Source organism: Ruegeria sp. SCP11 (genome assembly GCF_040329455.1).
GTDB classification, from domain to species: domain Bacteria; phylum Pseudomonadota; class Alphaproteobacteria; order Rhodobacterales; family Rhodobacteraceae; genus Ruegeria; species Ruegeria atlantica_E.
Genome location: NZ_JBDZYG010000020.1, coordinates 1 through 57,671, shown reverse-complemented (window position 1 = coordinate 57,671; position 57,671 = coordinate 1). Strand labels below are relative to the sequence as shown.

Here is a 57,671-nt window from a genome sequence, read left to right as displayed (position 1 = left end):
GGGAACCGATGACGGACCGACCATCATGCTTGCCGCTCACATGGACACGGTCGGAATGGAAGGTTACGAGGCGGCGTTTGACGCAGAGCTGAAAGATGGCAGGATCAAAGGCCGCGGATCCTGCGATATGAAAGCTGCATTTGCCTGCTATCTCGAAGTCGTCCGTATGCTTCGCGAGAACGACATCACCTTGCCGGGTGATTTGATTATCGCGGGGATTGTCGATGAAGAGCATTTGCTGACCGGCTCTGCCGAGATGGGAAAAAACGGCCCCAGCGCGGACTTTGGGATTATCGGAGAGCCGTCAAAGTTGGCGATTTGTCCGACACATAAAGGCCAGCTATGCGCCAAAATTTTCACCAGTGGTGTGGCCACACATTCGTCGCGGCCAGAGAAAGGTGTCAATGCTGTCGAACATATGGGTGCGGTCATTCAACACCTGTCGGGGTTAAACGCAGAGCTTCAGGAAAGAGGACCGTCTCATCCTTTGTGCGGCACCGGACGGTTTTCGATGAATGTCGTCCGTGGTGGGACTTTTGCCTCTGGAATTCCGGATCAGTGCGAAATGGAAGTGGATCGCCGCTTCCTGCCCGGCGAGGACATCGACGACATTCTGGACGATTATCGTGCCCGTTTGGCCGAGTTGAGCAAGACTATTCCAGATTTCCAGGCCGAAGTTATCGGTCCAACCCTGCTGGCCCGAGCGCTGGATGTGCCATTGACCTCACCTCTCGTCGAGGCAATTTCGGGCGCAGCCAAGGCAACACTTAAAACCGACCCCGAGATCACCGCGTTTCCTGGTGGCACCGACGCACCCAACCTTGGGTTTCCTTGTGTCATCTGTGGCCCAGGGGATCTGGCACAGGCGCACAGTACGGATGAATATGTTGAGCTGGAAGAAATGGTGCAAGCGACCGAGATTTATCTAAGAACGGTTTTGTCTTTGAATGGATTTAAGAGCGCCGAAGTGAACGGCTTTTTCAGTCAAGTTTTCGTATAATCAGCGTCTCGCAGCTGACGCAACTTCAGAATAAAATGCCTGACGACGAATAGCAGCACCAAGACACCGCGGATCGCTGTTGGTTACGTTTCGTAAGTTAGGCACTGTTACCCGATCGCTGATTTATAGGCGTTCAAGTTGAGCGGCAGTCGAAATTTACGCTGCAATTGGTCGACAGATCTCAAGGTTGCGGAAACACTGGATCCGGTTTCAATTCAGCGAGACGGTGAGTGCCTTTCGCACTCCCCCTTCTCAAACAGCAGGCCTGCTAAATGGCCAAACTTGCAAAAGAATGCGGTCGGGTAATTGTCTCGGTAGTAGAAGTAATTGGCTGCTGCGACACTGACTGCAACAACCAAAACTCCAAGCAGCCGTCGTTTCCTTTCCATCTTCAACTGCCGTTGCCTGATGAAGCTCTGGGGAAAAAGTTCAGGACAATTTCATGCATATCGGTTTGCCTCGAGCCCTTCGAACGAAATGTCAGGCTGGCGTTCAACGACCAAGTCCGCAACCGCGCGACTTGATCCACAGGCCATTGTCCATCCAAGAGTTCCGTGCCCAGTGTTCAGAAAAAGGTTTTTGAACTCAGTGCGCCCCAATACGGGTGTTCCGTCCGGAGTCATTGGACGCAGCCCGGTCCAATTTTCAATTTTTGTCTGATCGCCGCCATCGGGGAAAAGATCATTGACGACATAGCGCACCGCATCGGTCGCGTGTTTGCCCAGCTTTTTGTTGAACCCGATGATTTCCGCCTGACCAGCAACGCGAATGCGGTCGCCAAGCCGTGTCAACGCGACCTTATAGGTCTCATCCATGATGGTGGATTGCGGCGCTGCGACCGGGTCTTTCACTGGCAGAGTTATGGAATAGCCCTTCACCGGATAGATCGGCAGATGAATGTCCAGTTCTTTCAGCAAGACGGCGGAATAGGGGCCGAGGCAGCAGACAAATCCATCACCCTCAAACGAGTCCTTCTCGGTCAGAACGGATGAAATCTGATCGTTTCGGGTTTCGAAGCCCATGATGGTTTCATTGTACCGAAACTTGGCACCCATTTTCTCGGCTTCGGCCGCAAGGGCTGCGGTGAATTTCCGGCAATCGCCGGTGCGGTCGGATGTTAACTGCAGACCACCGACAAATTTCTCCGCGACATTGGCCAAGCCCGGTTCTGCGGCGATACAGGCATCGCGATCCAGAACTTCAAATGGTGAGTCAAATTCGCGAAGAACGTCCTGATCAACCTTTGACGCCTCAAGCTGTTTTTCGGTCCGGAACAGTTGCAGTGTTCCAAGGTTTCGCTGGTCGAAATCGATTGGAACGTCTTTCAACAGATCCGTCAGCGCGTCTCTGCTATAGCTCGACACCCGCACCATGCGGCTTTTGTTGATGCGATAGGATTCTTCGTTGCAATTGCGCAGCATCTGCAATCCCCATGCCCACATAGACGGGCTGGGCAAAGGCCAGATTGTCAAAGGTCGGTGCCGCATGAGCAACCATTTCAAAGCCTTTTTAGGAATTCCCGGCGCAGCCCATGGAGATGACATTCCGTATGAAAGCTCTCCAGCATTCGCAAAGCTTGTCTCAAGCCCCGCTTCCCGCTGTCGGTCAACGACGGTGACATCGACGCCTTGTTTCGCCAGATAATACGCTGTGGTGACGCCGATGACACCCGCACCGAGTACGATGACTTTCATTCGCTTAAGCTTTCACTGACCTGAATTGGCTGAACTACTCTGCTTCAACAGCAGTGACGATCACTTCGACGCGGAGCTGCGGACGTGCAAGTTTGGCCTCGCCGCAAGCCCGAGCCGGCGCATGACCCTCTGGAACCCACGCATCCCATACATCATTCATTTCTTTGAAGTCGGCCATGTCAGATAACCAGACAATGGCTTGCAGCATGTGCTTGCGGGACGAGCCGTATTTTTCAAGAAGAGCGTCAACGCGGGACAGACAATCTTTTGTCTGCTCTGCCACCGTGTCACCGCTTCCGACCTGACCGCAGAGATATAGCACCCCGTTGTGCTTTACGACTTTGCTCATGCGTTGGCCGGTTTCAAAACGTTCAATCATTTCCTGTTCCGTGATTTAGTGAGTGAGTGTCTTCTGGTTGCTGAGAGCGATATTCCATTGGCTAAAAGAAACCCGTTATTGGTATCTGCTCGCCCTGCAGCGAATAGGTGTTGTTTCATACCTTCTCCGAAACCTCAGGTTGAAGCTTGACCGCGACGTGAAACCAGTTGCGATCGATACTTCGTCGATCGACAAATCTGTGAACTTCAGGAGGTGGTAGGCGCGTTCCAAACGTATGTTCAGGTAGACGGATGTCGGCGTTTCCCCAAAAAACCTTTGAAACTTGCGTTGCACTTGACGCGGCGACGCCTCCAATGACTTCGAAAGCCCATCAAGACAAAGCGGATCTTCCACGTTTTGTTTCATCATCGCTATAGCGCGACAAAGAGTTGAATTTCCTTTCGCAAGTCGAAGGTAATGGTTCTCGGCCTCAGATCGGTTCGCGGAGGAAGAAAAAGTCAGGCCAATGTGGCTCAGAACTTGCTGCGCGAGAAACTCACCGCAGTCATCAGCGACCATAGACCCGATCATGTGCAACGCCGCAAGTTCACCGGTCGCGGAATGCACCTTGCCATGGCGGAAGGCTGGCACATCTTCCGGCGCTATCTGTATTGCCTCTTCATCAGCCGCCTCAAAAAATTTGGTGTGGATACAGAAGCTGTAGTTTCGAAGGAAAGGCACTTGAGCCGCAAGCAAAACCGCACCTCCAACGAGCCCGATGCGATCTGTGCAAGGTAAGTGTGTTCTCAATAATCGTGTGCCGATTTCACTTGGCAGCCAGGGTTTGCTTAGACCGCCAAACAAAATGACTGTTCGCGTTGACAGGTTGGAACGCAAGGAAAACGCACTTTCCACACTGCGAACAACTTCTATTCGGTACTTCTTTTCTGATGCAAACCTATTTGTGAGTTTAAGAAGCTCCAAACATGCTGCCACGGCATACATGGAGTTGCAGTCCTGAACGACAAAGACCACGTCTTTGGCGCTGCCGCTGTGCTCTCCCCAAAAATCATTTGGGTCGGCAATGATCTCGGTCTGATGCAACATAGCGTACCTCGGATAGGTGTTTGGCTCAGGGATCGTTGAGAGAGTTTTCCGGAGGCGTATCTGCCTTGTGTAGAAACTTGGAGAATTCCTGGTCCGGCACCAAGCTGCCGCCAGTCGCCCAAATCACGTGAACTGCGTTACACATCACAGGGCTTAAACAGTTTTCTTTCAGGTATTTCTGACCTTCATCAGAGCCCAGAACGATTGCGGGGCCGCCGAGACCAGCTGCAGCAGATGGTTCCAGTTTTTGCCCGGTTTTTTCCCACGCAACCCTCAACCAGCGGAAAAGGTCACTATCGCGCACCGTGTAAACACCACTCAGCAACGGCTGCATAACGTGCGCAACAAACCGGCTTACTTCGGCGACAGCCATTCCATCAGCTTCGGTCTTGTTTGTCAGGCCGATGTCGTAGACGGATACAGGTCTTTCTAAACCCGACGCCAGTTGAACCAAAGCGCAAGGGGACTGAGCAGGTTCGACGAAAAAGCTGTGCGCGTGTAAACCAAATTCCTGCGCGATCCCGTAGGCTATTCCGCCTGGCGCCCCTCCGATCCCGCAAGGAAGATAGAGAAACAAAGGCGTGTTTCGATCTATCCTAATACCTTTACTCTCTAACTGTTTACGCAGCTCTGACGCTGCGGCTGAGTAGCCGTAGAAGAGTAGTTCGGATCTTTCATCATCAACAAAATAAGTATTGGGGTCATTGTCCGCTTCGGCGCGGGCTGCGGAAACCGCGGTGCCATAGTCGGCTTTGTGCTGTACAACCTGCACATCATAGTTCCGCAGCCGCTCAACCTTCCATGGTTTCGCATCCGAAGACATGTGAACAACGGCACGAAACCCAAGCGCGCGCGCGACGACACCAATGCTAAGTCCAAGGTTTCCGGTCGAGCCAACAGCAATAGTGTATTTTCCGAAAACGGACTTGATGGAGTCATTAGCGAGATGCTCGATCGGATCACAGGGCGACATCAAATTCAGCTTGAGTGCCAGCGACAAAGCGTACTGACATACCTCATAGATTCCGCCTCGAGCCTTTATCGAACCTGCCACAGGCAAGTTGTTGTCAGTTTTGAGAAAATACCGACCTTGCGAGAACCCGAATTCGCAATCTTGTGCCGTTAACTCTACCAAATCAGATGCCAAAATGCCCCTGCTGGTTTTCAACTCCGGAAAGCAGTTTTCAAGCAACGGGGCAAATTTTTCCCAATTGGCGACCGCTTCCGCCACCTTTTGGGGATGAGCAACGTCGTTTGAAACGTCCTGAACCGATATTCTGTTGGAATTGATCCACAGCACCGGGTCTCCTGATAGAAGTCGGGCTTTCAAGCTATGTTCCATGACGAATTAGGCCCCGAAGTATCGCACCATTAGAGATTGAAGGAATTGCCCCGTCGCAAGGGAGTATGCGACGGGGCAGGTCTGTGGTCCGGATTTCAGACCACCTGGGAGTGTATTAGCTGGCGTAAGCGGGAAAGGCCGCGCACAAGTCCGCAACGGCGGCTTTGCAGCGCGAGACTGTCCCATCGGTTACGCCGGCGGCTTCTGCCTCAATGAGGTTTGCAATCAAGTTGCCAAGTTCTTCAAACTCGGTTTCTTTCATGCCGCGAGTGGTGGCAGCGCTCACTCCCAACCGCAATCCAACCCATTCGGGCGGACGCGGGCTGTCATTTGGAATTGCGTTCTTGTTTGCAGTAATGTTGGCCTTTTCCAGAACAACTTCAGCACGTTTGCCGGTGATGCCTTTCGGGCTGAGATCAACCAGCACCAAATGAGTATCGGTACCACCGGACACAATGCGTAACCCGCGACCCTGCAGCGTTTCTGCAAGTTTGGCCGCATTGGCTTTGACCTGGGCGCCGTATTCTTTGAACTCATCAGTCAGCGCTTCGGCGAGGCAAACCGCTTTCGCTGCGAGTACCTGGCTGTGAATCGAACCCTGAACACCCGGGAATACGGCCGATTGCAGCTTTTTGAACCACTCCTCGTTATTGGTGAGGATCAGGCCGCCGCGGGGACCACGCAGTGTTTTGGTGGTTGTACAGGTAACGATGTCGGCGTGAGGGAAAGGCGACGGGTGCACACCTGCTGCGACGAGGCCTGCAATGTGCGCCATATCCACATGGAAAAAGGCGCCTACATTTTTGGCGATCTGACCCATGCGTTCAAAGTCGATCTCACGTGGGTAGGCGGAACCACCAGTGATGAGCAGTTTGGGCTGGATTTCGTTTGCCAGATCCTCAAGCGCGTCGTAGTCGATGACTTCGGATTCAGCATCAACTCCATAGTGGTGCGGCTCGAACCAGCGTCCGGACAGGTTGGCTTTCAGTCCATGGCTCAGGTGGCCACCGGCCGCCAGATCCAGCGACAGAACCTTGTCGCCTGGCTTGAGCAGCAAGAAGAAGACCGCCAGATTGGCCTGGCTACCCGAATGCGGTTGAACGTTGGCATAGTCACAGCCGAACAGCTCTTTCGCACGATCAATTGCAGCCTGCTCGACGATGTCGACAAACTGTCCACCGCCATGGAAGCGGTTACCGGGATAGCCTTCCAGTGTCTTGTTGGTCATCTCGTGTCCGAGGACATCCAGAACCGCACGGCTGACGATGTTTTCTGAAGCGATCAGTTCGATCTGATCTTGCTGACGCTGTTTTTCGTTAATCAGCGCTTCTGCAACAACAGGATCGGTCACCACGATGGGGGTCGAAAAATGTTGCGACATTGGATTTCCTCCAGAGGGGTTTCGATGGATTAAAAATCCGCAGTTTGTCTGGCCAAAGCAAATCAGTATTGCTATTTTTTTGGCGCAGAAAAACTAAGGCTAAACCAATGTCACTTTCTCCCCGCCGCCCAAAAGGACCGCACCTGAATGCCCTGCGCGCATTTGAAGCCGCTGCCCGATTGAGGAGCTTTGCTGCGGCTGCAGACGAGCTATCCGTTACTCCAGGTGCAATCACTCAGCACGTCAAATCGCTCGAGGCTTGGGCCGGGGCTCAGTTGTTTGTCAGGAACGCGCGAGGCATAACTCTCACGCCTTTGGCAGAAAAACTCTTACCCGGATTTAGCAAAGCATTCGATCAGCTTGGCGACGTCGTGCAAGAGTTGCGTGCAACTGCACAACCGCTGAAAGTCAAAGTTGCCGCCCTGCCATCGGTTGCGCAACTTTGGTTGGCTCCTCGGCTCGGGAAACTACGCCTTGTCGCTCCGGAGATTTCCGTTTCGGTGGTTGCACTTGAAGCCCCACCAAACCTCGCGCGAGAGCCGTTTGATTTGACACTCTTTTATAGCGGCACGGTGTTGAGAGAAAACGAAGTTCCAATCTCGGAAGATATCATTTTTCCCGTATGCGCTCCTGCGGTTGCGGCACGCCTGAATTCAATCACTGATCTTTCGAATGAGACCCTTTTGATTGACGAATCCTGGACAGATGATTGGCAATTTTGGTTGAACAGCCAGCCGGATGGCAACTCCGTGGTTCAATCAGGAACGACCCATTCTCTATTTTCCGTAGCCTTGGAGGAAACCCGCCATGGCGGGGGAGTATTGATGGCGCACGAATTGCTGGTGCGCGAACTCTTGGAAAGTGGAGCCCTCGTTCGCCCTTTCGAAGGCTCACTGAAGCTTCCTCGGAAACTTGTAGCCAGGTACACTTCATCATTTCGCAGGTCGCCTGCCTTTGACAAGGTGCTATCGCTCCTCCTGGACGAATTGCACACAGACACAGCGTAGCCTATGCTCAAGTCGATTAGTTTAACATGCTCATATCAGGGCGGTAGAAGTTGGGTCTGAACAGTTGGATCACCACCCCACCTCATTGCTTAGAAACTTTCTCCTTTTCCGCTCTAATCCAATCCCAAAAAACTCGTACATTCGGTTTATTGAGGTTTTCTTCGGAGGTTAGGACAAAGTAGCTTTTCGGAGCCACTATCTCCTGCTCGAAGGGTTTTACTAACCGCCCAGAAGAAATCTCTTTGTCCAACAAACCTGTATGACCGATCGCGACTCCGCCCCCGTCGATGGCGGTTTGTATCAATGCGGAATACAACGAAAAACCGAGAGAATTCTTAAGCTCAGGGCCATCAACTTCTGACAGCCAATAGTTCCAGTCCTCGTCCCAGTAGAGATCATACAGTGCTGGCACACTAAGAAGGTCATCAAGTGTCATCCCATCGGGGTATTCGCGCAGCAATTCGGGTGAGCAAACTGGCGTCAGCCTTTCGGACAGAACGCGCATTGTGACGAACTCGTCAGGAGGCGTCTCACCATGCCAAATCATGATATCAAGATTGCCGGTTCGGAAGTCTGGTTCTATCAAATCTGCGATGAGTTCGGCTTTGACGTCTGGAAAATGGTTCAGAAACTTTTGGACAAGCGGCAATACCAGCCTTTCAGAAACAACATGCAAAGCTCCAATTCGCATCGGTTGTGCTTCATACTGCGCCTTGAATATTTGCGTCTTTCGTTTGAAGTCACCAAGCAACGATTGAGCGATTTCAAGGTACTTTTGTCCAGCTTCGTTGAGTTCAACCCCTCGTGAATGCCGTTGGAACATTTCAACGCCCAAACCTTGCTCAAGGTTTTTGACCTGATGAGCTATCGCCGCCGACGTTAAGTTCAATTCGTCTGCCGCCTTCTTGAAACTGTTTAGGCGCGCTGCTGCCTCAAACGCGCGCAGCGAATAAATCGGGGGCAAGCTGGGCATACTCTCTTCTTCCCAGTTACGTAGAGCTAAATTCAGTGAAAGTTACTTCCATTTGGTCGTTTTCCAGATTTGGGAATGGGTTTTCGGCCTTTATCGAATTACCAGCTTCGGCATAAATTTTATTTTGTCAATCTCCTGCAATTGACAATAATTCGATTCACATGCCGAGTTTCAATCAACCGCTTGTAAATAAGAAAAAACTTGATACTTTCCATGTGTACTTCTCCCCATCTCGCCATCCACTGAGATACTGCCATTGGGCGTTAGGCATAAAATTTCTTTGCCAAGACCAAAATCTTCCAGTTTGTCAGGATCGCCTCAAGGTCGGACAAATTATGCACTGTCGGACCTCCTGCATGTGGTGGGCGGTTGAGACAACAGAACTTGGGAGGAGTTATGAACTTCAATCATTTTTCTAAGTTTGCCGTAGCAACCGTGTTTGCTACGGGAACGATGCTGTCGGCCATTAACCCGGCGCAAGCAGACGAGCGGTTCACCTTGGCACACCCAATGCCGCCTGAGCACATCTTCCATCCGACTTCCGAGAAGTTCATGGAAGCCCTGGGGGATGGATACGAGGTCGAGTATCACCCAGGTGGAGACCTCGGCGACTGGACGTCTTTGTTTGAGCAGTCCATGCAAGGCGCGGTCCCAATGACCATGACCTTCGCGGCAACAGAATTCGATCCGCGCCTGAACATTTTCGCAGCTGGGTACATTGTCGACAGCTGGGAGCAAGCCCGCGAGCTCTATGGGCCTGGCGGCGCTCTTATCCCGGTTTACGACGAAATCCTGGCTGACCTCGATATGAAACTCGTCGGCGTGCTGCCGGTCGACTTTGGGGGCTACGCGATCCGCAAAGGTGTGGGCGAAGTACCGCTGAACCTGCCAGAAGAAGGCAATGGCATCAAAGTTCGTGTGCCTGGCCTGGAAATCGCCATCAAACGCTATGAACTGCTGGGCTTTAGCCCGGTTCCGATGCCATTCTCCGAATTGTATACCGCCCTGCAGCTGGGCACCGTGGACGGTCGTACTTTTGGTCCACCGCCGGAAATCTGGCAGATGCGCGACGTGTTGGAAGCATACGTCTACAGCAAGGACTATTTCGAGCACGCCTATTGGCTGGTCAACAAAAGCTGGTGGGACGGTTTGTCTGACGAAGACCGCAGTGAAATCCAAGGCGCGGTAGACACAGCCGTTGGATGGGCCTGGGACGAGGCCCAGAACATCAGTGACAAAACGCTGGAAGACATTCGTGGCGCAGGAATCGATGTCGTTGAGTTCTCACCCGAGCAGCTCGAAGCCGTGAAAAAGATTGTCTACGAGCAGGAATGGCCTTTCCTCGAAGAAATCGTAGGCCCGGAGACAACCGCAGCCCTGAAGTCTGCGGCCGGCATCAACTAACGATGCCTCCTCCCGACTGCCCGGCAAATTGCCGGGCAGTTTTTTATCAGAACAATCCATGTAACGGGGGGAACAAATGACACCCGAAACTACGGGAATAACCGCGTTTGAACGGGGGTTCTTGTTGATCCTCAAATCAGCAATGATCTTCTTTGCGCTTTCACTTGCCATACTGATGTTTGTCACCGTGATCATGCGGTACGGAATGTCCAACCCATTCTTGGCGATCGAAGAAGCCTCTATTTTGCTGGGAATTTGGCTGTACTTTGTGAGCGCCAGTTACGTTACAGGCACGCGCGCGCATATATGCGGCGGCGCGTTGCATCTGGTCGTTAAGAGCGAAAAGAAGAAAAACTATGTGCGTCTGATGACGTCTTTGATCTGCCTGGGCGTAACGTTGGTCGCGCTGTACTACGCCGCTCAATACGGCTGGTTCACATTCGAACGAGGACGAAAAAGCACTTACTTGCAGTGGCCACGATCAATCTGGGTCGCAAGCATGGTGTTTGGTTTTGCCGTAATGGCGCTGTTTTTCCTGCTTCAAACCATGCGCGACGCCTTGAAAATCCGAGATTTTAACGAACAAAACGTGATGGGAGAATCCTGATGCTCGCGGTTTCTGTGGCACTCATACTGATTGTCGTCCTGCTGATGCTGGAGGTTCCGGTTGCGTTTGTTTTCGGGCTGGCATCGTTGGTTATTGTTCTGATCACCGGCCGAGACATCGCCTTCCTCATCCCCTATGCGTACCAACAGGAAAGCAGCTTTGCGCTGCTGGCTTTGCCGCTCTTCGTGATCGCAGGCTCGTTGATGGGGGCCAGTGGCATTTCGGATCAATTGGTTCGATTTGTGAACTCGTTTGTTGGCTCGATCAAAGGTGGGCTTGGTGCTGTCACCATCGTGACCTGTGCCTTGTTTGGCGCAATTGCCGGAAGCGGGTCTTCTGCGATTGCGGCCATCGGATCGATGATGATCCCACGTATGGTCGAGGCGGGGTACCCGCGCTCATACGCCATTTCGCTCGTCGCCTGTTCCTCAGTTCTGGCCATTCTGATCCCTCCCAGTGTCGCGATGATCCTGTTCGCAATTACGAGTGGTCTATCGGTCGCCGCCTGTTTCCTGTCCACCATCATCCCTGGTGTGCTGATCATGGCGATCTATGTGATCATGAACGGATTTCAGGCACGCAGGTTCAAGGATCTTGAGGTCGAGCCCAAGGTTTCACTTCCGCAGCGCGCCGGAAAGATTTTCCGCGCAACCAAAGGTGCATTTTGGGCCTTACTGATGCCGGGGATCATGCTGGGGGGAATCTATGGTGGAATATTTACACCAACCGAGGCCGCAGCTGTTGCCCTGATCTATACCCTTCCCGTCGGGTTCATAATCTACAAGGGTCTGAACATGCGCACGACGACGGATGCGCTTGTCGAAGGTTCGCGCAACACTGGCGCCATCATGATGATGCTGTTCTTCCTGTTCATCATGAGCCGCGCGATGGTGCAGGAAAACATCCCGAAAGATATCGCAGACTTCATGCTTTCGATTTCGGACAACAAGATGGTCATTCTGTTGATGATCAACCTGTTGCTGTTGATGCTGGGCATGTTGGTTGACGATACGGCTGGCGCTGTTTTGGCGGCGATTGTTCTCCTACCTGTGACCAATGAGATTGGCATCCACCCGATCCACTTTGCGGCCATTGTCGGCACCAACCTCGGCCTGGGGAATGTCACGCCACCCTGTGCCCCACTCCTCTTCATGTCCGGGGCGATTGGGGGTCAGACAATTGACCAATACATCAAACCCACACTGAAATTCATGCTGATTGGCCATCTGCCTGTGGTGCTGCTTGTGACTTACATTCCCGACATTGCGCTGTACCTGCCGCGCACCCTGATGGGGATAGTGTAAGCAGTCTGAGGCCCCGCGCAGACAGGCTCGGGGCCTTCTTACACGAAATCGACTGAGTAAAGGGACAAGCTATGCCGCTCAAAGATATTCTCGTTGCATTCAGCAATGGCAGCACGTCAAAAACTGTTCTCAACTTTGGTTTGTCACTGGCTGACCAGGCAGGCGCAAAGATCACCGCGATTCACGTGACACCGCCGGTGATGGAAGAAAACCAGATCCTGTCCTGGATGCCCGAGCGGCTCATGAAACAAGTTCAGCGTGCTAACGAAGAAGCGCCGATCAAAGCCAAAGAGGCGCTTGACCAGCAAATCGGTACGTTCAGAACAGTGAATTGGCGTGTGGAGTCGGGGGACGTTTCAGACAAGCTTGCGTCACACTCCCGCCTGCATGATCTTTTGATTGTTGGGAAATACGCTGAAACAACCGAAGAATCCGGAGCCCATGTTCGGTCGGAGCATATCGTAACACGGTCGGGGCGTCCGCTTATTGTCGTACCGCAGAGCTGGAGTGCTGGAGGGCCGCTCAAAAGAGTGGTCGCTGCCTGGGATGGCGGTTTGACTGCGACACGAGCTCTGTGTGATCTGCTGCACCTGATGCCGTTCATTGACCATTTGGATGTGGTGAGTGTAACTCAGGCGAGCGAAAACGCATCTCCTTTGAAAGAGCTGAGAGAACACCTTTCACACCACTGCCAAAACTTCAGTGTAACTGCGTTGAAACCCGAGGGGGCGACCGCCATCCAAATCCTAAATTACTGCCGGGAAACCGAGGCCGACATCTTGGCAATTGGTAGCCGAGGGACCCCCCGTTTACGCAGTGGGCTGGTGCACGGTGGAACTGGGCGTACGATCCTTGATCGGTCCGATACACCGGTTTTTGTATCTTACTAATCACTTCGACCGAAGAAGCGCGGATATGCACGTCACTCTGCAGGCGGGCAAACCAAGTAAAAGCACGTCCAAAATCAAAAGTCGGTGCACTACTAATACTTGTCCGCAACTTCACTTTACGCGGTGAGTTTCCTTACACCCAGTCTCACAAGTGGTGTGGCAGCCCGCTGAAAATGTAGCGGGCTGCGTTTGTTCGTATGAGTTGGTCTATGGGTTTGAGAACGCAATCCTAAATGCAGATCTTCGCTTTAGATGAGCCCTACCAGCCCTTCGGAAGGATTGAGTCTTTGAACATTTTGTCCATTGCCTTTTGCGGCAGGAACCGACGCAAGAACGTCAACATCTTTGCATCTTTTCCGATGAAGTTCCGATGCGAGGGGGTCCCTGTGACGCAATTGTAGATCAGGTCAGCAACATCCTTAGGGTCACCGAAACCGAATGGCTTCGGGGGCTGCGCCAGAATTGCCGAGTAGTGGGACTGAAAAGACTCTCGCAGTCCATCCAACTCTGGCTTTGCATTTCCATCCAGCCAGTTCGAGTTATGTCCAAAGCCGGTCTTGAAGGCGCCGGGCGCAACGGAACATGCGGAGATGCCAAACTGTTCCAACTCAATTCGCAGTGACTCCGTTAGCCCTTCGACGGCAAACTTGGTTGCGTTATACAAAGCAATCATGGGTAGTCCGATGCTGCCGCCGACCGACGTCACATTCACAATCGAGCCACTCTTTTGCTTGCGCATTTGCGGCAGTACTTCCTGGGTTACCAGAATGACACCTTTAAGATTGGTGTCGATCTGGTTGTCGATGTCCTCATCACTGGCTTCTTCAAGGAATCCCGCGACGCCGTATCCAGCGTTGTTGACCAAGGCGTCGAGGCTGCCGAATTTCTCAATCGTCTCAGCTACGGCGGCTTTGATGCTCTCACGGTCCTTCACGTCAAGTCGTGTGACCATAACACGGTCGAGTTTATGTAGCTCCTGATCTTTTTCGGGGCTGCGCATAGTGGCAACCACATTCCAACCTTCTCGTTGAAATTTGAGTACTGTATTATAGCCGAACCCAGAGGATGCGCCTGTTATCAGAACAGTCTTAGGCATGCTTTTCTCCATCTATGTGTCAGGTCTTAACAAGCTGTTAGATCAGTGCTTGCGGTCATTTGGGCTTGCCGAGGCGTTTGATTGAGCGTAAGTAATCATGCGATTACTTTTTGTCAATAAAAAGTTAATCAAACGATTACATTTTTGCGGGAGAATCAAAAATGACAATAAAACCAAAGAGTAAATCGGAAGCAACAAAGGCCAGAATCCTTGAAGCCGCAGCGACAAAATTCTCCCAAAAAGGCTATGACAATACGAGCACGCGTGAAATTGGCGAGTTGGCCGAAGCAAATATCGGCCTCCTGAATCGCTATTTCGGATCTAAAGAGGAATTGTTCCGACAGGCTATTTTATCTCAACTGACGCTGCTTCCCGTCTTGGAGGGTGACCCAGCCGGCTTGGCTGGTCGACTTGGCGAAATCTCAGCGCAAAAAAGTAAGCAGAGCGATACTGGCGTCGATATTATGATGGCGATCCTACGATCAATTGGAAGCGAAGCTGTTGGGCCAATCATTCAAGAAATCTTGACAACGAAGGTGACCGGCGAGGTGCAAAACCACTTGAAAGGAAACAACGTTGAGGCGCGTGCTGCTATGGTCGTCGCGATTACCTTTGGCGTGGAAGCCGTGTTTCGCACCATGCAAGTTTTTTCGGAAAAAAATATAGACACCGAGCAAGTTACCGAAATGGTGACGGACATAATATCGCGCGTTGTTGAGCCGCAAGACTGACGGGACTTAGAGTTATTTGCAGAACATCGGGCGTGGCAAGGAACTAGCTCAAATAGCTTCACCTCGTGTTCTTGCGACAGTTTCAATGCGTCATGTTGTTGCCATCAGCGCATTGTCCACGACAAGGATTTCACCATTTACAAAGCGGGCGTCTTCGCTGGCCAGAAACAATACTGCGGAGGCGACTTCTTCGGGCTCACAGAATCGACCCTGCATTTGAGCAATGTCGCTCTCGGAGCATGATTCACCCAGAGCAATAAGTTCCTGTGCCTCAAGTTGGCCGTGATCTGTGTTGATGAAACCCGGCGCGACGCCGTTGCACCTGATGTTTCGATCCCGAAACTCGGTGGCAATGGCGCGCGTCAGCTGGATGCAGGCACCCTTGGAAACGCAATAGGCCGACTCCATGGCCGAGGCCGACAGGCCGGATACCGAGCAGGTGTTGACGATAGCTCCGCCACCGGCCTCGATCATATGCGGCAAGGCGGCCTGACAGGCGTGGAACATGCTGTTGACGTTGATCGCCATCAGCCTGTTCCACTCATCCTCGCGGGTCTCGAGGAAAGGTTTCACGATGACCGTACCGGCATGATTGAATAACACGTCGGTTGACCCGAAATGCGTTTTGACCGCGGCAATCGCGTCAAAGACACTGGCTCTGTCCGAGACATCGGTGGTGACGAAAAGCGCGTCGCCACCTGTGGCCTGAATCTTTGAAGCCGCCTGTTGACCCGCCTCTTGCTGAATATCCAGAATAGCGACCTTTGCGCCTTGCTGGGCGAACAGGTGGGATGCGGCCAGACCGCATCCTCCTGCTCCCCCAGAAACGATGACGGTTTTGCCCTCAAATTTCCGATCGGTCATCGCAGCCTACCTTACTCTTCCATTTTCGCCAGAACGTCCGTGTGCGCCCTGTCAGCAAAGTACTTCGTCGCATAGGCATAGTCTTTTTTGCCGAAACCATCCGCGCGCATGAACTGATACAGCTGCATGGCCAGCGAATTGATCGGCAGCGGTACTTTCAATTCGCGGGCCAGGTCTTCCACAAGACGGTGGTCCTTGTATTGCAGATCGACCGCAAACCCTTCATCGAAGTCGAGACGCCGCAGGCGGGGCATGACGTAATCGGTGAACGTGTAGCTTTTTCCATCGGAACGCTCGAAGACCTGATTCACAGTTTCAGGGCTGAAGCCAGCGGCGGACGCGAGCGTCAGGGCCTCAGCCGCAACCAGGTTGTAGATTCCAGATGCGAGGTTACTGATTAGCTTGAGGATCGCGCCATTCCCGGCTTCGCCGAGATACAAAACATGCTTACCGCATTGTTCTATGATCGGTTTTGCCCGATCAAAGGCTTTCTGCGTTCCGCCGCACATGAAGGTCAGGTTGCCCGCGCGCGCGCCGTCGATCCCAGCGCCCATAGGCTCGCCACCGCTGACCGGGGCTTCTACATAATCCACGCCTGCGCCTTCGGCCATCTGATGGAATTCACGCACGGTATTCGGGTCAATCGTGCTTGAATCGACGATAAGTGTTCCAGGGCGCGCATGGGCAAGGACGCCGTTCTCCCCAAGCAAGGCTGCTTTCGCGACGTCAGGGTTGGGAAGTGAGATGAACAGAACGTCCGAGTTCTTCGCCAGTTCTTGCGCGGAGGTTGCGCCCGACGCGCCGATCTCTTCCAAGGCTTTGATGCGATCAGCATCAATGTCAAAGACCGTCAGGTCGTGACCTGCCTTCAGCAGGTTCTTTGCATAGTAAATTCCGATTGTGCCAAGGCCAATCTGGCCAAATTTCTGCGTTTCCATAAGAGTGCCCTATTTTTCTCTGCGAAACCGTCTGCCGGTTCAGCCTTGTTTGCCCATCATCACTAAGCAGACCATCTGTTCGCAACGCAGTTTACGTGTTGACTGAGTCAGAAAAACTAAGCCAGATTTGGCGGGTCATGGCTAAATCTATTCCTCCTTTGAAATCACTGCAGGCATTCGAGGCCGCCGCTCGTTTAAGTAGCTTTCTTGAGGCAGCACACGAACTAAGCGTAACCCCCGGCGCAATCAGTAGGCACATAAAAATTTTGGAACAGTATCTTGGTGCTATACTGTTCAAGCGACACAGCAACGGAGTAAAGCTTACTTCTTCGGGCGCCAGTTACGCCAGAAAGGTAGTTACCATTTTTGAGGATCTGGACAGTGCGACAAAGGCGATCAAGTACAGTGCGCCTCGAAACAACCTTACGGTTTCATCCCTGCCGGTATTTGCCGAAAGATGGTTGAGTGAGCGTCTGACTTCTTTTCAAATGGCGTTTCCGAATACCGACTTACAAATCGATACGCATGTAGATGCCGAGTTGTTTTCGCGCCCAAAAGTAGATGCATGGATACCATTTTCGGATGGGGATCACCCGGGCTTTGAAGTACATCACTTGTTTGATGAATTTTTGGTACCCGTATGTAGCCCAAGTTTTCGAAAAACCTTTCCTGACAGTCCAAGCGTTGATGAAATAGTTAACTCAACCCTTCTGCACGACGTAAACTGGGGAAACGATTGGTCACATTGGGCGCAAGCGGTGGGAACAGAGGGTCAAAGGCGAGACGCAGGACTGAAATTTTCCCTGTACAGCGGAGTCATTCAAGCCGCGCTTGACGATTTGGGGGTCGCAATAGGCCATGTCTCAATGATCCAAAAGGAGCTGGCCATTGGCCAATTGGTTGAGTTTTCTGAATATCGGATCAAGTCACCGAAGGCATTCTACCTCGCAATTCCGAGACCAAAAACTGCAATGAAAAAATCGAGAAGTTTGGTTGCTTGGTTCGAACGCGAATGCAAACGGTAGTGCGGTGCCAATTTATCGAAAGCCCCTAAACATAGCGATGGGCTGTTCAGCTGGGTAGGCTCAACCCCACCTGCTCATGGCTGAATTTTCTGCACCAATTGCTGCAGAAATCGCACTGACTCCTGTCAAACTTGCACAACCTTCGGAAAAATTCGCACCTATTCCTGAAAAATTCGCACCGGTCGGAGTTTAACAAATTGATTTTACATCTGAAAAACAACCCTGAAATAACAGAAAAACAGGAAAAATAGAAAGGCCAAGATGAAGCCTTTGGGTGCTTTATTAGCGTATGGAGCAAGTTCGATGGTTTCCTCGGCGATACAATATTTCGCCTCAACTTCCCCTGCACGACCCCAGAGTTAAGCCCTCACCACCTTGGTTGTGTATGCTACGCGCATGCTGAATAACGGCATGAGGCTGGAAGAAGTCTCCCACCTTCTGGGTCATGCAACCATCGTCCAGACTCAGAAGTACGCCAAGTTCGCCAAGAAGGAAGTAGCTGATAAAGCACGGCAAATGCTCAACGCACGCAAAATCGCCTGATCAAAAAGACATGGCACACTATCGGGAACAGTATGGAGTTACTATACAACCAATGGCACACAAAGCACCACATAAGTCACTGATTTTGTTGGATATGTGGAACGTCACTGATAATTGACTCAATCGACAGCCAAAACCTGAATAAATCGGTCAATCACGTCATTCAATTCTGACCCAAACGTCAAGCATTTCTGACCCAGAACGAAAAGCGGTCCTTCATCGAAGCCGCAGTTGAGGTCTCAATTGTGCCCACACTTCCCGGATGCTGTACCTCGAATGAAAAGCGGTAAAGCTCCAAAACGATCATTAGGTCTGTTGACGCGACCCAAAGCGGGCGTGGGCAGTGTGTTGACATGATGCAACGCTGCTTATGCCGAAAGCCGTCCTACGCGTATGGTCATGCAGTATGGATCATTGTTTGGGTGGCGACAGTCCCCATGATCTGGGCGAGTTGCGTGCCATTTCCCGGTACCTGTGAAATACTAGACACACAAAAAGTGGTACTTTTTGCCACCTTAAATACAGCGCAGGTGGCCACGATTTTGGGAACAAGCTGGGCGCTGTGGCCTTTGGTCTGCTTGGCGCCAGGGGTCGGTTTGCAGTCGCTTTATTGCGCAAACAAAAAACCCTCCAACGAAGTTACAACCGTTCCTTCAAGGATGACGCGACGACCATCAGTTTCACAAGAAATGACACCGCCTCGCGCAGATAACTGGCGAGCTAACAATCGTTTTTTCTCCAATCTCCGAGACCAATAGGGTGTCAAACAGCAGTGTGAAACGCCTGATACGGAGTCTTCTGGCACACCATTCGCCGGAGCAAAGAACCGCGAAACGAAATCAAAATCTCCTGTCCCCTGTGCCGATATGATGACTGCGGGCAATGGCAAGTTTGCCAGAGCAGCAAAGTCCGGAGTACAGCTCAGAATTTCATCTTCGCTGTCAAAAACAGCCAGGTAGTGCTTTGCAGCCAATAATTTCGAGGGCTTCTTACCAAGTGCTTCGATCAGGCCTGTGGGGGCGTCGATCACCTCTGGCACAAGTGCGGGCATATCCAGACGCAGTCCGGCTTCCCCGCGTCGAACAGTCATTTGGACAGAACCAGAATGGAAAGTGACTGCTTCTAATCCAATCCCTAGATTGGTGAACACTACGTGAGCAGCGGCAAGCGTTGCGTGTCCGATCATATCGACCTCACGTGTGGGGGTGAACCAACGTATGTCGTATTCGGAATATACATCCCTGCTGAGCGCATTTGTTCGAGGGACAAAAAACACCGTTTCAGATTGGTTCAGTTCACTCGCGATGGATTGCATGACCGGTACTGGTAGCCATTGATCCAGCGGGCAAACGCCAGCAGGGTTTCCGCTGAGAGTACGGTCTGAAAAGGCGTCGACGATATAGGTCCGAAGTTTCATCTATTGTCCTTGTCTGAAGGGCTGGATGACGGCATCCCGTGTCAAGGTAGCGTGTTCAGAAAGAAGCAACTGAAGGTGCAAATTCATCCTGTTAGCCATCCACGTTCGGTAGCGGGATCGAAAACGCTCCATCGTTTTCAATGACAAAGGCGGCGTGCAGAACGGTGCCTTCCTCAAAATATCGCCCCACCAGCTGCAACCCTATCGGCAGTCCTTCTGAATGCATTGCACAGGGCATGGTCAGCGCCGGGTGGCCGGACATATTGAAGAAGGTGGTAAACCGGGTGATGGCATTGCCAACCGCCTCCTCCACTCCGTCGCGGGTGGTTTTCACGGTTCCCAGCTTTTGTGCAATTTCAGGCGTCGCCGGCGTTAAAATCAGGTCGACCTCATCAAATAGCGCGTTGGTCTCTTGCCGATAAAGCTCTACGAAGCGCTTGGCGCGGACATAATGTTCGGCCAGCAGGGTCTGTCCCAGCGCCAGACCGGCGCGGAAGTCCTGCCCGTAGAGCTCGCCCCGGTCCTGCAGATAGGCCGAATGCGCGCTCAGCGCTTCGGGCATCTGCACAGTGAGAGACACGGCGCGGCTATGTTCGAGATCCGGGAACGTCACTGGAACCAGGGATGCTCCTTTCGTGGTTACAAAGCTTTTGACCTCCTCCATTGCCGCCAGAATTTCCGGATCGGTTCGCTCGTAATAGAAATTGGTCGGGATACCGATGCGCAGCCCCGAGATATCGTCGTCGAGCGCCGCGGCATAGTCTTCGACCGGAAGGTTCTGCGAGCCGGGATCGCGAGGGTCATGTCCTGCAATTATTCCGAGTAGATCAGCGCAATCCGCGACGTCTCGTGTCATGATGCCCACATGATCCAGCGTCCAGCTATAAGGGACAACGCCTGTGGTCGGCACCCGACCGATGGTCGGTTTCAGGCCCACCAGCCCGTTCAGCGCGGCCGGAGCGCGCACTGATCCGCCAGTGTCCGTACCTAGGCTGGCAGGGACCATGCCGAACGCTACCGCTGCCGCTGATCCGCTGGATGATCCTCCGGCCAGGCGGCTTGGATCATATGCATTCACGCACGTACCGAAGACCTCGTTCTCACCGGTTGCGCCGTAAGCAAACTCATGAAGATTGGTTTTGCCCAGGTTTATGCCATTGGCCTCGCGCATTTGCGCGATGGCAAAGGCGTCCTCGGTCGCGATCCGGTCGTGAAACACACGCGATCCGGCTGACGTCAGAACCCCTTCGATATCGAACAGATCTTTGGATGCATAAGGAATACCCGCGAAAGGCGATCGCTCCAGATCGTCGCGCGTGAGGACTTCGGCCACTCTCCGCGCCGTTTTGTCCGTCACGGTGATGAAGGCTTTGGATTGGTCATTGTGCCGAGCAATCCGCTCTGCAAAAACCTCAACCAGTTCAGTGGGCGTGATTTCGCGGGTATCGAGCCTGGATTTCAGAGCGCGGACCGTTTCAAACGCTATTTCATTGGTCATCAGGTTATCGCTTTTGAACGGTCAGAGCCGGAGGTATCGTGCCAAGGTCAATCTTGCGAAGGACCTCCAACTCGTCCAGCAACTCCTGAAATCCGGTTATGATGCCCAGTTTCGGGTCTACAAGCTCGTCTATTTCCGCATCGCTCCAGTCGTGCGAGGCCATCTGGCTGCAGATACCTGTCAGAGTCTCTTTTTTCAGTTTTTGCATGCTACCCATCCACGCAGGTTCCGATGAAGCCTCCGGCGCGCCAATACGCGCGCCGGGCTCGTGCGTAACAGTTGCGGCAGTTCGGGTGTTTGGCAACGTGTTGCCACCGTTGAACCTACCGTTTGTAGGCTCATTTGCTCAGCAGGATCTCACGCGGATAGTTCGTGATGTAATCGAATCCGGTTTCGGTCACGACAACCGAGTCTCCGATCCGGCCCGCAGTGACACCATCAACCGAAATGCCGCCATCGACAGCAAAGGTCATACCCGGCTGCAGCACGGTCTTGTCACCGGCTTTCAGCTCCGGCGCTTCCAGATAAGCGACACCGATGGATCGGCCTGTACGGTAGCCGGTTTCATACCCACGTTCCTGATAGACTTCGTTGGCGGCTGCAGCGACGTCTTCGGCCAGAACGCCCGGGCGGATCGCGTGAATCGCGGCCTGCTGTGCGTCAATCGCGGCCTGCTGCACTTCGCGGTCCAGGTCTTTCACTTCACCGATATGGAACATGCGGTCAAAGCCCAGCTTGTACTGTTTGAACTGCGCCATGTTGCAGAAGCAGAAATAAACGGGATCGAACTTTTCATAGGCTTTCACACCGGCGCGACCATGCACCATCGAGGTATTCTTGCCGCTTTGAACGATCTGCAGGTTGTGGATCATCGGCGAAACAAAGCTGTCCCAGCCCTTGTCGGTCAGGAAGGTTGCCGCTTTGCGCGAACCCGCGTCGATCACGGCGAGCGCCGATTCATACTCCTGCGCGCCTTCCTTCAATGAATTATGCGCGGCAAGCATCATCGCACCAGCGATCTCTCCAGCCTGTTTCATCACCTCGATTTCGAAGGGTGACTTGATGGTACGCATTGCGCCCAACACCGGAGAGATATCCTTGAGCGGCACGCCCGGATAGGTCTCGTCCAGATGATTGCGGACAATTGCAGGGATCGAACCCTTTTCAACCCAGATCTCGGATGGGTTTTCACCCAAAGCACCGGCCAGCGCCCGGCCCCATGTGCGTTGCCCGATATCTTCCCAGGTCCGCACGTCCTCGACCCATGTCATGGCACCGACCATTTCCGACTCCATCAGCGGCGTGATGACGACAGGCGAGTCTTCCGCGTCCACCACCAGCATAGTCGGCCGCCCGAACTCGATCCCCAGGTAACCCCAGAAACCTGCCAGATAGGCCATCGAGCTTTCATCGGTAAACACAGCCTTCTGGATGCCAGCATCCTTCATGCGGCTCTGAAGTTCGATCGTTCTTTGTTTAGCGTGTTCAAGCATGTGCCTACATCCTTCAAGAAAAGCCAACGGCATGACACCAAAACCGAAGGCAGGGTTGATCCTGAGGCCGTCCTGTCATTGTCGCATGGACGACCATTTCGATTGTGAATTTCAACGCCGCCCGCCTTCCACGCGGGCGGCGTGTTCGCGCCTCAGTCGAGGAGACCCGGCAAGAAGAGAGCTACCGGCGGCACGAAGGTAACAACGAAGACCATCGGCAAGTGACCCAGCAGCAGGAACTTCAAGGTAGGGCCGACATAAGTGGACAGTGGTTGTCGGGTGACACCCCCGGCCATGTAAAGCAGCGGTGCGCAGGGCGGAGAGATGTTGCCCAGACCCAGGTTCGTTCCGACGATGGCAGCAAAATGGATCGGATCCAAACCAATCTTCTGTGTTACAGGCAGCAGAATGATCGCGGCCAGAACCCCACCGGATACGTCATCGATAATCATGCCCATGATCAGCAATAGCAGATTGATCAACAAAAGGATGACGATCTTGTTTTCCGAGATGGTCAGCAGCAGATCGGCGAACTGGGTCGGCACCTTGGCCAGAACCATGCCGCGGCTCATGACGAACAGGAAAAACAGAACCATCAGGATCGCGCCGGTCAGACGTGCGGCTTCGACTGTCGAGTTGAACAGCTTGTCGAAGGGCAATGTACGGTAGATCAGCAGGCCGACGGCCAGCGTATAGACCAGCGCCATCGAACCGGCCTCGGTCGGCGTGGCGATACCGCTGTAGATGCCGCCCAGAATGATCACTGGCATGATGATCGCAAGGCTCGCACGTTTGCCGGTTTGGCCGATTTCTTTCACGGTGTCCGAAAAAGAAAGTTTCTCGGCAACTGTGATCGTCGTGTTGTTGCGCAGGAACCAAAAATTCAGTGCGCAGTATGTAGCGGCCAACAAGACCCCCGGACCCATGGTTGCCAGAAAACACTTGGCCACTGACTCGCGGATGGCTATCGCGAAGACAATCATTGGAATGCTGGGCGGGATCATCAGAGCCAGAACCGAAGAAACAGCAACAAGCGCAGTCGCATGGCCCGGGGGATAACCTTCCTTGATCATGCGAGGGACCATGATTTTTCCGATGGCCGCAATCGCTGCCGAGGCAGAGCCCGAAATCGCTCCGAACAGCGCACAGGTCACAACCGTAACCGCGCCCAAGCCACCCTTGGTGCGTCCGACGAAGGAGTTAACGAAATCCAACAGCCGCTCGGATATCCCCGACGCGCCCATCAAGGTGCCCGACAGGATAAACAGCGGAATGGCAAGCAGCGAGAACGCACTGACTTGGGAATAACCGAATCCGGCATGAAACGAGATATCGGTGCCCTGCAGAGTGCCGAAGACAAGCGCACCGATGCCAAAGGCAAAGCCGACGGGCACCTCGATCAGCAGCAGGACAATGACGATTGCGATTGCGACGAAGAACAGTGTCATGTCATTCTCCCCCTTTCCCGGTGATCAGGACGCGAGCTTCGAGGAAGATCTGAAGCAGCATGTAAAAACCCATCAGCACGAAGCCGAAGACCATGCTGAGGTCCCACATGTATTTGGGGAATTTCATGTAGGAGCTTTTGCGGTTCAGGTTGATATTGAACTGCGCAAAGTCCCAAGCGTATTTAGCAAAGACGACCAGTGCGACCAGGCAGACGATTGACCCGAACAAACGGAAGGCAAGCAATGTCTTTCGATTTCGAAAGACCAGCGACATTACTCCACCTTCGATGTGGTCACGCTCGCGCGAGCAATAGGCCATTCCGATGAAGTAGATCCACAAGGCCATCATCGGCGCCAGTTCTTCGATGCCGAGGAATGGAGAGGAAATGACATATCGCATGAAAACCTGCGCTGCCATGACAAGGCCAAGTGCAATCATTGCGACAAACATGATGACACGCATCAGCCACGCAACTTTGGCTTCAAGCGAGTACAGGCCACCCAAGCCGCGATAGACAGGCAGGTCGCGATCCTCTGGCGCAGGCACCGGTATGATCGGCGACGGCACCAGGACATCGTCCAAGCTGTCTGTATGCAAAATATCCTTTGTCATTTTCCCTCCCATCCCCAAAAGGAAACACGCGCAAGGCGGGCTTTGCGCGTGTTCGTGAGTGGTGTTATTCCACGCCGGCCGCCTGTTTGATGGCGCCCATCACTTCTGTGCCGATGATCTCCTCCATGTAGGGGTATTCAACGGCCACAACCTTGGCGCGATAGGCATCCAGTTGCTCGGGGGTCAGTTCGATGACTTCGATCCCGGACGCTTCGATCTGCTCGAACCATTTGGGGCTTTCGGACTCGGCGTTTTCCCACGCCCAAGTAACAGCTTCGTTGGCCGCTTCTTTTACCCAGCCCTGCTGTTCCTCTGTCAGGCCATCAAACCATGCTTTGTTTGCGGTCCAGAAGGTGTGCTCGAAGTTTTCGCGCGTGAAGACGTAGGCGCTCAGCACGTCCTTGAACAACAGAACCTCGGATGGCGGCGAGTAGGCCCGACCGTCAATAGCGCCGGTCTGCAATGCTGTATGCACCTCGGAGAACGCCATTGGAACGGCCGAGAAGCCGGTTGCCTTGTAGCGCTCGATCGCCATGGGCATGCCCGGAACGCGCATCTTGAAACCTTCGGCATCAGTCGGGAAGTTTACTGGGACGTCAACGCCCTTGCGCACAACGAAACCGGTAAAGTCGGTCGGGATCGTTCCCAGCAGCTCCATGCCCAGATCGTTCATGATGCCGTTGTAGACTTCGTTCATCGTCGAACCGGGGCCGTAGACTTCCTTTCCCGACTCCCAATCGTTCGCGACATAGCCCAGAACGGATACGTCCCAGCGCGGATCAAGCTCGGAATGGTTCCACGACATGGTCATCTGAACGGCACCTTGGGCGACCTGTTCGACGATCGAGGTCCAGTCACCCAGGTCACCGCCGGGGTGATACGAGACTGACATGCTTCCACCGGACAGCCCGTCCAGCCGCTCGATGAACTGTTCGGAGACTTTGTGGAAGATGTGTTCCTGATCCATGACGTGACCCAGAATGATATCCTGAGCCGATACACTGGACACGGTGAACCCGGCAAAGCCGAGCGCGACAGCACCAGTTTTCAGAATTTTTGACACCAGCATTTACGAAGGTACCTCCCTTTGATCGAAACTCGGCCTGCGTCTGAGGAGCTCTCAAACAGGCTGGCGGGATAATTGACCTGTATACAGCTTTATGTCAATAATTGATTCATAGGGGCATTTTTTACCATAATCTGAGAGAGGTGCATGCAGGTTGTGAAAATTGACTCAGAATCCATCTTTGACGAAGGTCGCCACAACCGGGCAAAAATAGGATTCGTTTTGCTTGCGACCGAACAGACTATCGAAGACGATATGATGGCCTTGATGCCGGACGGCGTAGGTGCACATTTCACCCGGGTGGCCATTCCTGACAGCATCACAGTAGACAGTCTGACTGCGGTCGGGGCCGACCTAGCACGCGCTGCATCGACTCTCTTGCCGGATGGAAGTCTTGATGTAATCAGTTATGCCTGCACGTCCGGCAGTTTGGTTCTGGGCGAAGACACCGTATTTCGTGAGCTTCGCAAAGGCGCGCCCAAAGCAACAGCAACCTCTTTGATCACCTCTGCCATTCACGCCCTCAAAAAACTTGCGGTAGAAAAGGTCGCGGTGTGCACACCATACTTGGAAGAAGTGAATCTGAAAGAAAAACAGTATCTTGAAAATCAAGGGTTCCATGTCACGAAAATACGCGGCCTCAATCTTGAAAGGGATAGTGACATGATCCGTGTGCGCCCGGACGTGATCGAAAAGTTGGCCCATTCGGTCGATTCCGGGGCGGCCGAAGCCGTGTTCATAAGCTGTGGTGCGTTGCGGTCAATCGAAGTCATCGAACGGCTCGAGAACACACTGAACAAACCCGTAATCTGTTCCAATCAAGCCATGGCCTGGGATGTGTTGCGCAAAGCGGGTGTCAGTGACCAAATTTCAGGATACGGTCAGTTGTTGAGGGATTACTGATTGTCGGCCAACTCCGGTTAAGAACACTAAGAGAGATCAGAATAGTGACTATTGCAGATCCAGATATTGCGACACCTTCAAAGGTGACTGTAGACGAGATCCAAGAGCAAATCCTGGAACGCATTTGCTTCGCGCACTACCCTCCGGGCACTCAACTGAAAGAGGCTGCGCTTGCTAAGGAATTCGGTGTCAGCAGAACCCCCGTCAGAGATGCCATTGCGCGAATCGGGCATCTTGGACTTGTAGAGACGCGCAATGGTGTCGGCACAGTTGTCATCGAACTTTCAGCAGAACGTGTCCGCCATCTTTACGAAATGAGGATGGAGCTTGCCCAGATGATCGGGACATTGTCGCCGATCACTGTCACAGAATATCACCGCAAAGAAGCTCGTTCGATCTACGAAAACGCCGTCGCGCTGCGAGAGCGGCTGGACTCTCAGGAATACGTTAAACTGAACCAACGACTACAGGCACTGATTACGTCCCTGATCGGGAACCACTCTCTACGCGAATTCTGGAATCAAGCATATTTCCAGTCGTCCAGCGTCTGGCATCGCATGGAACAGATTGTTGGAAAAATTGCCTATGACGCGTTGGTTCAGGAAACCTTTGATTTGGCCAACGCACTGGAGCGTGAAGACATCGCCGCTGTCGGATTTCTGCAGAGAATCTACATAGGGTATGCCTTTCAACTGATTGAGAAACACCTGCTGAACCCACAAAATAAACGTGAACTTTGATCCAATCGCTTAATGAATACTGGGGGTTTTCGCAGAAATACTACAAAAAGGCTCCTACTCATCACACTGTTTTACCCCCTGGTACAACCGCCTTTTGGCTGGATTTTGAATCTTCGGGAGCAGGCACATTTACACCACCCAAGACTGAATCGCGAGAGTGCAACGAATTTCGAACACTGCAGTACTGGTGTTTTGTGAAACGATCTCTGGTTGATTGGTCGACTCACCCGAGTAAACGGGCACAAGTATTTGCCGGGATTTCCAACCATTCCTCTCTGTGCCGCTTCAACGTGAAAATATCCAATTGCCCAACAACAGGTATTCTGACGCCTAAGCATGCACTAACGGCAGAGAACTATTGTGAGCCGACATTAGCCGCTGTGCGTACGGTCCAAATCGGCTCCCTGCATTTTGCAAGTGTGCAGCAGTGTAGTTTCACCAAAACAGACATTCACCACTTCACCCCACATCTGGTTTTCAGCGTCTGGGAAAATCTACCTATGATTGTTCATTCACCAAGACACTCATTGCCAAATTGTTGACGAAATTCTTTGTCACTCAACCAGTAAGTCTATAGATTAAAGGAGGTTATTATGCCCAAGCCAAATAAAGGTGGCAGTGACAGTAACGTCATTTCCGGAAACAAACGAGATAACGTGCTCATTGGTTCAGACGCCGACGAGATCTTGGACGGCAAAGGAGGGAACGACCGGCTGATCAGTGGCGGCGGCGATGATACGATCTATGGCGGAAGCGGCACCGACACAGTTGTATTCACTTACGCCAGAGATGACTACGACGTCACTTTGCTGGGTGATGGGCGCATCCAGGTATCGGGTCCTGAAGGTACCGACACGATTTCGGATGTCGAAGTGTTCGAGTTTGCGGACATGACGCAATCAGCAGCCGAGGTCATCGTACCCCGCCTTGCCAATCTGACCGCCGGGACCCTTGAGGTTGAAGATGCAAGTCTGTCCCCCGGCGAGACAACCGACATCCACGTGGATATCACGTCCAACGGTGTGACCGACGCAGCAGAGTCCACAGTCGAGCTTTTGATCGCATCCGCCCCGGACGACGCGGCTGTGATAAGCACTGTCGGTACAGCCCAGCTTGGCGCTACGGCCACTGGAACTTCGGGCGCGGTCTCGTTCTCTTTTGACCCGGGGTCGCTGGGGCCGGGAACGTACTGGATCGCCGTGCGCGTTGACAGCACCAACTCTCTTGACGAAGAAAGTGAAGCGGACAACCAGACTGAATGGGTGCAGATCACGATCGAAGCCCCCAGCACAGACCTGCAACTTGTGTCCGCAACCGTCGACGGCAGTTCTGATCTCGATCTGGAAGGCGGGGCGAGATTTCAGATGAATTACGTCATTCGCGACGCTTCCAATATGGATGTGTCGTATTTTCGTGTTGCGACCTATATTTCCACGGATGCAACAATCTCTGCGGACGACCACCGGATTGCGGGCATTACCGGAGGCACCTATTCCGGTTTGACGACAAGCCCCTCAACCTCGCACTGGCTGCCAGAGGATTATGCTCCAGGCGATTACTATCTGATCAGCGTTGTCGAGTGGGGCGACGGAACCACAGACACGCAGCTGGACAACAATACGATCATCCAAACGATCACTCTGACACCACCGCCAGAACCGACTGTGGACATCTCGGTGGGCACTGTCAGTATCGAAACCTCATCAGATTTCGATCTGGGACCGGGTGATTTTTTTGGATCTTCTGCAGGTGCGCGGCTTGATTTGGAATTTGACGTATCAAACCTTGGCACTGGTCCGGCAATCAATGCCGGGTTTACTACCTATCTGTCGACGGATGGGACGCTTTCCGCCGATGACATCGAGATTTGGACTGGCAGCACAAGCCTGCAGGCGGGCGGAATGACGACCCTCACGGCTTCGGCGAACATCGACGGCAACGTGGCAGCCGGTGACTATCAGGTCATTCTGGTATCAGATGCCCCATCGGACGTTGATCCTACCAACAACAGCTCGACTGCCGACGTGACATTGGTCGGTGGTATTGCGGTTGGAACCGAGGCGGGTGACGTTTGGGCCAGTGGCGCAGGCGGAGACATCGTGGACCTGCTTGGCGGTGACGACTTTGCATTTGTTGGGCCTGGCTTTGACATGGTCGATGGTGGCGCAGGCTTTGACACGCTGGATTTCTCCTCAAGCACGGAAGGCGTTGGGATTTATTGGGTCGAGTCCAACTCGTACGAGTTGATCGAATTCTCCCCGACCAGTGGCCAAACGGCCTCGGTCTACACAGATTTTGAGCGCATCGTAGCGACGAATCATGACGATCAGGTGGAATTGTCCGGAAGCAGCATTCACGATCTGCAAACCGGAGCAGGAAATGATCTGATCATCGGCAGCGACGGGGACGACACTATAGATGCCGGCGCAGGAGACGATCTGATCGTCGGCAACCTTGGGAACGATCTGCTGATCACCGGCGACGGAAATGACATGATCGGCGTGGCGCGCGACGTATCGACTGGCGTGACAACAGGGTATGGTCACGACGTCGTCGACGACTTCGATTTCAACTTCGACTCCATAGTGATCGAAGTTGGGGTCGGCGAAACATATGATCCTCTGCTGGACCTCGTCCAAACAAGTGATGGAGCACTATTGCAATATGCCGAGGGTTCCAGCCTTTTGTTGAAAGGCGTGGATCTCGACGATCTGGGCATCGATCATTTCCTGATCACAGAGGGGCTGGCAGATACTCCAGTCGATTTCTGACTAACCCTGCACCAACTTTTGGAAAGCAGATTTACAGGACCAAAACAGGAAAGGCACCGCCAACCGCGGTTGCCTTTCCTGATCCAGACCCCGCTACGGGTCACCGCGAATTCTCCTCGCATCACTTAAGAAATCACAGGACAGGCATCAAAGTATTAGTCTGGCGCATTGACCCATCGAGAGTGGATGTCTGCTCATTAATCAAAAAGGATAGCGTTCGAATTTGCGCCGCGAAACTAACTTATCCACCGTTGCAGTTTTCTCTCCAGCCGTACAGCGCGCAAAGCGGCCCTTCGAAGTGAAAATGCCAACGGCAACAAAGTCCGCACTTCCGGCATTGATGCATGGTGCAGCAATTTGCACTTTGGGCTCACTGCGGACGTTCTCTGCGTTGAGCCTGAGCAGGTCCTTTGAGCCCTGAGCTGCCGTCAATCACACTTCAGTCTTTTGCAAGTGCGGCACGTCGAGAACCACGTTTTCCGGACGTTTGGAACCAAGTGGCAATTGGCAGGGGAGCGGACAAAGCTTCCGGTAGCAAAAGAATAACGTCTAGATTCGAGTCAGTCTGATGACATTGCATCTAGGATGCGGCACTTCGAGATAGTTCCTCCGCCACTACAGGTTTCCGAGATCTGCCGCAATTCCGCAGCCAGGGCCTGAAGGTTCGCGATCTTGCGCTCTACTTCGGCCAGGTGCGTTGCCGTGATAGCGTCGACTTCCCCGCAGGGACGCGCAAAGTCCGATGCCAAGTCCAGAAGCTCGCGAATTTGGTCGAGCGAGAAACCGAGATCCCGACAACGGCGTATGAATCTGAGACGATGCAGCGCTGCCGTATCGTAAGACCGATAATTACCAGGGCTGCGGGCAGGTGCCGGAAACAATCCGATCTTCTCGTAGTAGCGGATCGTGACCACCTTCGTTCCTGTCACGCGGGAGAGGTCCCCAATCTTCAAATTCTCGCGGTTCATCTCTTGACCCTATAGTTACTATAGACTGTATGTATCGCAAAAAGGCGACGAAGACGAGGCCTGCGATGCCCTGCTGTTCCAACGATACTTGCTCCTCGAATGCGGTCGCGACTGACCGCTACCGGGTGGTCCTCTGGATTGTACTCACGATAAACGCTGTAATGTTCGCGGTAGAAATCATCGCCGGTCTTGCCGCGGGTTCGGCGGCCCTGCAGGCCGACGCGCTCGACTTCTTCGCCGATGCAGCGAATTACTGCATTAGTTTATTTGTTCTCGGCATGAGCTTACGGTGGCGTGCGTGTGCGGCTCTCCTCAAGGGCGGCTCAATGGGTATTTTTGGGCTCTGGGTCATCGGCAGCGTTGTCTGGCATGCCCTACACGGCACCGTTCCCGGTTGGCATACTATGGGCGTGGTAGGTACGGCGGCCCTAGCGTCCAATGGGGTCTGCCTTGCGCTCCTTTATGCTTGGCGCGACGGCGACGCGAACATGCGCTCCGTGTGGATCTGCTCCCGTAATGACGTCATCGCAAACTTTGCGGTGCTTGCTGCAGCTCTTGGTGTCTTCGGCACCGGAACCGGCTGGCCCGATCTCATCGTAGCTGCCGTCATGGCCGTCCTGGCGCTTCAGGGGGCGACCACGATCATTCGGCACGCCCTTTCGGAACTGCGTGAGGATAACAAGGTTGAGCCTGTTCCACTCATTCGCTGAACCTAATGTTCTAATCTATTAGGTCTCAAGCAAATGTCCTCAAAGGGCTAATTGAGCTGTCGTACTCTGCGGGATGTATCGCGTAGTGCTATGAGCCCTTACCAGTCATCCATAGGCTATCTGTTTACTGCGGACGCAGTCGGCAGGTCGCAACCCGAAGCAGACTTTCAAAACTGAGCTTTGCGATTCCAGCAATGCGTAACAAACCGGCCATTGACAGATCGGCAAGAGTTTGAAGATTGGGCTGTTTGCGGACATCCATCCAGCCCGCAAGCCTAACCTATATTCTTCAACAGTTCAGTCACCATCATTTGAGAAAGCAGATTTCATGAAGTCCTCTTTCAACATGTGAGCTTTCATGGCCGGTAGGCCGGTGGCTTTCAATCCGATGATTGCTGCATAGATCAAAGTCGCTGAGGCAAGAACGCGGCACAAAACCCCGGTCAAAGCGCTTGAGGCGACCGCCGGATCAACGAATACTCGCTGGCCACATCGCGCTGTGGCTTAAATTACCGGAATTGAACTACCGCGGCTGCGCGAGTCGGCGGACAATAGCAGGACATTGATCTCAGAACTCGCGCATGAGTTATTATGTGGCTTCTTGTGGCAGCGTTGCGAAAGGGCCTAACTATATGATATAATGCAAAGACATAGTCACTTTTACGGCGCCTAGAGGCGATATCAGGTAGGAGGAGACAAAATGCAATCTGATCCTGCGAAACCTTGGACAAAAGTCAAAACCGGCTTTCTTGTTCTTTCTCTGGTCACTGCAATATTGGCCGTCTTTTCCGCGGTTCTGATGACCGAGCCGGGGCAGAGCCTCAACCTTCCAAAAGCCTGGATCTTTGCATACCACGCCAACAAATGGCTGGCTATTGTCGTGCTCCTCGCCCTGCTTGCGTCAATGTGGGTCTTGAACCTTCGACACGATTTCGTGCGAACCCGGTGGATGGTGCTGGCGTCGGCCGGCGTGTTCGTCTGCATCATTGCCGCAAATTTCTTGCTAGTCGCGTTGTTTCCAACCTATCAGTATGACGCGAACTACGTTTCAGTCGCCGAGGCTGACAAAGGTCTTGATGACGACGAGATCGTCTATGTAATCGATCTGAACGACGAGGTTCGTGCTTATCCACAAGACCATATGTGGATTCCACACATCGCCGGGGCCGATTTCGGCGGAGAGAAAGTTGTCATGACCTTCTGCGCGCTGAGCAACTTGCCGGTCGTGATCGGCCAGGACATCGGGACGGGCGGTGAGACCGACTTAGGAGTTTTGATCCAGGTTCATAACAACCTGGTTATGGTTGAACGAAATTCCGGTGAGTTGATCCAGCAGATCACAGCTGAGACCCAATTTTCGGGTCAACAGTTGAAAACCTACCCAAACGACATGATGACATGGGGGAGTTTCAAGCAGCTCTATCCCGACGCGGAGGTATTTTCCTACCATTTCAATCGACCGCTGGACGCCTTTCTGACGGCCATTTTTCAAGTCCCTATAGAGAAACAGTTCAGCGAAGATCACGGTGCGATCTTTCCGACGCTAGATCTCAAGGATACCCGCCTGCCCAACAAGGAACAGGTGTGGGGTCTGAAACTGGGCGACAAGCAGGCTGCCATTGCCAGGAGTTTCGTGGAGAAGAACCCCGTTTATGAATTTGAGTTCGCAGGCCAACCTATGGTGCTGGTATACGATCAGGAGCACGACATTGTCGCGTTGTTTGACCGCACATTAGACGGCAAGGTGATCAATGTTTCAGAGATTGATCGGCGCGGAAACACACCAGAGGGAACGCTTGAGCAGATCCCCCTACACAACGGCGTGTTCTGGATGATCTGGGCTCATTGGTTTCCCGACACCGAGGTCTACAGCTAACAACGCCGGATCATGCATTAGGTCTGATCTTGGAGGGCAAGCGGCAAGTGCCGTTCGCCCAATATTCCAAAATCGACATCTTCGGTAAACCTTTGCCTAAGACACCAATTCGGCTGCCGCCGATAAAGACAACCCTGAAGCGGACAAAGCTGCGGTCGATTTTGGCGCCGGGTCATCGAATGTCTCGACGCTATCGTGTGCGCCGCAAAAACTCGCAAGGGCGCTTCTAACCCGTTTAAGTGGTGTTTACACGCTCGCAAGCTAGTTCCCTTTGGGCTCACTGCGGACGTTCTCTGCGGTGGGCATCGATTGGAGGTAAGAGCCCAAAGCAACCATTTCGACTTCTAATTCCAAAGTGCATGTTATGTCTTTGGTCTCACTTCGCGGGCATGTCGGTGGCCCGGCGCACCGCGAGAACCGAAGCAGCATAGTCCCCCAACGAAATCCCTCTGAAAGCAAATGCCGCCGGTTTATTGCATGCCTGGATGTCGACTTTCCCAGTGACCAATTCCGCCAAATCGCCAGCAATTTGCTCGTATGGCAACATCGGCTTGTCGCTTTCCAATTCCTGTAGTCGGTCGTCGACTATTACCGTTTCGAAAGCAGCCATGCCTGCTGGCATCCATGGAATGCAGACATCTGTTATCGCCGCGAAGGCGGAAGGTTTCAGCCATCGGCCATCCAAGAATGGTTCGATAGAGTAGTCCAAAGTTATTGATGTCACTATCAGATCGGCATCACACAAAGCGTCTTTAGCATTGGTGCACGATTCAGCTTCCAGCCCCAGGCCTTGAGCATAACGGCAAAGCTTGTCGGCATTCTCCTTACCTCGCCCGAATACGCGGATTCGTTTCAAAGGAAATAGTTCTGAAAACGCAGCAAGATGGGAGTGAGCTTGCACACCCGCGCCCACAAAGGCCACAGTCTCGGCATGAGGGTCAGCAAGCCTACGCGCTGCCACCACTGACAGAGCAGCAGTTCTGACTGCCGTAATCCAATTCGCTCCCAAGACCGCGCGAAGTAGTCCGGTTTGCGCATCCATAACCATGATTGCACCGTTGATCGCGGGAAAACCCCTCGCCGGATTTTCTGGACACACTGTGACCTGCTTGGTCACGATGAAGCCATCATCTCCCATTGCTAAGGTAGACATTGCGTAGCGCCCGTCTCCGGGCAAGATGACTGTCTTGGGAGAAGTGTGAAGCTTTCCTTCTACTTTGTCTATTAGAGCGAACTCGATGGCATCGGCAACTTCAGAAGGTTGGATGCCCAAACCCCCGAGGTCCTTGTCAGACAGATACATTAGCGCGTTCTCAGAGGTCATGGCGTTCCTCACCACAGCAATTTGGCTTTCCGACAAAATACATTATTTTCGGCTGTTCTTCCTATCGGTTTACCTTTGCAGAAGAAATTAAGCGGTAACTTTCAATCGCCCGATCCAAGACGCAGAAAAGAAATGCGTCTTCATTTCCCAAAATTGTGAACCTAGCCGAACGGCAGCATTGTCCGCACACCGGACGCTGGGCATCACTGATCCGCCTTATTCCCGATAGAAGTCGTCAGATGACCACTCTGAGCCCCGAGCGGACATTATTGTCGAATTTAGATGCTGCAAATGCCTAATGCTGCTAACGACACTTAGCAGCAAAGCTTTATTCTGCCGCAACTTTTTTGAATTCGCTCGGCGAAATACCAAACTCTTCTTTAAATGCCCGCGAAAAGTAGGTTCGGCTTCTGTATCCCGCCATTGACGAAATCCGTTTTATGGGTAGATCGCATCGGGTTAACAGTTCGGCGGCCCTGCGCAGGCGAATTTTTCGAAGTACTTCTATGGCGCCAATCTTGTACGCCTTGCCAAATCGCGAAGCAAAAACTGATCGGCTCAAAGCGCATTTTTCAGCGAGGTTTTCGAGATTATGGGCATATTCCGGATATTCGAGCATAGCCTCCATCGCAGGCCAGAGCTTTTCATCCGTTGCACCATCAACCCACCACAACGACGGGTCTCCAGCAATGTGCCGCCGCCGAAATAGTCGAATTACGCATTGTTCTAGAAGGGATTTCGCCAATGCCCGAGTCCCTATGTCCGGATGACTAACCTCATAGACGAATTGATCCAGCGCCATCCTCACGCGGTCTGTCGGTGACAAGTGTTCGACAATCGGATGGCGAAGAAGGTTCAATGCCCCACAACTGCCCCGGTACGCGATTTCGAGGCGTCCGCATATAGCAAACAAAGGAGATCCCACCGAACTATCGCCGACCACAATGTTTGTCATTCCATCGATTGGCGGCAAGGTGCGTGGACGGACACCACCACCAGCACCACACACATGAAAGGCGTAGGTTAAATAGGCCGGTGCCAGCAACACTGTTCCTGGGGTCAACTGAACGTCAACATTATTCCCAATGTTAACTGTTGCCGACCCATCCAGTACATAATGCAGAATAGCAAAAGGCCGAACGCCAAAGTCCACGCGACAATCCCCACGCAATTCGCATAGGGCGAAGGGACTCATATTGATTTCCAGGGTCTCCAGAACGCGTTCGATGGACATGTCTGACCGCCCCCCTCAGTTCCAGAAGACGCCTTTCAGACGATAAGGCACGGTCTTTTTCTTATTATGTTCGCAGTTTTGGTCCATTCAAGGAGAAAGTGTCATGTGCACCGACCCAAATTGCGACAATCAAACCGAAATCGGCCGTCGTGAGCTATTGACCAGCACTGTCGCCCTGGCCGCCGGTGGTGCTTTGCTTTCCGGAAAAGCACTTGCGGCTTCAGATCCAGACAGTTCTTATTCTGATCCAAGTGAACCAGCACTGCCGCCGACTGATGTGGAAGTCGGATTGTCCGATACAGCGTTGGTCGTAACTGACCCGCAGGTGGACTTTCTGAGTGAAGATGGCGTCACCTGGGGAGTTGTTGGAGCGTCTGTTCAGGAACACAACACCGTTGAAAACATTGGCCGCCTGTTTGAAGCGGCAAAGGCGCGAGGAATGACGGTCGCCATTTCGCCTCATTACTATTACCCATCTGATCATGGCTGGACCTTCGGTGGCCCGCTCGAAAAACTCATGCACAAGATCGGAATGTTCGATCGGAAAGGACCGTTGACACTTGACGGCTTTGACGGCTCTGGCGCTGACTTCATGCCTCAGTACAAAGAGTACATTCTAGACGGGGAGACCATCGTCGCCAGCCCGCACAAAGTCTACGGCCCCGAAAACAACGACCTAAGTTTACAATTGCGTAAACATGGTGTTTCGAAAGTCATCTTGGCGGGGATGTCAGCCAACCTGTGCCTGCAGGCTCATCTATACGAGTTATTGGAGCAGGGTTATCAAGTGGCTGTAGTTCGCGATGCCACCGCGGCAGCGAAGCTCCCGGAAGGGGACGGGTATCTGGCAGCATTAATCAATTTCCGTTATGTTGCTAACGGTCTCTGGACCACCGACGAAGCAGTCGAAAAAATTCAGGCAGCATCGTGAAACAAGTGGTGGATTTCAGTAAGCTACGTGGAAACAAGCTCGATGCTTAGAGTAGCGCCTCGACATCTCGACTTCTGACAAGCTAAACCGCTTCTCCCGCTTTGTGGGAGAAGCCTGCGCACAAAGGCTACAAAATTTCTAACAGCGTGATCCCGTGGTGGGAGCAAAAAAGGTGCATTTCTGGCTTCTGAGAACGGCCATGAGACCTATTGCAGATCTATGCATTGCCGCTACGTGATGTGACAAACGCTTGAAACTGGGGCGAACGGCAGCTTAGTCCGCAGAGCCGCTGATCACGGCTCCAAAACACTGCATCTTTGATTTAAGGTCCGCTTCACTGTGCATTGCCGCCGTCGCTGGGGCCCAGTGCTGCAAAGGCAGCGAAGGTCTGCTTGGTGGCCTTTTGAGCTCAGCGAGCCCTCAATCTCCTGCATTCCGCGAACTGCAGATATGGGCCGCAAGTGACGACTTACTTACAGGGGCAAATTCCACGCTAGCTCTTTGCCGACATTTCCTGCAGTGCGTCGTCGTGGATCTGCAGCTCGATGCCAATTTCATTGCAAAAGGAGTGTGCGGCTTGGTGCGCCATCTGATGTTGATCGTCTACCCTGTCCTGGTCGCACTATGACGGTTGGGTCAGGTTCGTGTGACGTTCGACAGGATGTGGAACGTCACTGATATTTGACACAATTGACACCCAAAACCTCAGCAAATCGGTAAATTCCGTCATTCAATTCTGACCCAAACGTCAAGCATTTCTGACCCAAAACACTTACAAGCTTTTTCCGATGCCGGTTATGTTTCAGTTGAAGAGATCATTTCTTCTACGACGCAAAGTTCGCCCATGATATTGAACCTGAGCATAGCGGCACTTGCCGTTCTGTTTCGCAGACATAGGCAAGTGCCTTATGCGTAGACGTACGCCCAAATTCTAAACTACGTCAGGTTGCGACGTGCGAAACATCCCTGTCTGGCGAATAGATGTCGAGGATGTTCCAATGCCCGGTAGTTGGCGTCGGATTGTTGATCATCGGGACGTCAAGGACAGTTGGTTTGCCGCTGGCGATTGCCGCTTCCAATGCCGGCAACAATTCATCAGCAGCACTGAGCCTGTGCCCTTCCGCACCGTAGGCTCGTGCGATGTCTGCATAACCCGGTCCGTTTGCGGGAGCTGCAGCTGATCCAGGGAACGTAGTCCCGTATGTCAGACCATAATGCGCCTTTTGCAGACCTGCGATAGTTCCGAAGGCGTTGTTGTTCATAACCAGCCAGATGATGCCCAGATCAAGTTCGACGGCCGTTGCCAGCATTGACGGGTTCTGTCCGAAACCGCCATCGCCAACCAGACTGATCACCACGCGATCTGGCGCTGCCAGTTTTGCGCCGATCGCTCCCGGCGGGCCAAAACCCATCGTAGCGAACCCGCCCGGGGTCAGTATTGAGCCGGGGGTCAGGATATCGAATTGCTGTCCGACACCGTTCTTGTTCCACCCAACGTCCGTGGTGATGATGGCATCCTCAGGCAGTGCCTTGCGGGTATCTGCCAGAATACGCTCAGGCATCATCGGAAAGGCCGACGAGGTCGCCATTTCCACGTTGCGCGCTTTGAATTCTGTCCGGAAATCCGTGATCTGCTGTTCCAGCGCGGGGCGATTGAAGCCGTCCGGATACATCTCGCGGGCAACCCGGTTGAGGACACGTAACGCGGGCTTGGCGTCAGCAACGACCCCAATCTCTGTGGGATAGTTCCGACCGATCTCCTGCGGCTCAATGTCGATATGAATGACCTTCGATCCGGGAATGTTGAACGTGTAGCCAGGGTACCAACTTGAACAATCAGCCTCTTTGAACCGAGTGCCCACGGCAAAGATGTAGTCCGCGTTCAAGCAGGACTGGTTGACCAATTCGGTGCCCCAAAACCCGGTCATTCCCAGCACAAGCGGATGGTCGTCTCGCAACGCGCCTTTACCCATCAGGGAATGCGCGACTGGCAGACCCATATGTTCAACAAATTCTCGCAACTCCTCGCTGGCCTGTGCCAGAAGAATACCACCTCCGACATAAGCAACTGGGTTATCGGCTTTAGCCAACGCTTCGACAATCTCTCGCGCTGTCTCGTCGTCAATCGACGGTTTCTTGAGCGCGCGCGTGTTGTCGCGGATACGGTCGAAGCTGTCCGAGGGGATCACCTCGGAAAAGATGTCCATGGGGACATTGACCAGTACCGGCCCGGGCTGGCCGCTTTCAGCGAGATGAAACGCCTTTTCCAGAATTTCGGCCATCAGGTCTGCCCTGTCCACCCGCCAGGCGCGCTTTACGAAGGGTCGATAGATCTCCCACTGGGCGGCGTCTGCATGCAGGTTCACTTCCTGATGCGGATGTTTGCCGTAGTAGTGCGTAGGAATATCGCCCGCGATCACGACCATCGGGATACAGTCCAGTGCGGCGTTGGCGACCCCGGTGGCGCAATTGGTCAGCCCCGGGGAGAGATGGGACAACACCACCGAGGCCTTGCCCGTCACGCGGGCATAAGCGTCCGCCGCGTGGCTGGCTGTTTGTTCGTGCCGCACCGTGACGAAATCAATGGGACTTTCCGCCAGCGCGGCCAGAACCGCGATGTTTGTATGGCCGCATAGACCAAACACATGTTTGACCTCACGGCGTTCAAGGAAGTCAACGATATGTTCGGCAACGGTTTTACCTTCCAGTTTCGCCCCGTCCATCACGCGACCTCCTGTCCGTAGAACTCACCAAACAGGTCCGGCTCCGAGGGGCGATCCTCGGGGATCGGACGGCTGACCCAGGTGTAGTTCATCATGTGTTTCATGGTGACGTTTTCATTGGTGATGTTGCCGCCCCAGATGCCGCAGCCCAGGCTGCTGGTCATGGGCATGCCATTGGTCCAGGCACCCGCATTGGCCTTGGACTGAGGCTGTCGCACCATCATGCGGCTGACCGGAGCCAGACGCGCGAGCCGATCGATATGATCGTCATTGTGGCTATAAATCCCGCAGGAATGGCCTTTGCCGCCCGTGTTATAGATCTGACTGACCGTTTCCAGCGCGTCATCGAACGTGTCGAAGTGATAAAGCGCCATCAGCGTGGTCAGTTTTTCCTTGGAGAACTTGTGCTGTGGCCCGATTTGCCCCTGATTTTCGACCATCAGGAACTTGCGATCTTCGGGGATCGAGAAACCGGCGACCTTGGCCGTTTGCTGAGGCGGACAGGCGATAGTCGGGAAGGTGCGGTTGCCCTTTTCGTCCCACATGGCCGCTTCGAGCATAGCCTTCTCTTCATCCGAGCACAGGTACCCGCCTTCGGCTTCAAGCGCCTTGACCATGTCGTCGTAAATTGAACTCTGGATGATGATGTTGCCGTCAGCCGAGCAACCAGACCCAAAGTCAGACGTCTTTGAAATACGTGTGTTCTGAGCGGCGATGTCCAGATCGGCGGTCTCATCGATGACGATGGAAGAATTGCCCGCGCCGACGCCATAGGCCGGGCGCCCGGAGCTATAGGCCGCTTTTACCATCGGCTTGCCGCCCGTCGCCAGCGTCAGATCACAGATCTCCATCAAATGTTGCGTCAATGGGATCGACGGTTTGCGAATGGATTGAAACAGATCCTCGGGGGCACCGGCGGCACGGCAGGCCGCTCGCATGACCTCGACCATCTCGAAGGTGGTATGGGCGGTTCGCGGATGCGGGCTGAAGATAACAGCATTCCGGGCGTTGGCGGCGGAAACACCGGTCACCGGTGGTGTCATCGCTGGATTGGTCATCGGAATCAGGGATGCGATCACACCGGCAGGCTTGGCATATTTTACCAGACCCTTTTCTTCGTCTACTTCGACGATCCCGGTCGATGGTGTCCGCAAGACATCACGCAGCACCATGTGAATCTTGAATCGCTTCGCAGGGCGCCCTTCGCGATCTCCGATACCGCTTTCGTCCACGCCTTGCTGGGCCAGACGCGTGAAGGTCTTCGCGTTCCCAGCATACCACGCAATTGCCTGAGACAGGCGGTCCAGCCTGTCCTGATCCCAATCCTCGATTTCGGCCATGGCAGCGCGGGCGCGTGCCAGCATATCGGCCGCCATGTTGCGGTCGTTTTCAGTGAGCTCTTTGCCCATGATGATCCTCTTGGTGTTTTGGAATTGCAGCATCGGGCATACGACGCTGTGACCGCGCCTCGCCGAATGTTCGCTTGGCGTGGCTGAGACAGCGACGCGCGTGTTCTTCATATCCCAACTCGGCAACGCGGCTTTGGTTGGGCAATTCAATGGAATAGTCGACGGGCGGCATCCGTTCGATGATGCCGGTGAAATCGATCCATCCCTCACCGGGATATAGCCGCGCATCGCGGGCCAGTTGGATCATGCCCTCACGCGTATCGGCGATGCCGGGCAGGCAATCAGAGATATGCAGGAAGTGAAACAGGTCCGAGGGGACGTGTAGCAACTCTCCCAAATCCACGCGGCTGAGATGCAGATAAAGCGTATCGACCAGAATACCGCCATTCGGCTGATCGGAGGCACGCACGATATCAAGCGCCTCATCCAGTGTGCGCAAGCGGGAGAAGCTTGGAAACTCAAGGTCCACTGTTAGCCCATACGGAGCCGCCAGTTCGCAGGTCTCGGAATAGACGTCGATCAGAAAGTCACGATCATCGCGGGTGTTGGTCCACGCGCTCATGATCATGCGTTTGGCGCCCAGTTCCCCACCGATCTCCAGAGAAGGTTCAAAACTGCGCGGATCGACATCTTCGGTGATGCGCGCCAGTTCGACATCAAGGACTTTCAAACCGGTTGTAGAGAGCGCAGTTTTGGTAGCCTGCACCTGCGCCTTGTCGATTGGCGATTGGGTGAACTCACCGGGCACATGCATCGGAATGAACCGAGGGCTGACGGCATCGTAACCGGCCCGTGCTGCGATATAGACCAGCTCGGGCGGCGTACAGCCGATCAGCGTCAGATGCGCCAAGGAATAGAGAGAGGGGCTTGCGCCAGCCTCTTCGGGTTTCACCATGAACGACAGCTCCACGTGCCTGCGAATCTCAATTTCATCACACGTTGTAAAAAATATCTGAGATTTTTTAAAATATCAACTTTTAATACTGAGCAGGAAATGAAAACGCCCGGGCAACAACCCGGGCGTGCTTAACCTTCGTGTTGGCGGAGCCTTACAGAGTGACCCAGTCCCCTCCAAACTGGTGAGAGCGCACAGAGGCGTCAATGAATCGGACGCCATCTGCACCTTGTTCGACACTGGGATAAGTAAGCCAATCATCCGGAACGGTAACGCCATCCCGACGCGCGGCTACGGCCATGGCAAATTCCGTATAGAGGTTGGCCCAGGCTTCGATAATCCCTTCAGGGAAGCCGCGCGCGGTACGGACAAGACGTTCTGCGCCGGGGCCGATGCCATGCCCGTGACCTCGGCTGATGATACGATCCGGCTCACCGAACCGATTGAACTTCAGCTGTTCCGAATTCTCCAGGTCCCACTCGAGACCTCCTTCGTTCCCGAATATCCGCAACCGCAACCCTCCCCGATTCCCGGGGGCAAGGCGTGTTGCCATCAAGGTTCCGGGGACTTCATTTTGGTAACGGGTGAACATGAATGCTGTGTCTTCCAAAGGCTTTGGCGCGCCGCAGACATGAAACTCGGCCCGTAAGTCGGTCAAGGGCAGGCCCGAGACAAAACTGGCGAGATGCGCGGCATGGGTGCCGATATCGCCGACACAGCTGGTCGGACCAGAAATCTTTGGATCCAGCCGCCATTTGACATGGGGCGCATCAGCCACATCATCGGGCGTCATCCAGTCTTGCATGAACTCGACGTGGATTTGGTTGATTTTACCGATGCCGCCTTCCGCCACGATTTGTTTGGCCTGACGGATTACTGGAAAACACGACATCGCATAGCCGACAGCAAAGATGTGTCCCGTGCGCGCGGTAATCTCCTCAAGCCCCTCGGCCTCGTCGACATCGTTGGTCAGCGGCTTGTCGCACAGTACGTCAATGCCCGCCTCCAGAAACGCTTTGGCCGCTTCGAAATGAACGTGGTTCGGGGTAGTGATCATTACGGCATCCACGCCATCCAGGCGCGCCGCCTCGGCCTTTGCCATCTCGTCGAATGACGCATAGCACCTTTCCGCTGGCAGATGCCACTCGGCCCCACGCGCCTTGCTGCGCGCAGCGTCAGAACTGAGCGCGCCTGCGGTGACCTCCCACCGGTCGGTCATCCGCGCAGCCGTTGCTTGCGTGACAGAGATCCGTCCTCCGCCAACAACACCCAGCCGCAAACGGCGAGACAACCGGGGGAAAGGGCTGTCAAAGTTCAGGTCTTTGGGTAAAAGTCTCTCAGCCATTCTGAACCTCCATGCCCGGGGCGCGTACGCCTTCTGGCAGCATTTCCACCGCCATGAAGATGCTGGGTGTAATCGTCTCGTATTGATGCCAGGGATAGTTGCCCTCAGCATCATACATCGGCTTGTGCGTCGTGCCGGGAGCCATGAATTCTTCGAGGTAAAGGGTTTCAACGTCCCGTTCGCGGCATTGCTGCATTTTGCCAAAGCCTACGATTTGCGTATGCACTTCGCGAAACCCCGGTACCGGGCAGAACGGATGATCTTTGTGCAATCCGACATTCAGCGGCACCGAGCCCGAGTGGTACATGGTCAGTCCAACGTTACCCACGAAGACCTTTGGCGACATGTAGTGGCTGACACCACGCAGACGCTCCTCTTGGCGAACATCAAAAGCAGATGGCCATGTATCTTTCACCCATGCAAACAACTCGTTGTCATCGGCATGGGCGTCGAATCCGTGGACAATGACTGCACGTTCCACGCCGTTAAGCGTGCTGTTTTGCACGATAACGGACGAAAGCGGTGCAACGACCTGATCCTCGACCGCGAGGTCCCTCCCCCCAAGGTTCAGAACAATGGCGCGACCCTCGACAGATATTCTGTCTTCATCGGTGATGTGCTGGACGCGAAAGAATGGCTGAGCAAAGTCGAGTGTCTCAATCGGCATGAACCAATTCCTTCCTCTCATCGTTAAGAAAATCGACCGGCAAAGGCTCCGGAGCCGCGCAACGGCTTTCTATCGTCTGATAGGCGCCAAATTTCGGTGCCCGTTCGATCGCGTCCATGACCTCGAAAACGTGGTAGGCGAGCGCTCCACTTGCACGGGGTTGGCGTCCTTCTTGCGCCGCCAGGGCCAGATCCAAAAGGCCGAGACCACGGCTGTCCTCATTGAACCCGTGTTTGTTGTCGACCACCTGCCAGCCTTCGCGACCGGATGGGCGCGGCTGATGAGACCAGCGCGAGGTCTCCCGCGTTTTCAGCCAGACATCCCCCTGAAAGATGTTGGCACCATGTACCGGGTCAGGGTCTGGGATGCTGATGGTGCCTTTTTCACCGTAGATTTCGAACCGCGGCGTTTCGCTGTCCCAGACGTCGAAGCTCATGGTCATCGACCCTATAGCTCCGGAAGGGAACTGCAGCAGGCTTAGGGAGTGCGTGTCCACCTCGACATCTATCCATTCGCCACTGCGAGGGCCGTTTTCGATCATCCTATTGTCGAACGTGCGCCGAGCCATTCCGGCAACCCGGTCAACGGGACCAAGGCAGCAGATCATGGCGGTCAGGTAGTACGGCCCAAGGTCCAGCAATGGCCCACCACCCACCTTATAGTAGAAATCAGGGTTGGGATGATGGCGTTCCGTCCCGTGGGTACCGACATGGGCAAAAACCCCTGTCGGTTTCCCGATAGCGCCTTCATTGATCAAGCGCCGAACGGTCTGCCAACGACCGCCCAGAAACGTGTCGGGTGCGCAACCGACCAGTAGCCCCTTTTCAGAGGCCATGTGCAGGATCGCCTTGCCATCCGTTCGATTCATAACCAACGGCTTCTCGGAATAGACGTGCTTGCCCGCCTCCAACGCGCGCAAACTGATTTCCGCATGCGCCGCCGGAATTGTCAGATTCAGAACGCAGTCAATCGTCGGATCGTCAAACACTTCATCTGGAGTGCAAGCCTTGGCGACACCGTATTGATCCGCTTTGGCGCGGCTTTCCGAAGGATCAAGGCTTGCACAAGCCACGACTTCGACGCTCGAAAATTTGGATAGTGTCTTTAGATAAATATCGCTGATACGACCACAGCCAATAAGGCCGACCCGGAAGGATTTCGATGTCTCACGCGTCATCATTCCTGTCTTCGTAGAGGGGTAAGTAATTCGGGGGCATCGGCCCTTTGTTCCGCCCCCCCTGGTTCATCTGTTCCCAAGCGTGGGCGAGTATTCCAACCGAGCGGGACAGGCAAAACAGCCCCCGCGACAAGGGCGCAGGAAAGCCAAGTTCACAGAAGATCACAGCTGTCGCGCCGTCGATATTCATGGCAATTGGCCGACTGCCGCGTTGACGACCCAGTTCGGCCTGAACCGCTTCTCCGATATCGGCAAACCGGCCAGAAACTGTGCCTTCTGCCGCCGCATCTCGAACAAGTTGCATCAATCGTGGTGCGCGTGGATCGACGGGCTTGTGAAACCTGTGACCAAAGCCCGATACGATCTTGCCGTAGGTCTCGCGCCAGCTGTCCAAGCCATCCCGAACAACGTCATTCAGCGAAGCTCCCGCATCCATGTGGACTGCGATATCATAGTACAGCTCTGCACACTGCTCTCCTGCCCCGCCGTGCACGTCGCCCAGCATGTTCACCGCAGTCGCCATCGCATTATTGAGACCTACCCCGCAGGTGGCGGCCATACGCGCAGCCGCAATCGAGGGGGCCTGCGGACCGTGATCCACGCCTGCGACCAAAGCAGCCTCGAACAGGCGCGCTTGTGCGTCGCTGGGCAGATCGCCCCGCACCATCAGCCAGATCATCTGCGGGAAAGATACGTTCCCGATCAGGTCCTCTATGGCGTTGCCACGAAAAGCGATCTGACCGGGCTTCATGTCGATGATTGAGGTACGCCACCATTGGCGGATAGCTTGCTCGTCGTTTGTCATACCGTTGCACCTCTAAACTCGCGCATGCGCTGCTGACAAAGTGAATCGAAAACGCTTTGAAGACGACTGATTGAGGCGGTGCAGCCGGTGAAGATTTCAAAAGACGCTGCAGCCTGATGAACTGCCATTCCAGCACCATTCATCACTTTCAACCCAGTTGTGCGGGCGCTGCTCAGAAGGTGTGTCTCGAGCGGGAAATATACGATATCTGCCACCCAAGCACCCGGCCGCAACAATGATGGATCAATTACCGACCCGGGGTACTTATCCATCCCGAGCGGTGTTGCGTTTACCACTCCGTCCACAAATTTGACCCGATCCAACGAATTCGAGGGGGAACCCTGAAGCTTTGCATAAGGGCGCAAGACCTTTAGTCGACTGACCAGCGCCTGCGCTCGGTGGAAGTCAGGATCGATGATCTCCAGATCTCGAACACCTGAATCAAGCAAAGCCAAAGAGACTGCACTGCCCGCGCCACCAGCACCAAACATGAGAACCGTTTCAGTCTTCGATGATCCCAAAAAATCTCCGAAGGCACTGTGGAAACCTATGTAATCGGTGTTGTGGCCAACCATTCGGTCGTCACAAAAAACCACCGCGTTGACAGCTTGAAGCTCCTCAGCAGTCTTGGAAAGCTCATCAAGATGATCAATGACTGATGCTTTGTAGGGGTGTGTCACGTTGACCGCCGCACAGCCTAATTCAACGGAATAATGCAGTAAATCAGCGACCGACATTCCACGAAATGGCTCTTTTGCAGTGTCGATCCTACCGTAGCTCAGATCGATACCCTGGGCCCGGCCCTCCGCCTCGTGCATCTCAGGCGTCATGGAGCCAGAAATCCCTTGTCCGATTAGTGCGGCCTTCATTTTAGGTTGTTCCTTCCGCCACGTGGTGTCGCGTTTGCGCCGCTAATCGAAACGCAGCGTTACGTGCGCCATAGCCGGCGTAACCAGTTCGGCGTTCAACAATTTCAAAGAAAAGGCCGTTAAAGATAGGGCGACTGTAGATCTGAAAGTACTCGGCACCCGCTGCCCGGTCGTAGAGAATGTTGCCCTCGCGCATTTGGGCGATCAGATCATCATCCAATCCGAAGGTCGCCTGCAGATCGGCGTAGTAGTTCTCTGGGATCGTCAAACTGGGAAAGCCTGATTTGCGCAACTGATCCGACGTTTCAAAAATATCGTCCGACTGGAAGGCGATGTGCTGAACACCGGCCCCAAAACCGTCTTCAAGGAATGAAGCCGCCAGTGTTCGACGCCCTATTGCCCCATTCAGGTTCAGGCGCACTTCGCCCTCGGGGCTTTCGATAGCCTGGCTTTGCACAACGCCAGACGGGTCGGCAACGTTCACAATAGGAGACTTTGCCATCTCAAAAGTCGAAATGTAGTAGAGCAGCCAGCTCTGCATCTCATCGTGACGCATCGTCTGTGCCAGATGGTCGATGCGGCGCAGACCGGCAGGCTGGGTCGCTTTAGTCTTAGCGACTGGCTCGAACTCGATATCCCAAACCCGATGCAGATCGGATTTCTCATCTATGAAATGGACAACATTGCCACCAACACCTCGGATGGCCGGGATGTTTAGCTCCCCAGTCCCCACCGGTTGTGAGAAATTCGGTGCGCCCAGCGCGGTCGCGCGCTGAACCGTCTGATCCGCGTCCTTGACGCGCAACCCCATGTCGCAGACCGAGGGGCCGTGGCCCAGAAATGCCGAATGGGCGAAGCCTTCCTTTTCGGTGTTCACGACGATGTTTATGGCACCCTGCCGCCACAGCTCGACGGACTTGGTGACGTGCTTTCGCTCCATTCGAAAACACATTGCAGACAGCATGTTTGCCAGCTGCGCGCCGCTTGTTTCGTCGGCTGTGAACTCGACAAACTCAAAGCCTGACGCATAGACGCGTTCCGGTAGTTCCGGGATGCCGAGTTCGGTTCCCGGCTCGGTTCGTGATACCTCATCCAGGAGGTTCACCAGTGACCTGTAGCTGTCTCGGGCCAGTGTTCGGCCACCGGGTTGAGGAGCTGCTTCGTTGACGCGCGCAATGGACCAAGGCCCCTTATATCCGGCGCGGGACAACACCCGCACGAAGCCCGCAAGGTTCAGCGATCCAAGACCGGGCAAAAGCCCGAAGTGCCGCTTGAGCCGACGTATATCCATCTCAAGCCGGGGTGCATCGGACAGTTGCACATGGAACAACCGCTCTCCCGGAATGTCCCGAAGGCGGGCGGGTTTGGACCCGTCAGCGAGCGAGAAGAATGAGTTCAAAGCCAACCCCAGATGAGGGCTGTCGATGGCTTCAACGACGCCTAACGCCTGTTGATCCGAGTGAATAAGATCCGACCATGGCAAACCCATATAGGCCAGACGCAACCCCATCTCTTTCGCGATCTCAGCCGCCTCGCCAAGATCTGCGATTACCTGTTCTCCGGTCGCAGCGGCATCAACCTCGAAAGCGGACCCGATTAGCAGCAATTCCGTTCCCAACTCGCTCATCAGGTCGAGTTTACGCTTCAGCCGATCAAAGGCGCGCTCCCGTCCGCTGCCAGACTGGCCTTCAAGGTTATGGAAAGGTTGCAGTAGGCAAATCTTCAGGCCGAGATCTGAAGCAATGTTCCGAATTTGTGACGGCGGCCCGTCAAAAGCGGTCAAGTCCGGTTCGTGTAATTCGACACCCCCGAATCCCGCGTCAGCGATAGCGCTTAGTTTTTCGGCCAGATCACCGGGGATCGAAGTTGTCGAAACCGAGAGGCACATTATCCCTGATATCCAAACATACGCGGCAACCACAGGACCAGATCAGGCATCAGCATCATGATCACCAAGGCGAAGATGAGAACCGCGAGGAAGGCCCAGATTTCCGAGATGATTTCGCGCAGCGGAATGTCCGTCACAGCGTTGATCACAAAGAGTAGAATGCCATAGGGAGGCGTGATCAGACCGATCATCGAGTTCACGACGACCAGAACTCCGAAATGCACCAGATCAATCCCGAGCGCTTCGCAGGTTGGAATGAACAGGGGCACGATCACCAGAATGATCGTTGTTGCGTCCAACACGCAACCCAGCGCAAGGATCAGCAGGTTAACCAGGATCAGAAAAACAATCGGTCTGACATCCGAACCCTCCAGAAGTGCCGAGATCGACTGAGGAATTTGCTCCTGAATGACGATGAAGTTCAGAATGAACGCGCCACCAATGACCACCCCAACGGCTGCGGAAGAGCGCGCGCTGTCGACGAACACTTGATAAAGGCCACGGAAGGTCAATGCGCGGTAGAACAGAGCTGCCAGTAGCAGGGCGTAGAATGCAGCTACGGCGGCAGCCTCGGTCGGAGTGGTGACGCCCCCATATATACCGTAGAGCAGGATTGCGGGCATCAGCAGTGCCGGAAACGCGTTGGCGGTTTTAGCCGGCAACTCGCGCAGCGGTACAGGCTCTTCCAATGCAAAATTCCGCTTTCCAGCCAGATAATAGTTCATCGCCATCAGGACGATACCCATGATCAGGCCCGGCAGAATGCCAGCAAGGAACAGCGACCCGATAGACGCCTTTGAGACGAGCGCATACAGAACCATCGGGATTGAGGGCGGAATAATAGGGCCGATCGTTGCCGACGCCGCCGTGATTGCGGCTGCGTAGCCTCGGCTGTAGCGGCCATCCTTAGTCATCATCTCAATGATGATCTTGCCGATCCCCGCTGCATCCGCGACAGCCGAGCCGGACATACCCGAAAAGATCAGAGACGCTACCACGTTTACGTGCCCGAGGCCGCCCTTGAAACGCCCGACGGCAGCGACGCAGAAGTTCAGCAGGCGGTCCGTGATCGACCCCGCATTCATGATATTCGCGGCGACGATGAACAAAGGCACGGCAAGCAGGATCGTGCTTTTGTAGAAGCCTTGCAGGATTTTCTCACCCGCGAGGGCGACGTCCAATCCGGCCGTGCCCAAGTACACCAATGAGGCCAAAAGGATGGAATAGCCGATAGGTGTCCCGATGCCTGCCAGAACAAAGAGCGCGAGCAGGCAGGAAAGAAGTTCAAAACTCATTTGTCTGCTTCCTCGTCGTCTTCCCCGTCGACCCGGGGATGATCGTCAACCACGTTGTACCCAACGACCAGTTCCAACTCTGTCTTAGGTGGGCCATTTCGCAGGATGTCAAAGAACAGCCATCCATACCGCGCGGCTACGACCAGCATGAACACCGCATAAATTGAAAACACAGTGCGCAGCGGTATCTTCTCACCCGAAAATGGATTGCGCACGGTCGAGGTTTTGCGGATTTTCATCCAGTCAATGTAGTCCCACGTCGGCAGGAAGCTGTAGAGCATCCCGACCACAATCGCCGCGGCCGCCAGCATCGCAAAAACCTGACGCACGCGCATCGGTACCGAAAGGTAGATGATGTCGAACTTCACATGATCCCTCTCACGCACGATGAATGCGCAGCTGAAGAAGATCACCCAGACCCAAAGAATGCCGATGAGCTCAAGCGTCCATCCAGCGGGGGTGAAGAAGTACCGCAAGAGAATTTGGAGAAGGAAGATCAGGAAGATTGCCGCCAGCATCCCGCCGGCAATCGCTTCGGTCAGTCGGGAGAACCCCTTTATGAAGCCTTTCATTGTGGTTCTCCCTCCCTTGTGTAGATGAGCTTAGTTGCCCAGAGCGTTGATCTGCTCCAGAACACCGTCCGGCCATGATCCGGCGAACTCGCTTTCCAGATACATCGACTGCACCTGATCGCGGAACGCCGCGAGGTCGGGCTCGTAGACTTCCATGCCCTGCTCTTTCAAGAAGCTGACAAGGTCCTCTTCTTTCTGAAGCTGCTTCTGACGACCAGCTTCAGCCGCTGCGTCGGCAGCTTCCTGAACCTTGGCTTGCTGTTCCGGTGTCAGACCGTCCCAAACCTCTTTGCCGATGGCGACATAGTTCAGGTCAACCAGATGCGATGTCAGGACGATCTGATTGGTCACTTCATAGAACTTGGCGTCGACGACGGTCGGCAACGGGTTATCCTGCCCGTCAACAGCACCGGTCGACAGCGCGGTATAGACTTCGGAGAAGGCCATTGGTGTCGGAGCGGCACCTAGCGCTTTTCCAAGGAACTGCCACGCATCTGTGCCCGGCATCCGCAGGTTCACGCCTTCCAGATCGGCCGGAGTTGTGACCGTCAGCTCATCCTTGGGCTGGCGCAGGTTCACCTGACGACGGCCCAGATACATGACCGACAGGAGTTTAACGCCCAGTTCTTCTTCAGCTTTCTGTTTGAAGGCATCCATCAAGGGATCGTTGAAGACGGCCACCTGATGCGCGGCGTCCTGGTGGACATAGCCTGCGGTAAAGATCGAAAACTCGGGGAAAAACTGTGCCAGTTCCTGCGCCGAGGTGATCGACATTTCCAAGTTACCCCGGCTGATGGCGTCCAACTCGGTGCCTTGTGCGAAGATGGTGCCATTATAGCTGGGCTCATAACTCGCGAAATCAGCGACCAAGGGCGCGAAAACCTCGGCCATGGCGACCGAGCGCTGGTCAGTCTCCGATCCTGATGTTGCGAGGCGAAGTTGCACTTTGTCATCCGCCAGCGCACCACTTGTTGCGCTAAACAGAACACCGGTTGCAACCAGGGCTGATACAGCAGCCCGGCGGGTAAGTTTGGTAATCACTTTGCTCCTCCCTGAGACATCATGATGCATTTTTCCGATTCTGAGTTTTGACCTATTTTGGGCATTTTGCAAGATTTTTTACAAAATATCAGATATTTTTTGTTACCTGTAATCTCTGTTGTTGCGTTTCCTGAAGGTTTCTTATCCTGACAGTCTCGCCAGTCCTGCAGGAATTCTGAATAGCTTCAATAACTTGAAGCGTTCTAAAACCTTCCCATCCAGACACAATCGGATCTACTTCGCCCCGAGCAACTTCAACAAAGTGCCTGAGTTGATTGACCAGGGGGTCAGAGGCACCCTTCTTCAGCGCGGTTGATGAGATTGGCGTCCACCAATCCCTTTGCTCTGTCTGGTAACTCCACAGGCGAAGATCGGGAACGGACAACGAACCATGAGAGCCACCTAACATGTAGCTACTCTCAGTGGTCGAAGGATAGATTGGATATTCCTGAGACGTCATCTCCCAGTTCCACGGAGCGACGATGCTGTCGGACACACTAATGGTCCCAATCGCCCCGCTTTCAAACGTCAACAGCGCACCAGCAACATCTTCGTTGTCATAACCACGTTGCGATGCAGCCGACTGCGCTTGAACGGTCACGACCTCTCCGGCCAGATACCGCAGAAGATCCACATCATGGACAAGATTGACCGAGATCGGTCCTGCACCAGGTTTCTTTCGCCAGGGCGCAGCATCAAAATATTCGTCTGGCTTATAGAACCAGCAATTCGCATGGACAGCGCGCACATCTCCAATCTTGCCATCTACAATGGCTTCTTTGGCTGACTTGATCAGAGGATTGTACCGACGATGATGCCCGACCATCAGCGGCACATTGGCCTTCTCCGCTTCCTGAACAAGCTCCAATGCAGCGACGGCTTCCACGGCGATCGGTTTTTCAACGAGAACGGGACAACCGTTTCGAACACACGTGAGGCCCTGTTCGACATGAAGCGTCGTCGGTGTCGCAAGCACAGCTCCGTCCGGCGTCTGATTTGCAAACATTTCTTCGAGGGTCTCGTAACATGCGACCCCGTGTTCAACAGCGTACGCACGGCCTTCGTCGCTGGGATCGACTACCGCGACAAGATCAACCAGACGCAACGCTCGAACAGCGTCTGCGTGGCGGCGTCCAACAAGGCCAATGCCGACAATGGCAATGCGAAAGTTCTTAGACACTTTGCTTCCTTCCGGGGGGTCCGGAAAATCCCGGATCCGATGTTTGCGACCGGGCTTCATTGCCCAATTTGAACATGACCGTATTGGGGTTTTCGCGATTCCGCAATAATGTATGATATTTTTATTTTTACCATACATCAGTTTGGATTGCTGATGTCTCTGAAAAATGCTAATTGAACGAAGAAACTGATAATATCGGGTGAAACGCATGGCGAAACAGCCGTCTACGATAGGTGCAAGCACCTATCAGCGCATCAAGCGGGACATCATCTTCGGGGAGCTGCAGCCCGGCTCCAAACTGAAGCTGGACGCCTTGAAGGAACGCTACTCGGCAAGCCTTTCGACACTTCGTGAAACGCTGAACAGGCTCGCCAGCGACGGATTTGTCGAAGCTCCCGAGCAACGGGGTTTCCTGGTCACGCCAGTTTCACGAGAAGACCTGACCGAGATTTCAGAGCTGCGCGTATTGTTGGAATGCCACGCGTTGGAGTTGTCCATTGCGAACGGCGACACGGACTGGGAAGGCAACTTGGTTGCCGCACACCACAAACTTCACCTGATGGAACAGCAGCTTCTCAAGGGCGACGAGTCCGAGAAAGAAACCTGGAAACGATATGATTGGGAGTTTCACCAAGCGATGATCGCGGCCTGCAACTCCAAGAACCTTCTGTCTCTGCACTCGATCATCTACGACAAGTACCTGCGGTATCAGATGCTCGTGCTGACCTATCGCGGCGAAGAGGCCGTCAAGGAGCACAAAGGTATGTTCGACGCCGCTTTGGCCAGAGATGCGGGCACCGCTAAGAAGCTGTTGGAAGATCACATCCGAAACGGTCTCGCACATACGCTGGAGGCTATGTAGCTCGCTGTGGTTGCCGCCTATCTCTATCACCTGGATCAGCGACGCGGGATCTGAAAGGTAAGTTTAATTACTGTGCTTACTAGGCGAATTTCGCAAACTTATCATTCAACACCCGAACCCCGCTGTATCAGGGAGCCGTTTGGACAGAGGTTAAAGCGCTAACCGGCGCCATGAAATTGGCGGGGTTTTGTAACTTAGCAAAAGTAGATCTATCGACGACCTTCGCCTCAAATGGCAGGTCTCGTAACCACTGGATGTTAAAGGCCTCATACAGGAGACTGGTAAGCCTCGAGTTGCCGCCAAATGCGCTTTCTATTGGCACATGCGTATTCCCACGAGATTGCCGCGCGAATCCCAATAACACTGCCGCCCAATCCCACTAAGAACGTGCATCACGCCATACGGGACATTCAGAGGCGGGAAGCGCGAAGACCTCATCTATCGCAGCGGTTCCCGCCTCTGCTGCCAACCTAGCCTACAGCCGCTTCGCGCAGAAGGCACACTTTGCAAACGTGCGTGTGCGGCACAAAGGGGCACGCAGCAGTTGAACGTTATGTTTCAGCCCTGCAAGTAAAACCGGTCGCTCGCCGCAACTGCTGCAAAGAATGAAAATTGCGAATTAGTCATCGGAAGAAGCGAACTATTGGATTTGTTATTCCGATGGAGCGAACTCAATTTCCTGATCTGGGAATGCTTCGCTTAGATTGACCATTGCTTGCTTCCAGTTCGACCCGCCCCATTGGTTCAGGAACGCATATGTGCGGCCACCATAATGCACGAGAAAGTCATCATCGCAGAAGTAGCGTTTCGGGTCGAAATTACGCCCTTCCCCAATCAACACATCTTTCACGAGACTTTCAAAGTCCTCAGCGTTCACTTCGCCATCAACCGAAACGAGTGCTCGATTGGCTTGCGGACCGCATTGTTCGGCGACCTTCTCGGGAGTGATACCTTGTTCGACGAGATAGCGAAACGATTGATAAATGGCGTGCCGCTTCGGCAGCCCAACTCGCTTCTGCCCACCGAGAACCAAATCGTAGTTGGTTCTGCCACGGGTGTCAGAGCGTGCCTCTCGCTCTTTGCGCTTCTTCGCAGTAACCCGAACCTGATAGTCCGCCATCTCCGGAAGCGGGATGATCTGCTGGACGTCCACGAAAACTCGCCCATCGTGTTCGTAAGGCTGAAGACGCACACACCGGATGTCAATTTCACGTTCAATAAGCCAGAGGACCGCTGTCGTTACCTCGCGAGCGAACTCCGCAGAGGCTAAAACGATCCGGACGTCTTGCGCAAACGCATCTTCATCAGGCTCGACCCATCCGAGGAAATCAAGCAGTTCGGTCTGCGCGTCCCTTTCTGCACTTTCGTTCTGTGCCAAGTAACTACCAAACACTTCAGTGGCCTCATTGAAGGTCATGCTTGAGACCATTGCGGCATAGCGGATGGCCTGAAGATCCATGTGGCCACCATCCTCTGTTCGTTTGAGTTCAATGACGACGAGGTTCGCATCGCGGTCGATGCCGAGAAGGTCGATGCGTCGCCGCGACTCGTCCCAATCCCCGAACTCTTCCGCGATGATCAGAGTGTCAGGCGAGATTACGGAGATGTTCGCTCGTATGAGGCGCTGAAGATCACGCCGCTCCTGCAACTGCAACTGACTAAACGTGGCCCTGGAAAGGGGCCGGATTTCTTCGCTTGCGAACTCGTAGATCGGCATGAAAAGTATGACCTTATGAAAACTACAGTAGTTCAATCGCAACGCAAACCTGCTGGCAAGCACTAAGTAGTGGCTATGCGTGTCGCCAACCTCGTACGGTGAATACCGCTTTCGCTGTTGGTTCCAAACTCACTGAGAGTTTTCTTTTTCGGACGTCTGTTGAAAGAACCGTCTAGCCCCCAGAAATTGACAATATAAACATAATGATGCTCCGCGTAATTGTAGCAACCTGCAAACACAATCGGCTCGACCTGCAATCATCCTGACTTTCGGCCCGAATTATTTGTATCTATCCGGCACCCCAAACCCGGATTATCTGCGAATGAATCCACATTATTTGCAACCAGCCTGCAATCATCGACTCGAACCCAGATTACGTGCAAACGGCGGTCCGGTAGGAGAGCTTGGCATGTTTAGTCTGAAAGATTGCGACGCAGCAATCGCCGTTCGCCGCACGGGTCATGAACTCGAAAAATGCGGACAAACCGGACTTGAGCATGCGCGGCTACTGCTTACGCAGCATACATTGCAGTTGCAGCGCACATTTCACCGCGTTGGAGCCAATGTCACTGGACAGGTCATTCGCGGAGGTCGATTTGGGGCCTCATAGGTTGAAACGGTGCGCTAATCGTCTGATCACCATGGCGTGTTCGATGGAGAGTCGCCTTGCAATTCGCCCGAGTTTAGAAACAGCTAAGAAGTTATCTGGAATGCCATACCGACATAGTTGGCTCCGCAGAGCACTTGCTCCGTCGCTGCACTATTGTGTCAAACTTGAGGAATTGAGTATGTGCGGAACTCAAAGTGATAAAGGTACTGTTGTCTAAGGTTACTGATGGTAGAGCAAAACACGTTAACCTCCCTCAAATTCGACACCAATATGCTGCCCGAAAAGCAGCAATACGCGTTTCTTCGTGAGCAACTGTTCGACTCGGCGGGTTATGAAGTTGATCGCCCCGGACCTGTTGATCGCCCGTTTAGCCTCAATGGCGAATACAACAGAACTCCGAAACTCTGGATTTACAGATACCAGTGCAATACGCCGTGCTTCTTCCACAGATCGGAGCGTGGCATGGCGCGCAGGGAGATGAACGCCATTGGAGTGCATTACCGGCTCAAAGGAGAAGATCTGCCGACACCGCTTTCCGAAGGTTCGGCGCCTATGGGGACGGGGAACCTGCGTTCGCTCGACACCGAGCGACCGTATTCCTACCAGCATAAAGGGGTGACGGCTTACACGTTGAATCTGCACCGGAAGAAGGTTTCAGAAGAGGTTCCTGGAATCTCGCAGCTACACAACATGGTCTTGCGAGACAGCCCGGTTACCAGAATACTCAAAACTGCAATTTCTGGTGTGTTCAGCGAATTGAAACACGCGGTTGATCGTGAAATCGAAACGCTTTCTGATACGCTCTATCGCCTCACCGTAGACGCGTTCAGACATCAGTGGATACAGGAACTCGAAACGCGCGAAATCAGGGATGAAACCGTCCTTTTCACGGTTGTAGATTTTATCCATCAGAACTTTCATCGTCGTGATCTGACACCGGAAATGATTGCCAAAGCGATCGGAATATCACGTTCCAAATTGTACCAGATTTGCCAGCAAATGGACACGCCTCAGCGCCTTATTCGGTTGATACGATTGGAAAAAGCCGCGGGCCTGTTAAGGGCCGATGCCAACTGCAATATTGGTGATGTTGCCTATAAAACAGGGTTCTCTACTCGCCCGGTATTTTCCCGAGCGTTCATGGATCACTACGGCGTGTCTCCGACAGACTACCGCGAAGGGCTACGGGAAAAACTGCCTGAGTTTCAAAGACTAATCCCACCGACCGAAAGGGACTGGAGACTGAGGTCTTCGCTAAAGGCGGCGGCATTAGGTTAAGACGGGGATACCGGAGTCTTCCCCGGACCTACAGCAAGGCTAGCATATGTGAGTTATGAAACTCGCAACAATTCCGGCCAATTCGAAACACCGCTTTAAACAGCTTGGGGCCCGCTCCAAG

51 protein-coding genes (1 of these 51 running past the window's edge) are annotated in these 57,671 nt (G+C 53.8%); 18 read left to right on the top strand and 33 right to left on the bottom strand.

What is annotated here, in order from left to right; translation table 11 throughout:
- Positions 1–1,000 carry the 3' portion of a M20 family metallopeptidase gene (locus tag ABLN94_RS22470; protein ID WP_352996633.1) on the top strand. 206 nt of this gene lie to the left of the window's left edge, so 1,000 of the gene's 1,206 nt are visible here — the last part of the coding sequence; the start codon falls outside the window, past its left edge; its stop codon occupies positions 998–1,000.
- Positions 1,001–1,440: 440 nt separating this feature from the next.
- Here the strand turns inward: ABLN94_RS22470 and ABLN94_RS22465 are convergent, their stop codons facing one another.
- From ABLN94_RS22465 to glyA, 5 genes are all read right to left on the bottom strand, one after another.
- Positions 1,441–2,694 carry a D-amino acid dehydrogenase gene (locus ABLN94_RS22465; RefSeq protein WP_352996631.1) on the bottom strand — a complete coding sequence of 418 codons (1,254 nt, stop codon included), beginning with the start codon at positions 2,692–2,694 and terminating at the stop codon, positions 1,441–1,443.
- Positions 2,695–2,728: 34 nt separating this feature from the next.
- Entirely contained in the window at positions 2,729–3,073 is a 345-nt protein-coding gene (locus ABLN94_RS22460) for a RidA family protein (protein ID WP_352996629.1), read from the bottom strand.
- Positions 3,074–3,148: 75 nt separating this feature from the next.
- The gene (locus ABLN94_RS22455; RefSeq protein WP_352996627.1) at positions 3,149–4,120 is read right to left on the bottom strand and encodes a helix-turn-helix domain-containing protein; all 972 of its coding nucleotides are present in this window, start codon (positions 4,118–4,120) and stop codon (positions 3,149–3,151) included.
- Between the two features lie 25 nt (positions 4,121–4,145).
- Positions 4,146–5,462, bottom strand: a complete 1,317-nt coding sequence (locus ABLN94_RS22450) for a D-serine ammonia-lyase (protein ID WP_352996625.1) — start codon at positions 5,460–5,462, stop codon at positions 4,146–4,148.
- A 115-nt stretch (positions 5,463–5,577) separates the two neighbouring features.
- The gene (gene glyA, locus ABLN94_RS22445; protein WP_352996623.1) at positions 5,578–6,843 is read right to left on the bottom strand and encodes a serine hydroxymethyltransferase; all 1,266 of its coding nucleotides are present in this window, start codon (positions 6,841–6,843) and stop codon (positions 5,578–5,580) included.
- Here glyA and ABLN94_RS22440 point away from each other — a divergent pair.
- On the top strand, positions 6,843–7,850 hold the full coding sequence (locus ABLN94_RS22440) for a LysR family transcriptional regulator (protein WP_352996621.1): 1,008 nt from the start codon (positions 6,843–6,845) through the stop codon (positions 7,848–7,850). The two genes, glyA and ABLN94_RS22440, sit on opposite strands and share 1 nt — an antisense overlap.
- A gap of 82 nt (positions 7,851–7,932) precedes the next feature.
- Here the strand turns inward: ABLN94_RS22440 and ABLN94_RS22435 are convergent, their stop codons facing one another.
- A complete protein-coding gene (locus tag ABLN94_RS22435; RefSeq protein WP_352996619.1) occupies positions 7,933–8,823 on the bottom strand; it encodes a LysR substrate-binding domain-containing protein in 891 nt (296 codons plus the stop codon).
- 396 nt (positions 8,824–9,219) lie between these two features.
- Here ABLN94_RS22435 and dctP (ABLN94_RS22430) point away from each other — a divergent pair, with 396 nt between their 5' ends.
- The 4 genes from dctP (ABLN94_RS22430) (at position 9,220) to ABLN94_RS22415 (ending at position 13,028) form a co-directional block, all read left to right on the top strand.
- The gene (gene dctP, locus ABLN94_RS22430; protein WP_352996617.1) at positions 9,220–10,227 is read left to right on the top strand and encodes a TRAP transporter substrate-binding protein DctP; all 1,008 of its coding nucleotides are present in this window, start codon (positions 9,220–9,222) and stop codon (positions 10,225–10,227) included.
- A 76-nt stretch (positions 10,228–10,303) separates the two neighbouring features.
- Positions 10,304–10,834: a TRAP transporter small permease gene (locus tag ABLN94_RS22425; protein ID WP_352996615.1), complete on the top strand. Its 531-nt coding sequence runs from the start codon at positions 10,304–10,306 to the stop codon at positions 10,832–10,834.
- Positions 10,834–12,138 (top strand): TRAP transporter large permease, encoded by a 1,305-nt coding sequence (locus ABLN94_RS22420; protein ID WP_352996613.1) that lies wholly within the window; start codon positions 10,834–10,836, stop codon positions 12,136–12,138. Before ABLN94_RS22425 ends, ABLN94_RS22420 begins: the two co-directional genes overlap by 1 nt.
- Before the next feature lie 71 nt (positions 12,139–12,209).
- Complete coding sequence (locus tag ABLN94_RS22415; RefSeq protein ID WP_352996611.1) at positions 12,210–13,028, top strand: universal stress protein; 819 nt, start codon at positions 12,210–12,212, stop codon at positions 13,026–13,028.
- 259 nt (positions 13,029–13,287) lie between these two features.
- On the opposite strand, the gene ABLN94_RS22410 is transcribed toward ABLN94_RS22415, so the two are convergent.
- A complete protein-coding gene (locus ABLN94_RS22410; protein WP_352996609.1) occupies positions 13,288–14,124 on the bottom strand; it encodes an SDR family oxidoreductase in 837 nt (278 codons plus the stop codon).
- A gap of 161 nt (positions 14,125–14,285) precedes the next feature.
- Here ABLN94_RS22410 and ABLN94_RS22405 point away from each other — a divergent pair, with 161 nt between their 5' ends.
- Positions 14,286–14,855 carry a TetR/AcrR family transcriptional regulator gene (locus ABLN94_RS22405; protein WP_352996607.1) on the top strand — a complete coding sequence of 190 codons (570 nt, stop codon included), beginning with the start codon at positions 14,286–14,288 and terminating at the stop codon, positions 14,853–14,855.
- 90 nt (positions 14,856–14,945) lie between these two features.
- Here the strand turns inward: ABLN94_RS22405 and ABLN94_RS22400 are convergent, their stop codons facing one another.
- Together ABLN94_RS22400 and ABLN94_RS22395 are read right to left on the bottom strand one after the other, a co-directional pair.
- Entirely contained in the window at positions 14,946–15,719 is a 774-nt protein-coding gene (locus ABLN94_RS22400) for an SDR family NAD(P)-dependent oxidoreductase (protein ID WP_352996605.1), read from the bottom strand.
- A gap of 11 nt (positions 15,720–15,730) precedes the next feature.
- Positions 15,731–16,657 (bottom strand): NAD(P)-dependent oxidoreductase, encoded by a 927-nt coding sequence (locus tag ABLN94_RS22395; RefSeq protein ID WP_352996603.1) that lies wholly within the window; start codon positions 16,655–16,657, stop codon positions 15,731–15,733.
- 98 nt (positions 16,658–16,755) lie between these two features.
- On the opposite strand from ABLN94_RS22395, the gene ABLN94_RS22390 reads away from it, so the two are divergent.
- Positions 16,756–17,682 (top strand): LysR substrate-binding domain-containing protein, encoded by a 927-nt coding sequence (locus tag ABLN94_RS22390; protein WP_352996601.1) that lies wholly within the window; start codon positions 16,756–16,758, stop codon positions 17,680–17,682.
- Positions 17,683–18,078: 396 nt separating this feature from the next.
- Entirely contained in the window at positions 18,079–18,225 is a 147-nt protein-coding gene (locus ABLN94_RS22385; protein WP_352996599.1) for a hypothetical protein, read from the top strand.
- Between the two features lie 607 nt (positions 18,226–18,832).
- On the opposite strand, the gene ABLN94_RS22380 is transcribed toward ABLN94_RS22385, so the two are convergent.
- The 7 genes from ABLN94_RS22380 to dctP (ABLN94_RS22350) all read right to left on the bottom strand — a co-directional run bounded on the left by ABLN94_RS22380 (position 18,833) and on the right by dctP (ABLN94_RS22350) (position 25,763).
- Positions 18,833–19,642 (bottom strand): PhzF family phenazine biosynthesis protein, encoded by an 810-nt coding sequence (locus ABLN94_RS22380; RefSeq protein ID WP_352996597.1) that lies wholly within the window; start codon positions 19,640–19,642, stop codon positions 18,833–18,835.
- A gap of 91 nt (positions 19,643–19,733) precedes the next feature.
- On the bottom strand, positions 19,734–21,140 hold the full coding sequence (locus tag ABLN94_RS22375) for an amidase (RefSeq protein ID WP_352996595.1): 1,407 nt from the start codon (positions 21,138–21,140) through the stop codon (positions 19,734–19,736).
- Between the two features lie 4 nt (positions 21,141–21,144).
- Complete coding sequence (locus ABLN94_RS22370) at positions 21,145–21,348, bottom strand: hypothetical protein (protein ID WP_170552071.1); 204 nt, start codon at positions 21,346–21,348, stop codon at positions 21,145–21,147.
- Between the two features lie 130 nt (positions 21,349–21,478).
- Entirely contained in the window at positions 21,479–22,633 is a 1,155-nt protein-coding gene (locus ABLN94_RS22365) for a M24 family metallopeptidase (protein WP_352996593.1), read from the bottom strand.
- Positions 22,634–22,785: 152 nt separating this feature from the next.
- On the bottom strand, positions 22,786–24,081 hold the full coding sequence (locus ABLN94_RS22360) for a TRAP transporter large permease (protein ID WP_352996591.1): 1,296 nt from the start codon (positions 24,079–24,081) through the stop codon (positions 22,786–22,788).
- 1 nt (position 24,082) lies between these two features.
- On the bottom strand, positions 24,083–24,694 hold the full coding sequence (locus ABLN94_RS22355; RefSeq protein ID WP_352996589.1) for a TRAP transporter small permease: 612 nt from the start codon (positions 24,692–24,694) through the stop codon (positions 24,083–24,085).
- 64 nt (positions 24,695–24,758) lie between these two features.
- Entirely contained in the window at positions 24,759–25,763 is a 1,005-nt protein-coding gene (dctP, locus tag ABLN94_RS22350; RefSeq protein ID WP_352996587.1) for a TRAP transporter substrate-binding protein DctP, read from the bottom strand.
- A gap of 144 nt (positions 25,764–25,907) precedes the next feature.
- On the opposite strand from dctP (ABLN94_RS22350), the gene ABLN94_RS22345 reads away from it, so the two are divergent.
- The 3 genes from ABLN94_RS22345 to ABLN94_RS22335 all read left to right on the top strand — a co-directional run bounded on the left by ABLN94_RS22345 (position 25,908) and on the right by ABLN94_RS22335 (position 30,174).
- On the top strand, positions 25,908–26,663 hold the full coding sequence (locus ABLN94_RS22345) for a maleate cis-trans isomerase family protein (RefSeq protein WP_352996585.1): 756 nt from the start codon (positions 25,908–25,910) through the stop codon (positions 26,661–26,663).
- Between the two features lie 44 nt (positions 26,664–26,707).
- Positions 26,708–27,403 carry a GntR family transcriptional regulator gene (locus ABLN94_RS22340; protein WP_352996583.1) on the top strand — a complete coding sequence of 232 codons (696 nt, stop codon included), beginning with the start codon at positions 26,708–26,710 and terminating at the stop codon, positions 27,401–27,403.
- Positions 27,404–27,996: 593 nt separating this feature from the next.
- Positions 27,997–30,174: a CARDB domain-containing protein gene (locus ABLN94_RS22335; protein WP_352996581.1), complete on the top strand. Its 2,178-nt coding sequence runs from the start codon at positions 27,997–27,999 to the stop codon at positions 30,172–30,174.
- Between the two features lie 560 nt (positions 30,175–30,734).
- On the opposite strand, the gene ABLN94_RS22330 is transcribed toward ABLN94_RS22335, so the two are convergent.
- Entirely contained in the window at positions 30,735–31,142 is a 408-nt protein-coding gene (locus ABLN94_RS22330) for a MerR family transcriptional regulator (RefSeq protein WP_352996579.1), read from the bottom strand.
- 29 nt (positions 31,143–31,171) lie between these two features.
- Here ABLN94_RS22330 and ABLN94_RS22325 point away from each other — a divergent pair, with 29 nt between their 5' ends.
- Both ABLN94_RS22325 and ABLN94_RS22320 read left to right on the top strand, forming a co-directional pair.
- Entirely contained in the window at positions 31,172–31,852 is a 681-nt protein-coding gene (locus ABLN94_RS22325) for a cation transporter (RefSeq protein WP_352996577.1), read from the top strand.
- A gap of 700 nt (positions 31,853–32,552) precedes the next feature.
- Positions 32,553–33,728 carry a DUF3179 domain-containing (seleno)protein gene (locus ABLN94_RS22320; RefSeq protein ID WP_352996575.1) on the top strand — a complete coding sequence of 392 codons (1,176 nt, stop codon included), beginning with the start codon at positions 32,553–32,555 and terminating at the stop codon, positions 33,726–33,728.
- Between the two features lie 376 nt (positions 33,729–34,104).
- Here ABLN94_RS22320 and ABLN94_RS22315 read toward each other — a convergent pair whose 3' ends face one another.
- Complete coding sequence (locus ABLN94_RS22315) at positions 34,105–35,052, bottom strand: ornithine cyclodeaminase family protein (protein WP_352996573.1); 948 nt, start codon at positions 35,050–35,052, stop codon at positions 34,105–34,107.
- A gap of 328 nt (positions 35,053–35,380) precedes the next feature.
- Positions 35,381–36,286 carry an AraC family transcriptional regulator gene (locus tag ABLN94_RS22310; protein WP_352996571.1) on the bottom strand — a complete coding sequence of 302 codons (906 nt, stop codon included), beginning with the start codon at positions 36,284–36,286 and terminating at the stop codon, positions 35,381–35,383.
- Positions 36,287–36,389: 103 nt separating this feature from the next.
- On the opposite strand from ABLN94_RS22310, the gene ABLN94_RS22305 reads away from it, so the two are divergent.
- On the top strand, positions 36,390–37,217 hold the full coding sequence (locus ABLN94_RS22305) for a cysteine hydrolase (protein WP_352996569.1): 828 nt from the start codon (positions 36,390–36,392) through the stop codon (positions 37,215–37,217).
- Between the two features lie 941 nt (positions 37,218–38,158).
- On the opposite strand, the gene ABLN94_RS22300 is transcribed toward ABLN94_RS22305, so the two are convergent.
- From ABLN94_RS22300 to ABLN94_RS22240, 13 genes are all read right to left on the bottom strand, one after another.
- Complete coding sequence (locus ABLN94_RS22300) at positions 38,159–39,940, bottom strand: thiamine pyrophosphate-binding protein (RefSeq protein ID WP_352996567.1); 1,782 nt, start codon at positions 39,938–39,940, stop codon at positions 38,159–38,161.
- Positions 39,940–41,349 (bottom strand): aldehyde dehydrogenase family protein, encoded by a 1,410-nt coding sequence (locus ABLN94_RS22295; RefSeq protein ID WP_352996565.1) that lies wholly within the window; start codon positions 41,347–41,349, stop codon positions 39,940–39,942. Before ABLN94_RS22295 ends, ABLN94_RS22300 begins: the two co-directional genes overlap by 1 nt.
- Positions 41,330–42,244, bottom strand: coding sequence for a sugar phosphate isomerase/epimerase family protein (locus tag ABLN94_RS22290; protein WP_352996563.1), 915 nt, complete (start codon positions 42,242–42,244; stop codon positions 41,330–41,332). Before ABLN94_RS22290 ends, ABLN94_RS22295 begins: the two co-directional genes overlap by 20 nt.
- 154 nt (positions 42,245–42,398) lie before the next feature.
- Entirely contained in the window at positions 42,399–43,589 is a 1,191-nt protein-coding gene (locus ABLN94_RS22285) for a Gfo/Idh/MocA family protein (protein WP_352996561.1), read from the bottom strand.
- The gene (locus ABLN94_RS22280; RefSeq protein WP_352996559.1) at positions 43,582–44,256 is read right to left on the bottom strand and encodes a hypothetical protein; all 675 of its coding nucleotides are present in this window, start codon (positions 44,254–44,256) and stop codon (positions 43,582–43,584) included. Before ABLN94_RS22280 ends, ABLN94_RS22285 begins: the two co-directional genes overlap by 8 nt.
- A complete protein-coding gene (locus ABLN94_RS22275; RefSeq protein ID WP_352996557.1) occupies positions 44,246–45,436 on the bottom strand; it encodes a Gfo/Idh/MocA family protein in 1,191 nt (396 codons plus the stop codon). Before ABLN94_RS22275 ends, ABLN94_RS22280 begins: the two co-directional genes overlap by 11 nt.
- Positions 45,423–46,238, bottom strand: a complete 816-nt coding sequence (locus ABLN94_RS22270) for a citryl-CoA lyase (protein ID WP_352996555.1) — start codon at positions 46,236–46,238, stop codon at positions 45,423–45,425. The genes ABLN94_RS22275 and ABLN94_RS22270 overlap by 14 nt, the downstream gene beginning before the upstream one ends.
- Positions 46,235–47,107, bottom strand: a complete 873-nt coding sequence (locus ABLN94_RS22265) for a shikimate dehydrogenase (protein WP_352996553.1) — start codon at positions 47,105–47,107, stop codon at positions 46,235–46,237. The genes ABLN94_RS22270 and ABLN94_RS22265 overlap by 4 nt, the downstream gene beginning before the upstream one ends.
- Before the next feature lies 1 nt (position 47,108).
- Positions 47,109–48,995 carry a bifunctional sugar phosphate isomerase/epimerase/4-hydroxyphenylpyruvate dioxygenase family protein gene (locus tag ABLN94_RS22260; protein WP_352996551.1) on the bottom strand — a complete coding sequence of 629 codons (1,887 nt, stop codon included), beginning with the start codon at positions 48,993–48,995 and terminating at the stop codon, positions 47,109–47,111.
- Positions 48,995–50,290 carry a TRAP transporter large permease gene (locus tag ABLN94_RS22255; protein ID WP_352996549.1) on the bottom strand — a complete coding sequence of 432 codons (1,296 nt, stop codon included), beginning with the start codon at positions 50,288–50,290 and terminating at the stop codon, positions 48,995–48,997. The genes ABLN94_RS22260 and ABLN94_RS22255 overlap by 1 nt, the downstream gene beginning before the upstream one ends.
- Entirely contained in the window at positions 50,287–50,862 is a 576-nt protein-coding gene (locus ABLN94_RS22250) for a TRAP transporter small permease (protein ID WP_170328648.1), read from the bottom strand. The genes ABLN94_RS22255 and ABLN94_RS22250 overlap by 4 nt, the downstream gene beginning before the upstream one ends.
- Before the next feature lie 30 nt (positions 50,863–50,892).
- Entirely contained in the window at positions 50,893–51,903 is a 1,011-nt protein-coding gene (gene dctP, locus ABLN94_RS22245) for a TRAP transporter substrate-binding protein DctP (RefSeq protein WP_352996547.1), read from the bottom strand.
- An 88-nt stretch (positions 51,904–51,991) separates the two neighbouring features.
- Positions 51,992–53,293, bottom strand: coding sequence for a Gfo/Idh/MocA family protein (locus ABLN94_RS22240; protein WP_352996546.1), 1,302 nt, complete (start codon positions 53,291–53,293; stop codon positions 51,992–51,994).
- Between ABLN94_RS22240 and ABLN94_RS22235 the strand changes: the two genes are divergently transcribed.
- A complete protein-coding gene (locus ABLN94_RS22235; RefSeq protein ID WP_352996544.1) occupies positions 53,292–53,945 on the top strand; it encodes a GntR family transcriptional regulator in 654 nt (217 codons plus the stop codon). The genes ABLN94_RS22240 and ABLN94_RS22235 overlap by 2 nt on opposite strands.
- A 652-nt stretch (positions 53,946–54,597) precedes the next feature.
- On the opposite strand, the gene ABLN94_RS22230 is transcribed toward ABLN94_RS22235, so the two are convergent.
- Positions 54,598–55,662, bottom strand: coding sequence for a hypothetical protein (locus ABLN94_RS22230; RefSeq protein WP_352996542.1), 1,065 nt, complete (start codon positions 55,660–55,662; stop codon positions 54,598–54,600).
- 409 nt (positions 55,663–56,071) lie between these two features.
- On the opposite strand from ABLN94_RS22230, the gene ABLN94_RS22225 reads away from it, so the two are divergent.
- Both ABLN94_RS22225 and ABLN94_RS22220 read left to right on the top strand, forming a co-directional pair.
- The gene (locus tag ABLN94_RS22225) at positions 56,072–56,272 is read left to right on the top strand and encodes a hypothetical protein (protein ID WP_352996541.1); all 201 of its coding nucleotides are present in this window, start codon (positions 56,072–56,074) and stop codon (positions 56,270–56,272) included.
- Between the two features lie 225 nt (positions 56,273–56,497).
- A complete protein-coding gene (locus ABLN94_RS22220; RefSeq protein WP_352996540.1) occupies positions 56,498–57,550 on the top strand; it encodes a helix-turn-helix transcriptional regulator in 1,053 nt (350 codons plus the stop codon).
- Positions 57,551–57,671: the final 121 nt, after the last annotated feature.

Coding starts and splice junctions, on each gene's coding strand:
- ABLN94_RS22465 (WP_352996631.1), bottom strand. CDS start 2,694: ATGAAAGTCATCGTACTCGGTGCGGGTGTCATCGGCGTCACCACAGCG.
- ABLN94_RS22460 (WP_352996629.1), bottom strand. CDS start 3,073: ATGATTGAACGTTTTGAAACCGGCCAACGCATGAGCAAAGTCGTAAAG.
- ABLN94_RS22455 (WP_352996627.1), bottom strand. CDS start 4,120: ATGTTGCATCAGACCGAGATCATTGCCGACCCAAATGATTTTTGGGGA.
- ABLN94_RS22450 (WP_352996625.1), bottom strand. CDS start 5,462: ATGGAACATAGCTTGAAAGCCCGACTTCTATCAGGAGACCCGGTGCTG.
- glyA (WP_352996623.1), bottom strand. CDS start 6,843: ATGTCGCAACATTTTTCGACCCCCATCGTGGTGACCGATCCTGTTGTT.
- ABLN94_RS22435 (WP_352996619.1), bottom strand. CDS start 8,823: ATGCCCAGCTTGCCCCCGATTTATTCGCTGCGCGCGTTTGAGGCAGCA.
- dctP (WP_352996617.1), top strand. CDS start 9,220: ATGAACTTCAATCATTTTTCTAAGTTTGCCGTAGCAACCGTGTTTGCT.
- ABLN94_RS22425 (WP_352996615.1), top strand. CDS start 10,304: ATGACACCCGAAACTACGGGAATAACCGCGTTTGAACGGGGGTTCTTG.
- ABLN94_RS22420 (WP_352996613.1), top strand. CDS start 10,834: ATGCTCGCGGTTTCTGTGGCACTCATACTGATTGTCGTCCTGCTGATG.
- ABLN94_RS22415 (WP_352996611.1), top strand. CDS start 12,210: ATGCCGCTCAAAGATATTCTCGTTGCATTCAGCAATGGCAGCACGTCA.
- ABLN94_RS22410 (WP_352996609.1), bottom strand. CDS start 14,124: ATGCCTAAGACTGTTCTGATAACAGGCGCATCCTCTGGGTTCGGCTAT.
- ABLN94_RS22405 (WP_352996607.1), top strand. CDS start 14,286: ATGACAATAAAACCAAAGAGTAAATCGGAAGCAACAAAGGCCAGAATC.
- ABLN94_RS22400 (WP_352996605.1), bottom strand. CDS start 15,719: ATGACCGATCGGAAATTTGAGGGCAAAACCGTCATCGTTTCTGGGGGA.
- ABLN94_RS22395 (WP_352996603.1), bottom strand. CDS start 16,657: ATGGAAACGCAGAAATTTGGCCAGATTGGCCTTGGCACAATCGGAATT.
- ABLN94_RS22385 (WP_352996599.1), top strand. CDS start 18,079: ATGCTGAATAACGGCATGAGGCTGGAAGAAGTCTCCCACCTTCTGGGT.
- ABLN94_RS22380 (WP_352996597.1), bottom strand. CDS start 19,642: ATGAAACTTCGGACCTATATCGTCGACGCCTTTTCAGACCGTACTCTC.
- ABLN94_RS22375 (WP_352996595.1), bottom strand. CDS start 21,140: ATGACCAATGAAATAGCGTTTGAAACGGTCCGCGCTCTGAAATCCAGG.
- ABLN94_RS22370 (WP_170552071.1), bottom strand. CDS start 21,348: ATGCAAAAACTGAAAAAAGAGACTCTGACAGGTATCTGCAGCCAGATG.
- ABLN94_RS22365 (WP_352996593.1), bottom strand. CDS start 22,633: ATGCTTGAACACGCTAAACAAAGAACGATCGAACTTCAGAGCCGCATG.
- ABLN94_RS22360 (WP_352996591.1), bottom strand. CDS start 24,081: ATGACACTGTTCTTCGTCGCAATCGCAATCGTCATTGTCCTGCTGCTG.
- ABLN94_RS22355 (WP_352996589.1), bottom strand. CDS start 24,694: ATGACAAAGGATATTTTGCATACAGACAGCTTGGACGATGTCCTGGTG.
- dctP (WP_352996587.1), bottom strand. CDS start 25,763: ATGCTGGTGTCAAAAATTCTGAAAACTGGTGCTGTCGCGCTCGGCTTT.
- ABLN94_RS22345 (WP_352996585.1), top strand. CDS start 25,908: ATGCAGGTTGTGAAAATTGACTCAGAATCCATCTTTGACGAAGGTCGC.
- ABLN94_RS22335 (WP_352996581.1), top strand. CDS start 27,997: ATGCCCAAGCCAAATAAAGGTGGCAGTGACAGTAACGTCATTTCCGGA.
- ABLN94_RS22330 (WP_352996579.1), bottom strand. CDS start 31,142: ATGAACCGCGAGAATTTGAAGATTGGGGACCTCTCCCGCGTGACAGGA.
- ABLN94_RS22325 (WP_352996577.1), top strand. CDS start 31,172: ATGTATCGCAAAAAGGCGACGAAGACGAGGCCTGCGATGCCCTGCTGT.
- ABLN94_RS22320 (WP_352996575.1), top strand. CDS start 32,553: ATGCAATCTGATCCTGCGAAACCTTGGACAAAAGTCAAAACCGGCTTT.
- ABLN94_RS22315 (WP_352996573.1), bottom strand. CDS start 35,052: ATGACCTCTGAGAACGCGCTAATGTATCTGTCTGACAAGGACCTCGGG.
- ABLN94_RS22310 (WP_352996571.1), bottom strand. CDS start 36,286: ATGTCCATCGAACGCGTTCTGGAGACCCTGGAAATCAATATGAGTCCC.
- ABLN94_RS22305 (WP_352996569.1), top strand. CDS start 36,390: ATGTGCACCGACCCAAATTGCGACAATCAAACCGAAATCGGCCGTCGT.
- ABLN94_RS22300 (WP_352996567.1), bottom strand. CDS start 39,940: ATGGACGGGGCGAAACTGGAAGGTAAAACCGTTGCCGAACATATCGTT.
- ABLN94_RS22295 (WP_352996565.1), bottom strand. CDS start 41,349: ATGGGCAAAGAGCTCACTGAAAACGACCGCAACATGGCGGCCGATATG.
- ABLN94_RS22290 (WP_352996563.1), bottom strand. CDS start 42,244: ATGGTGAAACCCGAAGAGGCTGGCGCAAGCCCCTCTCTCTATTCCTTG.
- ABLN94_RS22285 (WP_352996561.1), bottom strand. CDS start 43,589: ATGGCTGAGAGACTTTTACCCAAAGACCTGAACTTTGACAGCCCTTTC.
- ABLN94_RS22280 (WP_352996559.1), bottom strand. CDS start 44,256: ATGCCGATTGAGACACTCGACTTTGCTCAGCCATTCTTTCGCGTCCAG.
- ABLN94_RS22275 (WP_352996557.1), bottom strand. CDS start 45,436: ATGATGACGCGTGAGACATCGAAATCCTTCCGGGTCGGCCTTATTGGC.
- ABLN94_RS22270 (WP_352996555.1), bottom strand. CDS start 46,238: ATGACAAACGACGAGCAAGCTATCCGCCAATGGTGGCGTACCTCAATC.
- ABLN94_RS22265 (WP_352996553.1), bottom strand. CDS start 47,107: ATGAAGGCCGCACTAATCGGACAAGGGATTTCTGGCTCCATGACGCCT.
- ABLN94_RS22260 (WP_352996551.1), bottom strand. CDS start 48,995: ATGTGCCTCTCGGTTTCGACAACTTCGATCCCCGGTGATCTGGCCGAA.
- ABLN94_RS22255 (WP_352996549.1), bottom strand. CDS start 50,290: ATGAGTTTTGAACTTCTTTCCTGCCTGCTCGCGCTCTTTGTTCTGGCA.
- ABLN94_RS22250 (WP_170328648.1), bottom strand. CDS start 50,862: ATGAAAGGCTTCATAAAGGGGTTCTCCCGACTGACCGAAGCGATTGCC.
- ABLN94_RS22235 (WP_352996544.1), top strand. CDS start 53,292: ATGGCGAAACAGCCGTCTACGATAGGTGCAAGCACCTATCAGCGCATC.
- ABLN94_RS22240 (WP_352996546.1), bottom strand. CDS start 53,293: ATGCGTTTCACCCGATATTATCAGTTTCTTCGTTCAATTAGCATTTTT.
- ABLN94_RS22230 (WP_352996542.1), bottom strand. CDS start 55,662: ATGCCGATCTACGAGTTCGCAAGCGAAGAAATCCGGCCCCTTTCCAGG.
- ABLN94_RS22225 (WP_352996541.1), top strand. CDS start 56,072: ATGTTTAGTCTGAAAGATTGCGACGCAGCAATCGCCGTTCGCCGCACG.
- ABLN94_RS22220 (WP_352996540.1), top strand. CDS start 56,498: ATGGTAGAGCAAAACACGTTAACCTCCCTCAAATTCGACACCAATATG.